Raw genomic sequence first — 57,671 nt, 5'->3', positions numbered from 1 at the left:
AGGGCCCAATCGAATAAGTAACTCTTGCAGACGTCTTTCAAAGGAAGGCGTCTTTTCTATGCTTGGTCATATTAGAAACCGCTCGCGCGTATAGTGAATGAAAAAGGCGGTGTCATATGAAGCGTGTGATGATTATTGGCTTACTATTAGTTTGTTCTTTAAGCGTTGTTTGGTATGGAGTAAATGCTTCGGATCGTGCATTTTTCATGCCTGCGGAGCTAGCTGGCGTCAAAGTACTGCTGGATGCAGGGCATGGAGGAGAAGATGGTGGTGCATCTACTAAAGAGCTTATTGAAAGTGATGTCAATCTTGCCATTACAAAAGAAGTGGAAAAGAAGTTGAAACAAAAAGGGGCTACTGTTGTAATGACGCGTACGAAATCTGGGGATGCCATCGCTGAGCATGCGCCAGATAAAGAGTTCTCATCGATGCGAGAACGCAAATTCGAAGACCTTAAGATGCGTGTTAAGATTGCCGAAACTGAAGAACCTGATTTGTTTCTAAGTGTCCATGTGAATGCGATCCCACAGACGCAGTGGAGAGGGGCACAGGTTTTTTACCATCCTGAAGGACATAAAGGTGGAGAAGCACTTGCAAAATCGATCCAGAGTGCGTTTAAAGACCAATTAAAGAATACAGACCGTGAAGCTATGAAGATCAAAGGTGTGTACTTACTGAAGAATATTCAAGTTCCTTCTGTCATCGTTGAAACAGGGTTCATTTCAAATCCTGAAGAACATAAACTGCTGGCTGATACTAATTATCGGAAAAAAGTTGCGGATGCGATTGTCGAAGGGGTTGTCAAACATCAGTTAATGGACCAAAAATGATAAGCGCATCGCCGTACTCGGAAGACGGACTATGATATACTTGGGGTGAATGTACTAAACTCTAAGGAGTGTTCCGTTGTGATAAATGAAGAAATAGTACGTGAATTACTTGGCGGTATGAGCGATCCTTTTTTACATAAAACTTTGGCAGAAACAGATGGGGTCGTCGGCATTACCATCAAGCCTGAAAAAGCGCATGTGAGTGTGAAATTGGCAATTGCTAAAGTGAACACAGCTGAGCAAATGACCCTTCAAACAAAAGTTGTCGAGGTTCTAAAGGCTGCGGGTGCTGATTCGGTGGGAATTCGATTTGAAGAATTGCCTCAAGAGACATTGGAGAAATTCCGTGGAACTGCGACAGCTGCAGAAGCCCAAGATTTACTATCTCCTATCAATGATGTGACGTTCATCTCCATTGCGTCAGGTAAAGGTGGAGTTGGGAAGTCGACAGTTTCCGTTAACTTAGCAGTTGGTCTTGCTCGTCTTGGTAAAAAAGTAGGGCTAATTGACTCAGATATTTACGGTTTTAGTGTTCCAGATATGATGGGGGTTACAGAATCACCTGTAATCCGTGGAGATCGGATTATTCCTGTTGAGCGTAAAGGTGTTAAAGTCATTTCAATGGGCTTCTTCGTTGAAGATAATGCACCTGTCGTTTGGCGTGGACCGATGCTTGGTAAAGTACTCGACCAGTTTTTCAGAGACGTGGAATGGGGAGAATTGGATTATATGATCCTCGACTTACCACCGGGTACTGGTGATGTTGCGCTCGATATTCACCAGATGATTCCTGCCTCTAAAGAAATCGTAGTGACAACACCACATCCAACAGCTGCGTTCGTCGCTGCTCGTGCGGGTGCAATGGCGTTGCAAACAGACCACGCGTTGCTAGGAGTTATTGAAAACATGTCTTGGTTTGAATCCAAACAAACGGGTGAAAAGGAGTTTGTTTTCGGTTCTGGTGGCGGAAAGAGGCTTGCTGAGGAACTTCGCACAGAATTGCTTGGCCAAATTCCACTAGGGCAACCTGATTGGGATGAAAAGGACTTCGCACCATCGGTTTACGCAGCTGACCATCCGATTGGACAGATTTACTTGGAAATTGCTCAAAACGTTGTGGATAAAATCCAGAAATAAGTAAAAGCGGAGTGGGTTACTTTCCCCCTCCGCTTTCTTCTTTGTCATCTTCTTTTTTCTTTTTCTTATCGTCTTTTTCAACTGGCTTCACTTCTCCTGCCTGCAAAATGAGTTCTTGCCATTTTGCTTGGAGCAAGGGACTGCTAATCGTTTCTTCAATTGCTTTTTCAAATTCCTTTTTCAAAGAGCCAGAGTGCAAGATGTTTTCTAGCTGTTTTTGCATATCAGGAGTGCCAAAGAACTCTTCAAGCTCTTTTTGGAATGACGCATCGTTCATCAAAGCTTTCATAATTTCTTGTTGCTGATCCTTCATACTGGAAGCAATTGTTTTTTGGAACTTTGGATCATCGAACGTTTCTTTCCAAAAATCTTTTCCTTCTTTTGAAAGTAACGTCGATTCGATGGCGGAAGTTACTTCTGGTTGTTCAAGGACGAGCTGTTTTCTGAATTCTTCTTCCGTCAGCAACTGTCTGATCGCTTTTTTCCCTTCCTCCGTTTGTATCGCATCAGTCATCATCTTTTTTGTTTCATCGTAAGAAGGGGATGCGTTTTGTGCATTGCTACATGCGGATAAGACGAATAGGACAGGGAGCAGATACATTACTAATTTTCTCATGAATTTGAAATCCCTCCACTGGCTTTTCAATTATTGTTCACAACTTTGCGCATATTATGCAAAGACTGTTGAATGAAATAGATTTTTCGATAAATCGCTGTTACACTAGAATCAGTAATTAAAACGGAGGAACGCTGCTGTGACTATACGAAATTGGATTAAATTTTTCATACGGGCTCTACTTTTAGGTGGCGCTATTACTGGACTTGTCGGACTGATTGTTCGTTGGAACTTTTTTTACTCATACTTATCAACAGGAGAATATGTCCAGTTTTTAGGTGCTTTTTTATGGATGGTATTTCTAGGGTTTACGATGAGTGTAATCGCACAAATGGGATTCTTCGCCTATTTGACCATTCACCAGTTCGGAGTCAATTTGTTTAGAACGTTGACACTCTGGAATTGGGTACAACTACTGTTGATCGTCGTTGTTCTCTTTGACTTAGTCTTTTTCAGATTCCGTCTGACTTCAGATGATGCAGGACGGACTGTTCTCTATATGGTGTTGCTTGTGATACTTGTAGGAACTGCAGCAGTAACGGCTTGGTTCAAAGCACAGTGGACTAAAAAACATATCTTGATTTCCGCTTTGTTTTTCATGATCGTCATTACAACTCTTGAATGGTTACCAGCTTTGATGGTCCGCAAAGGAGAAGTCGACACATGGGTGACGATTATGCTATTCCCGCTTGTCGCTGTGAATGCCTATCAACTCCTCGCGCTTCCGAAGTACAATCGCAAGTCTGATGAGGACAAACTAAGATTAGATGCAAGAAAAGCAGAGCGCAGAAAACAAAAAGCTGCCAATGCAAAATAACAAAAGACGCACACTGGAGAAAATTGCCAGATGTGCGTCTTTTGTCATTCAGGAATCTTTTTGGTTTTGACATCTGTCGCAAATAATACATCTTCCACGGATTGAAATTCACGACTGGCTAATAATCGATCGATATCATCCAAAGTTGTTTTTCCCTTGCGCTCTAGGGATACGGTTAATATTTCACCTTTTTTATGAGGAGGGAGTTTTCCTCCTTTCCAACGTAAAGTGGAACCGAGAGCATTTATTTCATGCTTCCATAAGGATTCTTGAAGTAGTTTTGGAAAGACTTCATCGCTTGTACGGAACCAAAGAGGTTTTTTCTCGAATAGGGTCGTGAATTCCTCTAACTGCTTAGTGAAGAGGGCAGAATCTTCCTCATAGGCGGCTCCATCTTTACCTAAAAGAGCAACAGGAATATTCTTTTTGCGAATGAGTTCAGCAGAGTCCGGGAAGCGCATTGCCCAAGCAGTATCTACTAGTAACAAAGGATAAGGGGCTTCTAGCTCTGCAATCCAGTTTTCAAGAGCAGAGTCGCCAAAAGAAATATCCAAAGTCAGAGCCGAGCCGGATGTACCTCTAACAACAACATCGGGTTCCTGTGTTAGTTTGAACACACTCAATATCTGAGGAGCTGTAATGGAAGAGGGCCATAATACGAAAATTAGCGTACAAATGATAATGATCCAACCTATTTTTTTTAGCACAACAAGCTCCTTTCCAACATGTTTACTGTACTTTATGATGAAGGCTTGACCGTTATGCGCACCACATGCTATTATGTAAAAGTCGTCAATAGACGAAGAGAACGCGATAAAAAAACTTATTGCTATTTTTAGAAGTTGTGGTATAATTTTCGTTGTTCGATAGAAGCTAATACTATTATTCCGCAGTAGCTCAGTGGTAGAGCAATCGGCTGTTAACCGATCGGTCGTAGGTTCGAGTCCTACCTGCGGAGCCATTTTCCATACCTATGCTTCCATAGCTCAGTAGGTAGAGTGCTTCCATGGTAAGGAAGAGGTCACCGGTTCGAATCCGGTTGGAAGCTCCAGTAATCTGTTTTAAACAGCTGGCGACGGTTTAGCTATAAATATGGCCCCTTGGTCAAGCGGTTAAGACACCGCCCTTTCACGGCGGTAACACGGGTTCGAATCCCGTAGGGGTCACCATGTTTGTTTCAGTAGTACATAGCAGATAAGCGATGTCGCCATGCACGCTTATCAACAATTAACTAATGGTGGGGTAGCGAAGTGGCTAAACGCGGCGGACTGTAAATCCGCTCCCTCCGGGTTCGGCGGTTCGAATCCGTCCCCCACCACCATTTTCCATGTATAGTCTTTTAAAAGATTGGTTATCTTTATTAGTAGTACTCCGGCGCAGAGATGAGCCGATTTTTTTAATTACTGGGGTATAGCCAAGCGGTAAGGCAACGGACTTTGACTCCGTCACTCGTTGGTTCGAATCCAGCTACCCCAGCCAAAATTTTTAAAACTTCGTTTTAAAAATTTTTGCGAGAAATACCGTGAGGTATTTGGAGCAATACCATGCAAGAAAAGAAAACTCTGTATAAAACCTGCAATAGATACTAGGATTACACATATAAACTTCGTTTTAAAAATTTTTGCGAGAAATACCGTAAGGTATTTGGAGCAATACAAAATAATTGGAAATCCTAGTTACAATATGACATTACTCTTGAAATAATTCGAAAAAATGATCTTTTAAAAAGTGTTTAAAACAAACCGATAGTTAAAATAGAACGTCCTCGTCCCTTCCTAGCTCAACGGAAAGGGTTTTTTTGTCTTATATCTATTAATATGAATACTCACAGGTTCCAGTCGGTTCCTTGATGAAAGAGGTGTCACATGACGAACCATCAGGATATGATTCATAACTTAGTTCATCGTCAACCACAACTAGAGGTCTCACAATTGTTGAACGACATCGTATATGCCATAGATAATTCTGCAATTGTAGCGATTACGGATAGAACCGGAGAAATTATTTATGCAAACGAGTTTTTCTCAAACCTCTCACAATACTCTCAAGATGAGCTCATAGGGGCAAATCAACGCATTGTCAATTCAGGATTTCACCCAAAATCATTTTTCAAAGAAATGTGGAAGACAATTGGTCAAGGGAGGATCTGGCGAGGAGAAATCTGCAATCGCGCTAAAGATGGTTCTCACTATTGGGTGGATACCACAATTGTGCCGTTCTTAAATGAAAAAGGAACTCCGAAACAATATATTTCGATTCGACATGACATAACTGAAAAGAAAAACATAGAAGTAACATTACGAAAACAAGCAGAGTTGTATCGGCTGATTACAGAAAACTCGGGTGACTATATTGCTGTCGTAGATGAAGAAGGCAGAATTCACTACCAATCGCCGTCAATTGAAAAATTAATCGGCGACTCAAATCCTGATTTATTGAAGGCGATGGTAAGTGAGGATCTAGACAACTTAAGGGACGCCCTTCATCGTATAAATCAGTCACAAGTACAAGAGGTATCGGTAGAATTCCGTTTAAAAGTAAATCAAAACTGCAATATGCAAATGCGTGGTAGTTTGTCACGTATTACAACTGAAGGGGAATATGTAGGATACAGCGTTTTGGTCATACAGGATAACACGGCTGTAAAACAACAAGAAAAACTCATTTTGGACTTATCATCCATTGACCAGTTAACTGGCCTATTAAATCGAAGATCATTTTTAAAAGGATTGTTCGTTGAAATAGATCGAGTAAAAAATACGGACGAATTGCTTGGATTAGTCCACCTAAACATTGACAAACTGCGTTATGCCAATGAAACGTTTGGTCATGATCGGGGCGATGAAATTCTTAAAAAAATTGCAGAGCGGCTTTCTTTGTATCTGGATGGGGAGCTGTGCGGAAGAACGGCTGGAGATGAGTTTGCTTTTGTCATAAAAAGCGATAAGTCCCCCGAAGAACTATTTGAGTGGACTTGTGCATTGCAGAAAATAATAGAAGCACCTGTTGAAGTGGCGGGGCAATTATATAATCCTTCTGTAAGCTGTGGACTGTCTGTATATCCTATTCATGCAACTGAAGTGCCTGGTTGGATTACAACGACACAGCAAGCGATGCAGTATGTAAAAGAACAAGGGGGTTCAGGAAGTGCAATTTTTGTTCCTGATATGTATTCTGAATCGTTAGATCGAATTATTTTAGAAAACGAGCTTCGGAAAAGTGTTAAAGAGGAACATTTTCTATTGGAATATCAGTCGAAAGTTGATCTGGACAAAGAAGTAATCGTTGGATTTGAAGCGCTAGTTAGATGGCAACATCCTGATCTTGGACGAATTCCTCCCGACAAATTCATCGGGCTAGCAGAAGAAACGAAGATTATCATTCCTCTTGGAGAATGGATTTTAGAAGAAGCGTTTAAAAAAGCAAAGCAACTTCAGGCTGTTGGTACAGTGCCTATAACAGTAGCGGTCAACCTCTCGGCGGTCCAATTAGAGAGTCCAGATCTTATTCCATTTGTTCAATCACTACTAGAGAAGACTGGATTAGATCCTGCATGTATTGAAATGGAAGTGACAGAGAGTGCTTTTGCAGACCGGTTGGAAATGAGTTCGTCTCTTAGACGGTTGCGAGACCTTGGATTCGTTGTATCCATAGATGATTTTGGAACCGGGTTTAGTTCGTTCAGTTATATAAAGGAATTCCCTGCGGAAACATTGAAAATTGACATGTCATTTGTTCGGGATATTGAAACGAGTGAAAATAGCCGTGCGATCATAAAAGCGATTGTTACAATGGCGGACACTGCTGGGATGAATGTCATAGCAGAAGGAATTGAAACAGCAGAACAAGCAGATATTGTTAGGCAACTTGGTTGCAGAGAGGGCCAAGGCTATTTTTATAGCCGTCCAATTCCAGCTACAGAAATTCGTGAATTTCTTGAAAAGTTTCCGAAAAGGCGTAATGCTTCTGAATAAATATTCAGTATATTGCTTGGTTGAGCCATTAGAAAGAAGCGGATACAATAGAAATGTCAGATAAAGAAAACTTCAGGGGGAAATAGACATGGAGAAGAACTTAAACATTTCAATGGTAGGCGTTCCGCTTGACTACGGACAGAGCCGAAGAGGCGTAGATATGGGACCAAGTGCAATTCGTTACGCAGGTGCAGTGTCTCGTCTTGAAACAATTGGCCATCTTGTGACAGATACAGGAGATATTGCTGTGCCAACGGGAGAGCGCGTTGGACAAGACATAGATGGGTTGAAAAACCTTGATGAAGTTACAAATGCATGCACGGAGCTTGCTGAACGTGTAGCTGAGTTAACGAAGATTGAACAATTCCCGCTTGTTTTCGGCGGCGATCATAGCATGGCGATTGGTACACTTGCAGGACTATCAGAGAAATACAATAATCTTGGTGTCATCTGGTATGATGCGCACGCTGATATTAATACAGAAGAAACATCACCTTCGGGTAATATCCATGGGATGCCTCTAGCGGTGAGCCTTGGAATGGGGCACGATCGACTTGTAAACATCTATAAAGAGGGTCGGAAAATTAAACCTGAAAACGTTGTTATCATAGGAGCACGTTCTGTCGATCCTGGTGAACGCAAAGTGATTAAAGAATTGGGGATTAAAGTGTTCACGATGCACGAAATCGATCGTGATGGTATGACGTCTGTCATGAATCAAGCAATTGACTACTTAAAATCTAAAAACATTGACGGTCTCCATTTGTCACTGGATTTGGATGGATTGGATCCGCTTTATACACCAGGTGTAGGCACGCCGGTTCCAGGTGGCATTAGTTATCGTGAAAGTCATTTAGCAATGGAGATGCTTCAAGATTCAGGATTAGTCACTTCTGCGGAGTTTGTAGAAGTCAATCCGATTTTGGATGATAAAAATGCAACTGCAGACGTAGCAGTTGGATTAATCGGTTCGCTATTCGGTGAAAAACTTCTATAAGGGGAATTTCTTGCACGTTTTGAAATTAATAAATGAGTGTAAAAGAGGCATACAATCAATGTGTGTCTCTTATTTTTGTGTGTATTGTAGAAAGTAAGGAAATTTTTTCTGCAATTTGGTAAAATGAATTTATATTGAAATGAAACCTGTAGACCCCTTCATCCGTATAGAAGGGACAGCCGCAGCAGAAGCGGAGGATGAGAGTCTTTGGATGAGTTGATCAATAAACGAATAAATGAAGTGCTGAAAGGGAATCAAGATTCTTTTGAAGAGATTGTACTGCTTTTCCAGAACCGCTTATATCATGTCTGTTATCGGATGCTCGGAAGTCGGGAGGAGGCACAGGATATCGCGCAGGAGGCTTTCGTTAGGGCGTATTCAAATTTGCATACGTTTGACCAAAAGCGTAAGTTTTCAACGTGGATTTTTCGAATTGCGACGAACCTATGCATTGATCGAATCCGGAAAAAGAAGCCGGATTATTCTCTGGATGCGCAAGTTCCAGGGACGGAAGGGCTCGATATGTACTCACAAATTGCAGCCGCTGAAGATCTACCTGAAGAGGAAGTCGAACGTATGGAGACACAAGAACGTGTTCAATACGAGATTGGACGGTTGCCAGAAAAGTATCGTTCTGTTATAACACTTAGGTATATGGAAGAACTGCCACTCCAAGAAATCGCCGACATATTAGACCTTCCGCTAGGCACTGTAAAAACACGTGTGCATCGAGGGCGGGATGCTTTACGAAAACAGATAGGTACAATGTAGGAGGGGTAAGGATGACTAACTGTCCAAATGAGGTTGTCCAATATATGCACGAATATCTGGATGGAGAAATTGCTCCTGAACAAGAACAGGTATTAAACGAACATCTCGCTACGTGCGAAGAATGCCAAAAGCTATTCGACGAATTGAGTGATGCGGTCGCGCTCCTTGAACTCGCAGATCCGATGCAAGCACCGGTTGGATTTACTGAGGGAGTCATGGCGCGATTACCTCAGCGCACACAACAAAAAAAGAAGACAGGAGTAAATCGCTGGTTACGCAAACATCCGATGTTGTCTGCAGCAGCATTATTTCTCATTCTAATGAGTGCGGCACTTTTTTCAAGCTACAATACTAACGAACAATTTTCAGTTACGATGCAACCGAACCTCATAATTGAAGGAGATACAGTTGTCGTCCCTGCAGGCGAAGTGGTCAAAGGGGATCTCGTAGTAAAAAATGGGGACTTACGTATTGAGGGACAGGTGGATGGAAATGTAACTGTCATCAGGGGAGAGAAGTATATGGCTTCCACCGCCGTCGTGACAGGTAATATTGAAGAAATCGATGAACTATTCGACTGGCTATGGTATAAGATGAAAACCGCATTCAAAGGTCTAGCCCCGGACAAAACTGAAAATCAAGATACTGAGTAAGCGCCGCGCAATTTTGCCGGTCGCTTTTTCAGTAGGGCGGGAACTTGGTGAACGGTTTTCCCGTCTAAGTACAGCATGTAAAGAATGCTCTATGGTATACTTAAATTAGTGAAAAACTGTCTGCAAAGGTAGGGGAAGCGCATGCCTGATTGGGGAATAATTACAAATATGAATGCTGTTGAAGTCTTGAAAGCCATTTTGGATGTGCTTCTCGTTTGGTTTGTTGTGTATAAACTCATCACAATTATCAAAGGAACAAAAGCTGTACAGCTATTAAAAGGGATCTTTGTTATTTTAATCGTCCGGATTTTGACTGAATTACTTGGTCTAGACACCTTGAAATGGATGGTAGAGCAAGTCCTGACATTTGGTTTCTTAGCTGTGATTATCATTTTCCAACCTGAGTTGCGCCGTGCACTGGAACAGCTTGGCCGAGGGCGACTGTTCGCTCGGACACAAATGCAGGAAGAAGAAGAGAGAGATCGTCTGATTAGTGCATTTACTAAATCGGTGAGTTATATGGCGAAACGACGAATCGGAGCGCTCATTACAGTGGAAAAAGAAACGGGCTTAAGTGAATACATTGAAACCGGTATCACCATGAATTCTGATATTTCATCAGAATTACTCATTAATATCTTCATCCCGAACACACCACTGCACGATGGGGCAGTCATTGTTCAAAAAAACAAAATAGCAGCAGCAGCCTGTTATTTACCACTTTCGGAAAGCCCGTTCATCTCAAAAGAATTAGGAACTCGGCACCGAGCAGCGCTAGGAATTAGTGAAGTGACCGATGCGTTCACCATTATTGTTTCCGAAGAAACCGGTGCTGTTAGTGTGACAACTGACGGCGATATTAATCGCAATGTATCGATGGAAGAATTTGAACGAATTGTACGTCTCGCTTGGTTCGGGGACACTAACGCTGTTAGTGCTGTAAACTCCATTTGGAAATGGGGGAAGAGAAAAAATGGATAAATTCATGGATAGTCCTTGGTTTTTGCGATTAACGGCACTCGCACTTGCACTCTTTCTCTTCTTTTCTGTCCGTGCAGACGAAGAAAAAAAATCGCTTGCAAATGTAGGAGACTCAGTGGATATCATTAATGATGTTCCAGTTGAAGTCTACTACGACAACGAAAACCTCGTGGTTACGGGAGTTCCTGAAACGGTCAATATGACAATTAAAGGACCAACAAATTTAGTTCAGACAACAAAGTTACTCAAAGACTTTACTTTGAAAGTCGATTTACGAAGCATGCCTATGGGAAGTCACACGGTTCAAATTCAGACGGAAAATATTTCAGATAAAATCAAAGTCAAATTGGATCCGGCAACGATAGAAGTAAATATTGAAGAGAAAGTTACACAATCGTTTAAAGTCGATCCGGAAATGAACGATAAGTTACTGGCAGATGATTACGAACTCGTGAAAATGGAAGTGGATCCATCGACGATTGAAGTAACAGGTGCTAAAAGTGTTGTGGATTCCATCAGCTTTGTAAAAGTTTCTGTAACGGGTGACAATGAAATCAACAAATCGTTTGAGCAAAAAGGAAGAGTTCGAGTACTCGATCGAGATTTGAACAAATTGAATGTTTCTATTGAACCAGAAGAAGTCACTGTAAAAGTGGATGTAGAAGCGTATCATAAAGAGGTACCAATATCCGTTAAGCAAAAAGGGAAAACAAAAGAAGGTATTACTGTCAACTCCTTAACATCCGATGAGAAAATGGTTACCTTATATGGCCCACGTAAAACGGTAGACGCTATCGATCAGCTGAACGTGGATGTAGATGTGAGTAAGATTACCGGAAGCGGGAAACAATCGATTGAATTGCCAAAACCAAAAGGTGTCCAAAAAATGTCAGTTGACAAAGTGAATGTCAATATTGACGTCAAAGTATCTCCAGAGGCAGAAAAGGATAATGCGGATGGAGATAAGTCCGATGACGAAGCCAAAGTACCGTCTTCTGGAGACTCTACCAACTCAGATGTTGCAACAGAAGAACCTTCTACAGATGGACAGGAACCTAGCACCGTCACTAAGAAGACTCGTAAATTTACTGGGATACAAATTGGAATACATGGTTTAGACAACAGTTTTAAAGGAAGAATTGTAAAGCCTTCGGATGGGGTAGCAGCAGTTACGTTAACGGGCGAAGAGAAAGTGATCGATGCGCTAACTGAAACGGATGTTACTGTGTTTGCAGAAGCTAAAAGTGTGAACCATGTAGGTGACCACGTTCTGCCGATTTTTGTGCAGGTACCATCGAATGTTCAGTATGAAGTTAGTTTTAAAGATATTACAGTAATGGTTGAACAAGCGTAAAATACGCAGAATGGATAGGATCGAAAGGGAGAATGAAAATGACTAAGTATTTCGGTACGGATGGTGTAAGAGGCGTTGCAAATGCAGAATTAACTCCAGAATTGGCTTTTAAGTTAGGTCGTTTCGGAGGTCACGTCCTCACGCAGCATTCAACAGAAGTAGCACGTGTTCTTGTTGGAAAAGATACTCGTATTTCTGGTCAAATGTTAGAAAGTGCGTTAATCGCTGGGCTTTTGTCAACAGGAGTCGAAGTCATGACACTAGGCGTAATCAGTACACCAGGAGTAGCTTATTTAACGAGAGCCATGAATGCTCAAGCGGGTGTTATGATTTCAGCTTCACATAATCCAGTCGAAGATAATGGCATTAAATTCTTTGGAGCAGACGGCTTTAAGCTGTCAGACGATCTTGAATCTGAAATTGAGCAACTTTTAAATGCGGAAACAGATACGTTACCTCGCCCAACAGGTGGCGAGGTAGGAACCATTACAGAATACTTCGAAGGCTGTCAAAAATACAATCAGTATTTGAAACAAACAATAGACGGTGATTTTGAAGGCATGCACGTAGTCCTCGATTGCGCACACGGTGCAACTTCTACGATTGCAACACACGTTTTTGCAGATTTAGAAGCAGACCTGACTACCATGGGGGCGTCCCCAAATGGATTAAACATTAATGACGGGGTTGGCTCAACTCACCCTGAAGAACTCGCTAAACTTGTCCTTGAGAAAAATGCTCAAATTGGACTTGCATTTGATGGTGACGGAGACCGCCTAATCGCAGTCGATGAAACGGGAACGATTGTAGATGGAGACCAGATCATGTATGTCATCGGTAGTTATCTTCACTCAAAAGGCGCGTTAAATTCAGATACGATTGTTTCTACAGTTATGAGTAATCTTGGATTCTACAAAGCGTTAGAAGAACAGGGGATCCAAAGTGCTCAAACAGCGGTAGGTGATCGCTATGTTGTAGAAGAAATGCGTAAAGGCAATTATAACCTTGGCGGCGAACAGTCAGGACATATTGTTTTGCTGGACTATAACACAACGGGAGACGGTCTTATCACTGGACTGCAGCTTGTGAATATTATGAAGCGAACTGGTAAGAAGTTGTCTGAATTGACGAGTGGTATGACGATTTATCCTCAAAAGCTTGTGAACATCCGAGTGACGGATAAGCATGCTGTAACGGATAATGCAAAAGTCGCTGCGATTATTAACGAAGTAGAAGTTGAAATGGCTGGAGAAGGACGGGTTCTCGTACGACCTTCTGGAACAGAACCATTAGTTCGTGTGATGGTGGAAGCACCAACAACAGAAGCATGTGAAAGTTATAGCACTCGAATAGTCAATGTGGTCACTCAAGAGATGGGATTAGACTAACGTTAATGGATGAAGAACTGAAGTTCCTAGATTAAAAGGACTTCAGTTCTTTTCAAAATTATCAAATGAGCTGTGTTCAGGGGAGAAGGACGTTTGTAGTAGGGAACGGGGGTGTAGGTGTGGACTACGAAAAGTATCGTAAACTGTTAGCTGGAAAAACAGAGGAATCTTTCACGAAATGGGACACTAAAAAGATGGTGAATGAGTCCGAACTCTATGCGTTTCTTCATACATTGAAAGGAACTGCTGGAACAATTGGGCTTCATGATCTAGCAGAATTTTGCAGTGCCCACTTAGAAATCTTGTCTCCAGATGATGAAGCAGGTATTCCAGTCTCTTCTTTAAAAAATTTTAAAAAGAACATTCGTCTCCTGGTTAATGGAAACAAAAAGAAAAGACGGGATATCGTATTGCCGGACTTATATACGAATCATTTTGACCAAGAGACCTTCATTTTACTTATAGATGACGATTTAGAGTTCGTCTCGTTTGTAAAGGAATTGTTGGAACAGCTAGGCGCGCAAGTTCTTGTCGCCATGAATGGCAAACGTGGTATACAGCAATTTTACGATATGCAGCCGAATATGGTGATGATTGACTTACAACTACCGGATATGACGGGGTTGGAAGTCTATAAGAGAATTTGTGATACTGCAAGTGATCGGCATGTAATTTCCATCTTAATGAGCAGTAACTATTCCAATGAAGTTATTAGCCAAGCGTATGAAGCAGGGGTAATGGATTTTATAAGAAAGCCATTTGAACTGGATGTATTTGTACCTTTTGTATTTAATCGAGATAAATTACGAAAAGCAATTAGTCAATCCATTACGACAGACGGATTGACTGGTGTAGGTAATCGAAAACGGTTAGATGAGATGCTAAAATACTGTGAAAGACTCTCGCAACGCTCTGGCACACCATTCTCTGTCGTAATGATGGACTTAGATCATTTTAAAAGTGTAAATGATACATATGGACATCCCACAGGTGATGAAGTTCTCAGGGCTTTTAGCAGGATCGCCCTTGAAGAAAAACGGGAAACCGACTATATCTTCCGTTATGGAGGAGAAGAATTTGTCATGCTCATTGCAGGTGGCACAGAAGAAGCAAATACTTTTGTAGAACGGTTGCATGAGTCCTTCAATAAGCTTGTGTTCGAAGATGGCGATCGCTCATTTTCTGTCACGTTTTCAGCAGGAATCGCAGAATATGAAGGTAGATTGGAAATGCTTCTTATTGAAGCGGACCAAGCGCTCTATCAAGCAAAACGCACTGGACGGAATCGGAGTGTAATTTTTGATAAGAGTATAGTCCAAGTAAAGCGTAAACTTCAAGTCATCATTGTCGATGACGACCTCCTTATCCGGACGATGTTGGAAGAAGAACTGAATGGATGGATTTTACCTGACATTGAGTTATCTGTGAAGTTGTTTGAAGACGGAGTATCATTTCTAGCAGCGGACTGGTATGATCCGGATACCAACTTCATTATCCTTTTGGACGGTATCATGCCTGGAATGGATGGACTGGAAGTATTGGAACGACTAAAGCGACGACCCGATACAAATAATGTCTTGGTTTCAATGATGACGGCCCGCACGAGTGAAGAGGATATTAAGTCTGCACTTTGGCTAGGCGCGGACGATTATCTGATGAAACCTTTCCAAAAGAACGAAATTCTATCTCGGATCCAGAATTTATCATCTAGAATGTTTTAATACAAATTTGACAAGACCAGGAGGATCGCTCATGGAAGAAGGCAAGAAGATACTGGTGGTCGACGATGAAGAGATTTTACGAATGCTGATTGCTGATACGCTTTCTTTTGAAGGATATGCAGTGGAAGAAGCGCAGGATGGACAAGAAGGGTTTGACAAAGCAGCAACTGGTCAATACGATGTCGTCCTCCTTGACTACATGATGCCAAAATTAACAGGGCCAGAGGTATTAGAACGCTTACAACCGCTCAAACTTGGAATCCCGATCATCATGCTGACAGCAAAAGCTCAGCAATCAGATCGTGACTTAGCTGCTCATTTTGGAGCAGATTATTTCATGCCTAAACCATTCAGCCCTTCTGAACTTGTTGCACTGGTAACACAAGTCTTGGAAGAGGCTAAGTAAGAAAAACAAAAACGCTAGCTCCTTAATTGGAAGCTAGCGTTTTTGTGTCTTCACGCTTTAATCGTGTATTTGTTCCGTAAGTAAATAGCAGAGCCATTCAGTAGAAACAGACTGATGAGCAACACAATACTAGCGGCTGCAGCTAAGTGCGCATAGTCTGCAACCAGTGCTGCGTCCAATGTCCAGTAGTAGATTTGCATCGGTAAGACCGTGAAACGATCTAAGATTCCACCTGGGAATGGGATGAGTAACGCAGGTATTCCTAGGACTACAAGCGGTGCTGTCTCTCCAATGGCTCTTGAAAGAGCTAAGATTGCACCCGTCAAAATTGATGGTAAAGCGACTGGCAAAATAACAGATTGAATGGTTTGCCACTTGGAAGCACCTAATGCGTAGGACGCATCTCCGAGCTGATGTGGAACAGATCGAAGTGCTTCTTGAGCTGAAACAATGACGATAGGGAGAATGAGCAACGATAAGGTAAGCCCTCCAGCGAGTACGACACTTCCAAATCCGAGTGCTCTTACAAACACCGTCAATCCGAGAATTCCGAAGACAATCGATGGGACACCTGCAAGATTCCCAATATTGGTTTGAATGAACGTTCGGATTTTACCATTCTTTGAATAGAGTTCTAAGTATACAGCCGAACCAATTCCAACCAGCATAGTTACTGGAACAACAACAGCTAGCAACCAGAAAGTACCGAGTACGGCTCCCATAATTCCAGCTCGTTCAGGTGTAGTGGAAAAACGTCCTGTTAGGAAATCGAGTGAAAGCCAACTCAAGCCTTCGGAAGTAATTCGAACTAACAAGATGCCCATGATGACAATTCCAAACAGAGCAGCAGCTCCGAACATTATCTTGGCTGAGCGGTCTGCGAGAAGACGGAAACGAATTCTAGATGAATTTGGCGATTGTCGTGTATGAAGCATATTAGTACACCTCCCTGAACTTACGCGCGATTTTCCCTGCCAGTAAGTTCATCAGTAACGTCGTTGCAAATAACGTCATCGCTACTGCGTACAAGCTATAGTAAACTGTGGAACCTGCTGCCGCATCACCACTTGTAACTTCTACAATATAGGCTGTCATTGTTTGCATAGATTCTGTGATGTCGAACGTGAAGTTTTTAGAACTGCCGCTTGCAATTGCGACGATCATCGTTTCACCGAGTGCACGCGAAATCCCAAGTACAAAGGAAGCAATGATGCCGGATAGCGCAGCCGGTACAACCACTTTTAGGGCTGTTTCCAATTTTGTGGAACCGAGTGCTGCAGAACCTTCACGCATGGCCTGAGGGACAGAACGCATCGCGTCTTCTGAAAGCGAAGCAATCATCGGAATGATCATGACACCCATTACCAAGCCAGGGCTCAAAATATTTGTAGCTTCTAAGCTAGGTATCCATTGTCGAAGCAATGGAGTAACAAATGTGAATGCAAAGAACCCATAGACGATGGTCGGCACACCTGCAAGCAATTCCAGTGCAGGCTTCAGGACGCTCCGTACCCGACGTGAAGCATATTCACTCAAATAGATTGCTGCCATGAGACCGATTGGACCCGCCACTAAGATCGCAATCCCAGAGGACACAAGTGTCCCCATTACAAGGGGAAGTATACCAAAGGCGGGTGTTTGACTAAGTGGTTTCAGCACAGTTCCAGTGAAGAAGTCGAGTATTGGCACTGTTTTAAAAAACTCAATAGCTTCGGTCAATAAAATAATGAGAATGCCTACCGTCGTTAGAACGGATAAGGAAGCGAGCAGGAACAGAAATCTTGGAATCCAGACTTCAATTGTTTTTCTGAACGACTTCTTGTCCTGATTGTGACGGATGAGGTCACGAATGCTACTGTTGCTACTTGAACTTGCTTGGAATGGAGATGTCATAACCTCTCATCCTCCTTTTCTGCGATGAGTGGCGATGTCTTACTTATCACCGAGTGAATTCAGGAAATCCAGGTTCTCTTTACTCTCAGCTTCCGGAATCGGTGCAAATCCAGTTTCGCCTGCCATCTTATTTGCATTTTCCAAGACGTATTTTGCGTAGTCGAGCACTTGTGGCTTCTCTTTTGCGTGTCCGACATTCAAATACGTAAACACAGGACGTGTGAATGCTGCATAGTCTCCATCTTCTGCAATTGTTTCAAGTGAAGGTTCGACGGGTCCGTCCCCGAAGTCTACAGGGACTGCTTTTAGTTTCTCTTGGTTTCCTGCGTAATAGCCAAATCCGAAGAATGCTATACCGTTCTTATCATCTGATACGAGAGTAACGAGTGTAGAATAATCTTGTTGCAAGTTAACGGAAGACTTTAAATCTTGTTCTTCCAACACTTTTTCGTAGAAGAATTCGTAAGTTCCGTGGTTTTCGTTCGGCCCCATTGCCTTGATTTCTTCGTCAGGCCAAGAAGGATCCAAATCCGACCATTTTGTTACCTCACCGTCTGCTGTGAAAATACTGATAAGTTGTTCGGGTGTCAGTTGATCGACCCAATCGTTATCCTTATTGACGACAAACGTAAGACCGTCAAGTGCGAGCTTGAGCTCTTTCACGTCAATCCCTGCATCCTCTGCAGCTTGAGTTTCTTCATCTTTTATAGTACGAGAAGCATCATTGAAATCTGTTCCGTCTTTTACAAGGAATTTTTTGAAACCAGCACTCGTGCCGGCGCGACTCACTTCTACAGAGACGCCTTCTTGTTCATCGAGCATGTAGTTTTCAGCAAGTTTTGCCATGAGCGGGTAAACCGTTCCAGATCCATCGATAAGAACACTTCCTTCAAGTTCCGAAGAAGCAGTTGCGGAAGCAGTGCCACTTTCTTCGTCCTTTGCGCTACAAGCAGTAAGTGCGAGAGCTGCCACTCCGATAAGAATGGTTTTTTGAATGGATTTAATCAATGAATGTTCTCCCCTTTGTTTATGTTTTGTATGCCTTTCAACTTTTAGTATAGGGATGGAGTGTAAAGACAGTATGGGAGAAGTGTAAAGACTGTGTAAAGATGAGGGGAGGGGGGAGAACCCGCCCGTTTTGGCGGTCGACCCGCTCGTTCCGGGGGCAAACCCGCCCGTTTCCGTGGAGAACCCGCTCGTTTCAGCGGCCAACCCACGCGTTCCCACAACCAACCCCAATCAAAAAAGCCACCGGGCAATGCAGGAAACTTCCTGCTCACCAAGTGGCTCATGTTACTCATCATTCGTAGGATATAAAATTCGCCCGTCATCCACTTTAAGCGTTTCAGCAACAGTCTCAGAAAGTGTTCGAAGCGGATAAGGCTTCGTCATATAATGACTGATTCCAAACTTGCGGGTCAACTCTTCTTCACGTTCCAGCGCTGAAGAAATAATAATCGGGATTTGACGCGTCTCGACGTCATCCTTCAACATGCCGATTAAATCCCAACCGGTTAGCTCCTCTTGAAGCATCAAGTCGATGACCATGCAGTCTGGCTGATGCTTCTTCGCATAATCGAACGAACTCAGTACGTCATGAAAATGGAATACCTCGTATTCATGCGCTTTCAATTCTTCTTCTAGCAACAGAGCAATGCTTGGATCATCTTCGACAACTACGATGGCGGGCAAGTCAGAGCGCTCAGGCAAGAGCGTCGGGGACGGTTTTAAAGGAATCGTAAAGCTGACTGCTGTGCCCACGTTTTCCTCAGACTCCACTGTTATTTCTCCACCATGTTTTTCGATAATCTTACGGCAAATCGCAAGGCCAAGTCCGGTGCCGCCGATTTTTCTTCTATACGTATTATCAAATCGATAAAACTTTTCAAACATATGCTTTAATTCATCCGCAGGTATGCCAATACCTTGGTCTTGGATGGTGACTTTTAAATGATTACCTTGTTGAGCAAGTGTCACACGAACATCTCCACCATCTGGAGAGAACTTAATCGCATTGCTAAGCAAATTTGTGAAAACTTGAACAAGACGATCCGGATCCCCCATGCAAATAGTTTGTTCATCATTCACCTGTAATGCAATTGAATGATGGTCCTGCGCTGGGAAGTTCTGAATGGTTTGCTGTGCAATGTCCACAATGTCTACTTCTTGCATCGTGTATTCCTGGTTTCCGGATTCCATGCGTTGTACATCCAAAAAGTCATTGATCAGAGAGGTCAGACGTTTTGCTTCTTTATAAATTGCATCAAGATAACGGGAGCGCCTTGTATTATCCATCTCTTTGCCGATGAGTAATTCAGTGAATCCAAGAATACTCGATAGAGGGGTACGTAGTTCATGGCTAACCGTTGACACGAGTTCTGTCTTCATTTTATCTACTTCGAATGCTTGCGTAATATCCCGATGGACAAACAGCGTTCCAATCCGTTGTCCTTCATAGTGTACAGGAGATCCATAGAGCGAAATCACTTTCGCTTCAGAGCCTTCGACTGTATAGACCGTCTCTGTGAGTCCAGAAGTTTCGTCTTCTAGAGAAGCATTGATAAAGCTTGTGAGCGCCTCTGGATTAGTGGATAGTTCAGCCATTTGTTCTTTCCAGTCTTGCTGAGAAAGCGTTTCAGAAGGCTGGTCGATTAAAATCGATAGCGCCTGGTTCACTTGAACAGGGGAGCCATCCATTGAGATGAACTGAATACCTTCTTCTAGATTATCGAGTATCGTACGGTTCAATTGACGCTCTTTACTGATAAGTTCGTGTTGATCGATTCGGTCAATTGCAAATGAGACACGACTCGCAAGTGCGAATAGATCCGCCTGATCTTCTGCTGAAAATTCGCGTGATGAACTACTAAGGACGAACAGTGCTTTAAAAGTTCGACCGGAAACGTGCGGTGCAGCGTAAAAATCATAAGCGATTGAGCCATCTTCCAATACACGCTCAACTTGGAAGGAGGGTTCCTTCTTTAAACGTTCAAGAGCTGCTTGTGTTAGCTCATCAGGATAGTTTGCAAATGACTCTTCTGAGAATCCTTGTAATACATGCTGATTAGTCGAAGGCAGATAGATCATTCCTTGGTCAATTAAAAACAGTGTATCTAAGTAGGTAAGGGTTGAAGTTGCAATCCCTTTCGCATCATCTGAAAACGAGAGTTGATGGCTTAGTCCGTTATAGCGTTCTAACCGTATTTTTGAATTGCGCGCTTCTGTGAGAGCACTTTCGAGTTGTTTCTTCTGGTTGAATAATTCATCCTGCTGAGAGAGTAACTCCTCTTGTTGGGACAAAAGTTCTTCGTTTTGAGCCAGTAATTCTTGTTCTTTCACTTGTATCGTTTCCATCATTCCTGCAAATGAACGGGAAAGTGATCCGATCTCATCTTCCCGGATTTCGGGTTCATAATTCACGTCTTGATCGGACATATAGCGTTCAGTCGCGGATGTCATGGATTCAATCGGAGAGATGAGTTTACTGACGACGCGCCAACTGAAGAACACCAAGAACAGGAGCACAACAATTCCTACGAGTAGAATAGCTAGATAGAGCTGATTCAACTGCTGTTCGGATTTTTGATAAAATTCATCTCGATTATCTTTAGCCTGCTGTTCGTATTGGTCTGCATACTTGATGAACTGATTGACTGAAAGATTTGTCCCGGCACCAGACAATTCACGCAAGCCTTCGTAGTCATCGTTGTCTACTAATTGTACGGCTTGTGGAAGAATAACATTTTCAAAATTAGAAACGAATCCTTTGATTTCATTGGTGAATTGTTGCTCTTTCTCTGTTAACTCAATCGCGTTCAATCTGTTGTTTAACTCATCAATTTTACGGAGTTCCTTATGAGCCAATTTCAGTTCGTGCTCGAGTTTGAACGCGTAGAATCCACGAGTTCGAAAGAAGAGATTAGTGATGCTGTCGGAGAGTTCACTAATTACTTTTGCTTTCTCAGTTTGTGCAACTAGCTTTTCACTACGTTGTTCAAACGTGGAAGTGCTATAGAAATAAGCGGCTCCGAGTAATAGAAGTAATCCGATCGAGAGCGCTGCAATAATTCTCATATAATAGGTACGAATGCTCTTTCTAGGCACGGTACACCTCATTATCTTTTAATTTGATACTCCTATTCTATCACGCTAGTAAATTACGCGTAGTAGTTTTTTCTAATGTCATAGAAAAATAAAAAACGGGCTATTCCCCTACATTCAGAAGGGAATAGCCCGTTTGTAGTTCATCCAAAACGTCCGTTCACATAATCATCGGTCAAATGACTGGATGGTCGCTCGAAAATTGCTTCAGTTTGACCGTATTCCACTACTTCTCCGTGCAAAAAAAAGGCGGTCCGATCGGAAATTCGTGCAGCTTGCTGCATATTGTGCGTCACGATAACAATGGAGACGTCCTTTTTCAACTCACCAATCAATTCTTCCACTTTGTTGGTCGACACTGGGTCTAATGCGGAAGTTGGTTCATCCATAAGCAAAACAGAAGGTTCAATCGCGAGTGAACGAGCAATGCAGAGTCGTTGCTGTTGTCCACCAGAAAGTCCAAATGCACTGGAAGATAGACGGTCTTTTACTTCATCCCAAAGAGCGGCTTTCTTCAGACTGCTCTCTACGATATCGTCCAACATGGCCTTTTTACGAATTCCATGAAGCTTTGGTCCATAGGCGACATTGTCGTAAATCGATTTCGGGAATGGGTTTGGTTTTTGGAACACCATACCCACTTCGGATCGGAGACGTTCCACAGTTGCATGCAAAAGATCTGTTTCTTTAAATTTGGCAGTACCGTCAATCCTTACCGCAGGATCGGTCTCGACCATTCTGTTCAAGGTTTTTAAATAGGTGGATTTTCCACACCCCGAGGGACCGATGATTGCAGTTACTTCGTTTTCATAAATCGTCAAATCGATATTTTTTAGTGCGTGAGTGTCTCCATACCATACGTTTAAACCTTCCGTTGTAAAAATCGCTGCGGGCGCTTCGGTTTGTGCAACGACCCGCAACCGAGTGGCCGGTCGGTAATTCGTCAATGTAGTCATGCTCGCTGCCCCTCTCTTGTAACTTCTACATCAGTATAGAGAAGAAGTATTGAGGGAGTATGAAGGTAGTGTAAAGATTGTGTAAAGATGGATCACTCGAAAATGTATTTGAGCGCTTTCAGTGCCTGATCTGGTGTTTCTACCGTCGCATGTGCTTTTCTAGATAGTTCCTTGAGCGCGTGGTGATGCTCATGGGGACGGATTAAAATCAATGGCTTGGTGTGTGCGACAGCGGTACTTGCATCCATTGCCGTATTCCATTGTTTATACTTTTCACCGAATAACGCGATGACAAGGTCGCATTTCTTCAGTAGCAATTCGGTCCGCAAGTTATTGAAGCTCGAGGCTGCAGCATCTTTTGCAACTGCATCGTGCTGCTTACCAAGGATTTCTTCTCCGATATTGTCAGAACGGTCGTGGTCTTCCATAGGTCCGTAAAACGTTACAGGTAACCGAAGTGCAGCTGCTTTTTCTTTGATTTCATCGCGCCAAGAACTGTGTATTTCACCTGCTAAGTATACCGATAATTCCATTTGGATCTCCTCCTCGATTCTAGTGTTTTCATTGTAGCAGAATATTGCCTCAAATTGTCGGTGCGAGTACACTAAGGAAAAAGGAGTGCGATGGGGATATGAAAACAATCTGGCATAATGGTAGGATTTACACGATGCAAAGAGAAGGCGAGACAGTAGAAGCTGTATTGACGGAAAATGGGACAGTTCTTGAAGTAGGGCCTTTCAATTCTTTACGAGCGCAAGCAGATAACGAAGTGGATTTACATGGGGCAGTGATGTATCCAGGGTTCATCGATAGCCATATGCATATGATCGGGCACGGTAGTAGATTGTTGCAATTGGATCTGTCATACGTGAATTCTGCAGAAGATATGCTTAGCAGACTGAAAGAAGCCAATGCAAATCATCCGGCAGGTGAGTGGTTCACAGCGGACGGATGGAACGAAAATAATTTCTTAGACCGTCGGATTGTGACTCGTACTGAGTTGGACGCCATCAGTACGTCTCCTATGTTTTTGAAACGCACATGTCGTCACGTAGCCCTTGCCAATTCGAAAGCTTTGGAACTGGCAGGTATTACGAAAGACACACCTGATCCGGGCAACGGTACGATTGTTAGGGATGAGTCAGGAGAAGCGACGGGGCTACTACTTGAAGGTGCTGCGGATCTGGTGGAAGCGATCATTCCTGTGCCAGACGAAGCGGCACTCACGCGTGCGTTACAGGCGTCCGTTGAAGACTTGCTGGCTCGCGGAATTACAGGCGCTGTGACGGATGACCTTGGTTATTATGAAGACTACCGCAACCCGCTTCAGGCATTTAGGAATGTGATTGGTGAGGATAAGCTGAAATTCAGGACACATTTGCTACGCCGTTCTACGGTTTTTCAATTATTGATGGAGGATGAAGCAACGTATGATGAACCTTGGATTCATGGCGGTGAGATGAAATTCTTCATCGATGGGGCGCTTGGTGGAAGAACCGCGCTTCTGAACAAACCGTATTCCGATGACCCAGGAAATTCAGGGATGGCAGTGTTGACAGACGAAGAAATCCGAGAAAACGTCGCGCTTGCAAGGAGTTATGGAGAAGCAGTCGCAGTTCATACAATCGGTGACAAAGCGTTGGAAAAATTGCTTGATGTAATAGAAGTAAATCCACCTGCAGCAGGAAAACGTGATCGCATCATCCATGTCAACGTACTAAGTGACGAATTGGTCAATCGTATGGAGAAGCTGCCAGTCATTCTCGATATTCAGCCAGTGTTTGTACCATCTGACTTTCCTTGGGCCAAAGACCGCCTCGGTGAAGAGCGTATGGACTGGGCGTACGCATGGAAAAAACTTATTGATCGTGGATTCATTTGCGGAGGAGGCTCGGATGCCCCTGTCGAAGAGGTAGACCCGCTGCTCGGAATCTATGCAGCCGCAACTCGTCGTAAGCCAGGAGAAACCCACGAAGGCTATCTTCCTGAAGAGAAGCTGAGTCGCTATGAATCTGTCGCCTTGTTTACCTCGGGCAGTGCTGCAACGATAGATAAAGCAGACAGTCGCGGTAAAATCGCAAAAGGGTTCAATGCAGACTTTACTATTCTGGATCGGGACTTGTTGACGGTAGAAAGTGAGGACATGCTGAAAACGAAAACCGTTATGACGGTCGTGGCGGGAGAGATTCTGTATAAAGGTTAGTAAAACGTCTACTTTATAGTTGAACCTGAACTTCTAATCCTACATCTAGGAAAGGGGATTAGAAGTTTTCCTTTACTGTTTATTTTTTGGAAAATAGTTCGATAATTCACAAAGAAGTGTTATAGTTGTAAGGATGGATTATTTTATTCAGCAAACGAACATTAATTATTTTTAGTGAAAATATTGCTATTAATAATGTGGAAAAGCCAGTTACACCATCAATTTGACCTATCTCCGCCTTGGTTTTGATTCGTCTTCTATGTGAAGGATGAATATAACTAGGTTCCACTAATAATTGTCCCCGAAAATACAAATAGAACATGCAGGTGATCCATTATGGCAAAAGGTTTAGAGAGACTAACGAAAAATCCACTCCTTTATACTAAAGATAATATGATTTATAGGGTGAGCGAAAGCTTCTTACACTTAACTGGTTACGAAGAATGTGACTTGCTAGGAAAATCTCTAAAAGAATTAGACAAATTATTAAAATCCGAACATCAAATAGCGTTCCAGGACATTAAAGATATCTATTGTCTTCATATTTTTAATAGCGATAACGTGCCATTAGAAGTTAAAGTTAGCTTTGATATATTAGATAATGAAGACCATAAAGAATATCACTTTGAAGAACAAAAGAATCTATCGCTAGAATTCTTGTTAGCTAATTTTGGCGGCAGCGAAACGAATGAAAATGGATCTACAGCAGTATTCACCTATCCGGATTGCATGCTACTTAGCCATGATGAAAACTACATCCCGACATTGCACTTAATGGATATAGCTTCTGACGATCCAATAGGCAAATGTCCATCATTCTCAACAAATATTTTAGAGTTACTTAAACGAGGGACTTCCTTTCATGAATTTGAGGTGGAATCACTCGGCTCTGAAGGAGCAACTACTTATTGGGATATAAATGTAAAAATGATTTCTGGAGATGCAACAAAACAGTATTTAATAACTTCTTTTTATGACGTTACGGAAAATACTCGAGAAAGCAAACTTCTCAGAAAGCAAAAAAGAGAAATGAAATTCATTCTGGACAATATGTCAGATGGCGTAAATATTTTAGACAAAGACGGAGAGTATACGTATATAAATAAAGTGAGTAAGCAAGTTTTAGCTCCATGTATCCCAGATATAGATACAGTAAACAGCAAACAGGTATATAATGCTTTTGCAATGAATGATACAAAAGGAGAGAAATTATCATTTGAAGACATTGCAGAACAAAGAGTGTTAAGAGGAGAAAAACTAACTAAACATATGGTAATTGGAGCAAGTGAACTTCCGACAACTTACTATGAATGTGATGGGACACCTATATACGATGATCAAGGGAATATCGAGGGTGGCGTTCTGATCTATAAAAATAGTGAACCGGGTTATAAATTTGAAGAATATACTGCGCTGCAAGAAAGTGTAGAAAAGATTTCTATGTACTATGCATCGTTTTCGCACAAAGACTATAGCATAAATTATCTTAATCAGTTTTCATTTCAAGCCTTTAAAGAAGAATGGCCAGAGATAAAAACGGAGTCAGATATAATTGGAAAAAACTTTTTTAAATACTATCGGGCAGAAGATTTAGAGGAATTACTTCAAGATATTAATAAATCTATTGAAAATAAATCCTCCTATCTGCATAAATTGGAATTTACAAAAGATGGGATAACCTATCATACGAAAACAATTTTTCAGCCTATTATCAATCAAAATAATGAGGTAGAAAAGATAATTGCTTTAGGAATCGATATATCGGATGAAGAACTAGCTAACAAAAAGATGGCAAAGCTCCTTAAATCTCAAGAAGAACTATTCATCAACACCTCCCACGAACTAAAGACTCCATTAACTGTAATATTTAGTGGCGCTCAACTATTGAATTTATATTTGGAGCATGATTCTTTAGAAGACCATAGAGAAGATATTCTAAATGTAAATAGAATGACAATGGGAAATTGTTATAGGCTGACCAGACTCATAAATAATATATTAGATATTTCTAAAATAGAATCTGGACTGCATGAATTAAACTTATCTAATTACAATATTGTGGGAATTATAGATGATATTGTGGAATCCGTTTCAGAATACACGAAGTCGAAAGGCATCAAAATCATATTTGATCCGGAACTTGAAGAACTGATTATGGCAGTGGATGTTTATAAATTTGATAGGATTTTACTTAACCTGATTTCGAATGCAATTAAGTTCTCGATTCCAGGTGAAGCTATATTAATAGGGCTAGTGAAAAAAGATAATCATACTGTAAGTATCTCTGTAACAGATGAAGGCATAGGAATAGATGAAAAGAATATAGGTACGATCTTTGAGAAATTTACACAATTGAATCGAAATTTAAATCGCATAGCTGAAGGTACTGGACTTGGATTATCCATTGCTAAATCTTTGGCCGAGCTACATGGAGGTAGTATTAGTGTAGAGAGCATTTTAGATGAAGGGAGTACGTTCACTATAGAACTTCCTATTAAGAAAATAGATAATGGAAATAGTAATCAGGTTCATAATAGCAACATGGATACAGACGAGTTAATAAAATATGAGTTTTCGGATATCTATTTATAAAAGTAATTTGTAGTAAGAGACCTAAAATTAATGAAGAAATTAAAAAAGTACCTGAGTGTTTCTCACTCAGGTACTTTTTTAACCTCGGGCAGTGGAACGACTATGGACAAAGTGGACGCCGTGGAAAAATCGTATCAGTTGCGTCATAGCTATGCGACTCATGTGATCGACAACGGAGCATCGCATGAAGTGATTCAAAGCCTTCGGGGTCGCGAAAAAAGTGAAACAACGAGAATTTACACTCAACATAGTGGAAAACTGAGATATGATCTCTATAACAAATACTTTTAAAGGTTATTTTTGTCTGGATGATATTTTAATTGTTGGTAAGTGTGTTGAAATTGAGTCAATAGTAAAGTTGGTTGTTGCGGTGTAGAGATTTAATAAGTCCCTAAGCCGAAAATGGGTCATTTTATTCCAATATGTAACTAATTTAACTTATCTCGGTCTAATAATATTAGGAGGGGTAGAATGAAAAAGGATAGAAAAGTATTTAATGTCAAAGGCGTTAAAATTGTTGCTACTTTACTAATTTCAGTTGGAACATTTGCTTTAATTAATTTTATTGTCTCTTATAGTACAAAAGGCAATCAACAGGCGCATGTGGTTAATGGAAGTGGAGATGTGAAAATCCCAGCTATTCAATTGCCTAAGGACACTTCAAATGCAGACATGATAGGCTTAATCGTATATAACGGTAAAATTTATACCGACACAAATACAGAGATAAATGCAGTGGATGCAAAAGCTATTATAGGTGATAAACTCGGAACTACTAAAGGGGGAATTGACGAATGGAGCAAACGAATAGCCTATAATAAAGAGTTATCTTCTACAATTGGAAAAACAGATGTGTATTCAGTAAAAGGTTACGATAAAAATTTCAGGATAATGGTTTATCAAGAACAGAGTGACAATCAATACGCAGCGTTTTATGAGAATCTTAACGGAATAACAATAAGTAGTGGTGAAGATGTGTTTGGTAAATTAAATATAGTTGGTAATGTATCCTCTGCACAGTGGAGAGCATTCGGTGATTGGTATAATGACATTGATAATTACAAGTCTATTTCAGATATGGCAGTATTGAATACATTCTTAAAAGAACTGAAAAAAACAAAGCCTCTTCCTCGTAAACAAAATTCAGACCCAATAAGTAATTTTCAAAACAATGAGGAATACAGGGAACTTACCCTTAACTTAAATGACGGTTCAATGGTTAAACTTACTCTTCTTAAAGGTGGATCCATCTATTATGGATTTACAGATGTTTATTTTCAGATGAATGAGAGCGTATTTTTAGAAATATGGAACCAACTTAATTAAAATTACTATTAAACAATAGGGTGCGATTGTGGCACAACTAGATTAGGAAAAAATGGTGTCCAGTTTCAAATATATTACTGAAAAACCGTTACGGCAAAATATTGTTCGAAACGGTTTTTGGTTTGTAATTTCAGCACGTCACTAATGGACTGTAGCAGAAGAAATTCATGCTAAATTGATGAAATACCATTATAAAACACCGATTTCTAAAGTCACTGCACCGAAAAAGCAAAGGCATAATTCGCCTTGCCATTCACCTTCTTATCCCACGTCACCGTCGCAAGGTAGAAGTATCGGCCCGAGTCCCTTGTATGCTGTCTAAGCCGTTTTCAGAGAGCCACGTCCAAGCATGATTAATTGCCATGGAAAAAGTGATTTGTCCGCCCGGCTTTGCTCTGCCTGTGATTGCACCCAACAGTATATCCCTGGGATCTTCGGGTTCTACCGAGCAGCTCTCTCCGTTTTCACTCCAGCAGTAATGACCAAGGATGATGGTAGTTGCGCGTTAGCTTCCTCATTACCACCAGAGGCGTCCTGTATCCAAGCAGGCGGTCGATGGCGGTTATCTCGTCATCTACTCGGGAACTGTCACGTGTTCAGAGAATTGCGCTGTCCCGCAAAACACCTGACCCAAATGACGGAAATGATCGAGCACGTGTATCTGCAAAATTTCTGATCATGTGCTCGATGTTTCCCATGCATGCCTAATTTTCCGGCGATACCGAAAACGCGAAGGCATAATTCGCCTGACCTTTCATTTCCTTTTCCCACGTTACAGTTGCCAAGTAGAAATACAAACCCGGTTCTTCCGGTGCTGTCAAACTAAGCCCAACATCTTCATAGCGAATTTCAACTCCTTTGAAGATTTGCGTGACATCAATCCGGGCATCCAGCAAGGAGTCTACGTTATTGTCTGAAAGGTAAGTCCACGCCGGATTAATCCCCATGGAGAATTGAATCAGGCCGCCAGGTTTTATGCGACCGGAAGTCATACCTGACAGCAACTCACGCGGGTCCTCGGGTTCCACCGAACAGCTGTCCCCGTTCTCCCCCCAACACCAATTACTTAAAACTTGGGCCGCCGCATTATCAGTGGTCCATACACCCAAATCAGCTGGTCTTCTCATCTCCTCCTTCTCTTCAGGGATTTCCGTCAGTTGCTGTTCGGTCTCCTGAATTGGCTTCACATCGGTACGCGGCTGCGGGCTGCAGGCATGTAAACAGAGTAAGGTGATCAATAAAAAAGCTGCTACTCCTGGTTTGTTTATCATTACCTTCCCTCCCCTCACAAACGATATATCATTCATGTGCTCGATGTTTCTCGTGTTTCTCTAATTTTCCGGCGACACCAAAAATGCAAAGGCATAGTTCGCCTGGCCTTTTACTTCCAGATCCCACGTAACCGTCGCCAGGTAGAAGTACAGGCCGGGTTCCTCCGGCGCATCCAGGTGGTCGCCGACGTTTTCATAACGTGTTTCGACTCCATCGGAAATTTGAATGACGTCAATTCGGGTGCCTTGTATAGTGTTCAGATCATTTTCGGAAAGCCAAGTCCATGAGGGGCTGATGCTCATGGAAAACTCGATTCGTGCGCCTGGAAATAATTTTCCATAACTTTCCTCGTACATCAAATCTCTCGGGTCGGCCGATTCTGATTTGCAAGGATTTCCATTTTCACTCCAGCAATAATCTCCTAGCACTATGGCAGATGGTTCCCCCGATGGATGGTTATTAAATGCCTCAAATTGCCCGGGCCTTCCTAACTCTTTTTCTTCCGGGGAGCTGCTTATGGATTGCTCTGCCGTTTCTTGAACTGGCCTCATATCAATTCGTGGCTGCGGGCTGCAGGCGTGCAAAAGGAGTAAGAAGATTAGTAAAAAGACGGCTGTCAACGGTTTATGCCTCAATTACTTCTCTCCTTCCTGTAAATATGGTTTTTACTATAACACAAAGTAAGTGTTTAATTTAAATTATTTTGAATAATAGGCGGGTATTTGAATTACTGCTAGAATATACCTCTAACCAGTTATATTCCAATTCGCTGGTTACTAAGAATGGAGGATGAATCATGAAGAAGAAAATTGTAAGTACGGTTGCAGCAGCCGGCCTAGCATTGACGTTGTCGTTTAGTTTACCGAGCCAGTCGTTTGCGGAAGTGAGTCCTGCAGATCCAGTGATTGTCGCAGCGGCTAGTAAAGTGGTGAGCATACAAAAAAATTATAGGACAGGGGACAACATAAAGTCATACTTAGTGTATAACACAGGGGGTTGGAGTGGCACCCTGTATCCTGTCTCCAAGCAGGCCGTCGATGGTGGATATCTCGTCATCTATTCGGGAACTGTTACCTGTTCCGGGAATTGTGCGGTTCCGCAAACTGTCTCACCGAAATGACTGAGATGATCGAGCACCTGATCTGGAAGTTCCTGATCCGGTGCTCGTTTTTTACCGTGAAGGCCTAGTAGTCCGGTGATACCGAAAACGCAAAGGCATAGTTCGCTTGGCCCTTCACTTCCAGATCCCATGTCACGGTCGCCAGATAGAAATAAAATCCGGGTTCCATTGGTGCATCCAGGTGGTCTCCGACGTTTTCATAACGTGTTTCAATTCCATCAGAAATTTGAATGACGTCAATTCGGGTACCTTGTATGGTATTCAGGTCATTTTCAGAGAGCCATGTCCATGTGGGATTGATGGCCATGGAAAACTGGATTCGTTCTCCAGGTCTTGTTTTGCCATACCGTTCTTCAAACATTAACTCTCTTGGATCGTCCGACTCTGCCGTGCAGGAAGTTCCATTCTCACTCCAGCAATAGTCCCCCAGAATTACGTCCGAGTCACCTTCCACTTCATTACCTGACCACGCGTAAAATTCTCCCGGCCTTCCCAATTCCATCTTTTCTGGAGGGCTGCTAATCGTTTGCTCTGCCGCTTCCTGAACCGGCTTCACATCGGTTCGTGGCTGTGGGCTGCAGGCGCTGAGTATCAGCAGTGCCATTAGTAGAATGAAGCGGATTGTCCTGTTCGCCATGCTAGTCTTCCTCCTTGTTTAACAAGCTGATGCGGTCTATTGCACCCATTGTACAGGAGATTGTTTGTAAAATATACAAATTATTGTTTATTTTCAATTTATAATAGAGTACTATGGAATCAAGTGCTGATGGGTCCTGCGAGGCATAGCAAAAGCGGTCCTTGCATAGGCTGTACGATTACCTTACGAAAGCGTATTGACCTATCATACATATGTTGGATTGCGAAAGCAGCCGGGACATGCCGGCTGTTCAAAAGGGGGCTGTGCCGTGAGATTGCTGCAATTCGAATGGAAGAAGTTATGGACGTCCGGTTTATTCAAAATCCTCCTCATCCTCTTCTTCTTCAGTATCGCTTGTTATTTTGTATACGCTTACATGAATACCGTGCGAGTGTCCGATGTGGCACTGGAAATCCGGGATCAGATCCGGGAGCACGAACTGCAGATGGAGGAGCAGCCGGACGGGGAGGACGGAGAGTCTTCGGAAGCGGCTCAGTTCTGGCTGGAGTACAACGAGACACTGGAGGCACAACTTAAAGCCTATGAAACGGGTGACTGGAATACGGTCCTCCAGATGGAAATCGATAAGATACAGCCGGATCTCGACACCCTCATCGTCAGCCGGCAATATTACACGTCATCCTTCCCGACTCTGTTCACCACGGAGACACGGCGGGCATTGTTCCAGTATATGCAGGAACACGGCGTGACCCCGATCCTGCCCGTCGATATCTACGCTTGGCGCACGCTCTACGACCTCAACTTTCCGATTGACGGATCGAGCGACGACGAATTCCTGAAAGACTTTGTGACTGAGCACAGCACGCTGAATTCATCGGCCGGCATTTATTTCCTGAAGCAGGTCACTGATCTGCTGTTCGGACTCGCGGGACTGCTGTTCTTCCTGCTGCTGTTCAGTGATATCGTGACCAAGGAAGGGATCGGCGCGAACGGACCGATCCACCTGCTCCAGACACAGCCGATCCGGCGGCCGCTCATACTGCTTACGAAGTTTGTGACAATGCTTCTTACGAGTGCAGCGGTTCTGGTAGGTGCCGCCCTGTTCTCCCTCGGCCTCGGTACCGGATTCGACAAGCTCGGAGACTGGGATTATCCCGTCCTCATATATGGAGAAAACTATGTGTATGACTTCATGCCGATCGGTCTGTATCTCGCCAAAACAGCGGTACTCTTCTTCTTCGGCCTGCTGTTCGCTACAGCTCTGTTGTTCTTCTTCTCCTATGTCACAAAACGGGCCATCGCAGCATTAGTCCTGACAGCTGCCGTCATCCTGCTCGGCATCCAGCTCAGTAACCAGGTGGCGGGCCTCGGATTCGCACCGTATTTGCCGTTCGCCTACTTGGCATCGCCTTATATTGTCACGATGCAGACAGCGGCGATCTGGCAAGATTTCAGGTTCACATTCCAGCTCGGCCTGCTGGTACTGGGCAGTGCATCCGTCGTCCTGCTCGCTGCAGCGTATCTTTGGAACGGCCTGCAGCAAAAAAGGGGATGAAAAACCCTGGTCAAAAAGGAGGAAACCCGATGATCATCCAAGTCGAAAATCTTCACAAACACTATAAAAAACAGCACGTCCTGCGTGGAATCAATATGACTGTCGGCGAGCCGCAGATCATCGCGCTTGTCGGACCGAACGGCTCAGGGAAGACGACGCTCCTAAACTGCATGACGAACCTGTTGCCGTTCCAGGAAGGGAAGATCGAGCTGCTCGGAAAGAAGAACACCGATATCTCCGTGTTCAAAGACGTCTCCTACTTGCAGGACAACCGGATCCTGTACGGGGACCTGACAGGGTACGATCATCTGAAGTTCGTGTGCAGCATCCAGCAGCTGCCGGCCGATCGGATCCGCCAAGTGACCGACCGGGTCGGGATGACCGCGTATATGAAGAAACGGGTGCGTAATTATTCGCTCGGCATGAAGCAACATCTGCTGCTCGCGATGGCTATCTTGAATGAGCCAAAACTGCTGCTGCTGGACGAACCGCTCAACGGCCTGGATCCTTCCAGTGCGATCACGATGCGCAACATCCTGCTGGAACTGCACGGCGAGGGGACGACGATCTTCCTCTCCAGTCATAACCTGGACGAAATCGACCGGCTGACGGACACGATCTACTTCATGAAAGACGGGGAACTGCTGAAAGAATCGCTGCACGACTTTTCAAGGAACGAGTATGTGATCACGGTCGACGAGTCGGACCGGGCGGCAGCCGTCCTTACGCAGACAGGTCTGCCGTATACAGCAAACGAAGACGGGCAAATCGAGTTCTTGGAAACGGAGGCACCGCTGCAAGATTTGCTCGATCAGTTGAAGGCGGGCGGGCTGACCATCCTGCGCATCGATAACCGGAAAATCGGGGCAGAACGACGCTATCAGGAGTTGTTTGCAGAGGAGAATGTGCGATGACGTTATTCCGGTTCGAGCTGAAAAAATTGCTGTTCAGCAAGAAGACGCTTGCCGTCCTCGCTGTGCTCGCAGCGTTCGTCATTCTCCTGTTTGTCCGCAACTTGACGTTCCAGACGCAGGTCGAAAAAGCGGAACGCCAGGCGATCGATGCCCAGGTCCGGACGAGTCAGGCGAACGGCCGCGCCCATATCCTGCTGTTGGAAAAAGATCCTGACGATGAAAAGCAGAAAGAACTGCAAACTGTCAACCTGGAAATCCGGGATCCGCTGTATGATCTCGCGGCGAATTTCTCCCATGAGGACTGGAAGCACAATCTCGAAGTCCAGAACGGTATTTTGGAAACGACGCTGACCTACAAAGAACTCGGTGGTGAAAGCCCGCTTTCCGTCAAGGAGATCGAACGCACAATAGCGCAGAACAACGAATTCCTGAAACGCGGAATCCGGCCGGAACACAGCGCCTACAGCATCGCCGTGCCGAATTTCCTGCAGCAGATCGTATCGCTCTGGATGTATGGCGGTGGCCTGCTGCTTGTCCTGCTGCTCGCCGGGGACACCCTGACGTCCGAGTATGAAAGCCAATCCGTCAACCTGCTGTTCACCCAGCCGATCCGAAAGGCCCAGTGGCTGCTCAGCAAACTGGGGGCGGCCTGCGTCGCGTATGTCCTGGCGCTATTCGTTGCACTGATCACGGCCGCAGCGGTGAGTTCCTTGTTCGGGGACAAAGGGTCGTTCCGCTATCCGGTCCTTATCGAAAAGGACGGCTCCCCAGCTTTTGGCAATCTCGGCGTCCAGCTGATTGAAGGAATCATCATCACGTCGGTTCTAGCACTTCTCGTCATCTCGCTGATCCTGCTGTACAGCCTGTATGCGAAGAAGACGCTGCCCGTGCTGGCCGCTGTTCTTGGAACACTCGGTGCAGGCTACGGCATCACGAAATTGTTCGATACCTCTATCCCCAGCTGGCTGAACCCGTTCCTGAATCTGTTCTCAAGCGATCTCCTCCATCTGCAAAATGGCCGGACATGGTACGAAGCGCTGCCGATTACACTGGTTGCTGCGATTGTGCTAGTTATTGCTGCTATCCGGGAAGTGAGAAAGAGCCGGCTTGCAGATTAAATCCGTACGTAGATTGTAGAAGTTAGGTGCTTGATGGTTTCTCCATAAACGCAATGAAAAAACCGCCCGGAACAGCAGATGCTTGTTCCGGGCGGTTTTATTCGTTTATCAGTGTTCCGTCACCCGCGGAACGGCCACCAGACGCCGCGGCCAAACGATACGGTGATCGCTGGGATCAGAAGCGGCAAAATGATGAGACCATACAGCAAGAGACCTGTAATGACGATTGTTGCGATTTGCACGAGGCTCAATACGCCAGAAGGCATCATTGCGCCGAATGTTCCGGCTAGGATGACGGCAGCGGTGATAATGACCGTGCCCATCTTGGCCATGGAAATCTTCAATGCGTCGGCAATCGTACTTCCTTTGATGCTTTCTTCACGGAAGCGGTCGAGCAGGAAGATTGAATAGTCGACCCCGAGTGCGATCAGCATGATGAACCCAAAGAATGGAACTGCCCAGCTGATGCCGTCATAACCAAGCCCATTCACGAAAATCAGTTCCGTCACGGAAATGGCTGTGTAGTAAGTGAGTAGCAACGAACCGATCATATACAGTGGCATAATCGCTGATCGGAATAGAATCGTCAATACAACGAACAGTCCAACCAACATAATGACCACCGTCCGGGTAAAGTCTTTCGATGAAATATCATCAAGATCGGAGTTCATGCTGGAAATACCCGCAAAAGCGACGTCGGTATTTTCAAATGGTGTTCCGATGATAGATGTTTTCACGCTGTCCTTAATGTTATGAACGGTAGTAATCGATTCTCGGGAATACGGATCATCTTTTAAAATAACTTCCATGAGAATCCCGGTTTCATCACCGAATGTATAGCGATCAATGACTGGTTGGAACTCTTCTTCACCAAGTGTACCAGAGGGAATGTAGATTCCTGTATCACGGATGCTTGGCGTTTCACTCATATCTTTCAGCATATCGGTCACTTCTGTCAGCCCTTTGCTGATTTCAGTGAGCCCGTTTTTAGAATCAGTGACGCCCTTGGCAAGTTGCCCGAGTCCACCGCTAAGCTGGCCAATTTGAGAACCGGATCCTTCGATCTGTCCTGCAGCGCCACTCAAACTTGTCGATATTTTACCGAGTTCTGAACTAAGTGCATTCAAACCGCCTGCAGCTTGAGCAGCTGGCATGCCTTGAGACAGTCCGCCTGCGATTTGGCCGAGTTGGTCATTGATCTGGCCGATACCTTGAGCGGCTTGTCGCAATCCAGCACCACCTGATGATGCTTCAGAACCAGACGGCAACTGGCTTGCGGCATCGTTCAGTCCGCCCTCGACTTGCCCGAGTCCGTCTTGGACGCTTTTAATGCCGTCATTCGCTTCTTTTAAGCCATCGGATATTAAGCCTAACTGATTGTCGATATTTAAATCGTCGATCTGTTCACCCGTTGGACGTGTAATCGTACGTACGGATTTCACGCCATCCACTTTCTCTAGGTTACGGCTAATTGTCTCTAAGTAAGGGACATCTTTTTCATCGACAATCGAATTGTCGTCTTTTAAGATGACCTGGACTGGAAGAGAATCCCCTTTACCGAACCCTGCAGAGATCAGATTCAGCCCTTTCACGGACTCTTTCGACTGATCGATTTCATCTACAGTATTAAAGGAAAGGTCGTTGTCGTACGTCAGCAATAGTGGTACCGTGATGACAGCGACGATAGCCATCGAAAGCAATGGACGCGAAACCGACAGTTTGCTGAAACGGATCCACAATTTACTGTCATTGTGGGAAGTCGCCTGTTTAGATGGCCAAAATAACTTATCTTTCAGCAACATCATGAATAGGGGAACGACTGTAAATAGAACAAGAATTAGAACCGCGATTCCTACAGCGACCGCAACCGCTGATTTAAAGATTGGGAAGTCTGCGAATCCGATTGCTGCAAATCCGATGAATACGGCTAGTGAACTGATGATTAATGTACGGCCAGCAGTTTTGTACGTATTCACAATTGCTTCCTGGATTTCATGCCCTTCGATCAATTCTTCTTTGTATCGGCTCAAGAGAAGGATACAGTAGTCGGTACCGAGTCCGAATAGAATCGCGACGAGGAAGATCTGAGTATAGTTGGAGACCGGGAATCCGAACCAGTCAACGAAGAACGCAACGAGAGATTGACTGAGTAAGTACGTAATCCCGACGGCAATCAATGGAACGATTGGCGTCACGATTGAACGGAAGACGATAAGAAGCAAAGCAAAGATGAGGACGACGGTAATGACTTCCGTCTTCTTCAAACCTTCTTGCGCACTTTCGTTTACGTCATTGTTAATGATCGCTTCGCCAGTTAAATAGACGGTTGTGTCTTTAGGCAACATTTCAGTGCGGATTTTTTCGCTTAGATTGATGATTTCTTCTTCTGAACCATCTACCGTAATCGGAACGAGTACCGTCTTTTTGTCCTCAGAGACGAGTTGGTTCTCAATCTCTTCGCTTTCAAATGGATCCATGACAGCGGTCACGGGTTTTCCTACATTTTCAATTTCTTTAGCGGTGTTCTGAACCGCTTTTTTGTCTTCATCAGAGACGGCGTTGTCAAAGTCATAGACGAGCGAAAGAGTATCTTCTGAAGCGCCTGCTTTTTCTAAGATGTCCGCCGCTTTTTGTGAATCAGCATCGTCCGCTAACTGGAACGAGCCAGCTTCTTCGGCTTGCTTCGCGAGGTCTGGTGCGACGAACAGCAGTCCGACTGCAAGACCTAGCAGGACGATGAAAATCGGCCATCTGAATTTCAAAATTGTCTTCATCAGTTAAGCTCCTTCATTTGCAAAATGTCCTTTAGTTTTCGAAATGTTTTCACGAAATGAATCAATTCCTCTTCAGAAATCTCGTTTTCAAACAATCGTGAAATGGATTCGTTAATCGCCGTATTGGAGGCAAAGAGTATTTCCTGACCGAGTTCTGTCAGACGGACGATTTTGGTCCGTTGGTCGTGAGGCACGCGTGCTGTCTGGACCAACCCCTTTTCCTCAAGCTTTTTTATCCGGGCAGTAATTGCACTTTTATGGACACCCTGAAGCTCCGCGAGTTTCCCATTGGATAACGAACCATAAGCAGACAACAGCTTTAACGTTTGAATCTGCTCTGGAGAATATTCTTTCCGAATCGGAGATTGAACCGATTTTAAAAAATGTTCAGTTCCATAAATCATTATTTCTTCGAATAGTTCAATTGCTTCGAGTAATGTCTCTTTCAAAATAAGTTCACCCCCTAAACTAATTACTAGTTTAGGGCATAAACTATTAGTCGTCAACTAGAAAGTTTCCTATGAATCATGCCAGGCAATGCTGAACCGCTTATGTGCTAAACTAATAAAAAAAGGAGTTGTAGAGATGGACGGGAAAAACAGAAGTGATATTCATCCAGGACTGAAAGTAGCAGTCATCTTGAAGAAAGATCAGCGGAGCGGTGTGAAGACAGAGGGGATTGTCAAAGATTTGTTGACAAATTCAGCCCATCATCCCCACGGCATCAAAGTCCGTCTTGAGGATGGACAAGTCGGTAGAGTGTGCGACATTTTAGGGGAATAAAAAAACCTCACCAATGTGAATAGGAGGGAAATCATGGGGTTCGAACAAACTCTAAGTATTCAACATCCAATTATTCAAGCACCAATGGCAGGAATCACGACACCTGAATTCGTTGCAGCGTGTACAGAAGCAGGTGTATTAGGATCGATTGGAGCAGGTTATTTATCTGCCTCTGATACACGCAGCGTAATTCAACAAGTGAAAGCACTAACAAATGAGCCCTTTTCTGTAAATCTATTTGTGCCAGACAATACACCGTTTGACCAAGAGCAATTGCGTTTAGCATATTTAGCACTACAACCAATCGGAGAACAACTTGGCATGCCGTTTTGGAAAGCACCACTTTCTGAACCAGATTTTCACGGACAGATCGACGTAGTGATAGAGGAAAAGCCAGCCGCCTGTTCGTTCACGTTTGGAATCCCAGATGCAAAATCTGTTGAAAGACTTCACGATACAGGGGTACTTTTAATTGGGACCGCGACTACTGTAGACGAAGCGATGGCAGTGCAACAAGCGGGACTAGACATGGTCGTCATTCAAGGTGCAGAAGCAGGTGGGCATAGAGGATCATTTCACCCAGGAGGTCCGCTAATTTCACTGGATGCCTTACTGGAAGAAGTTCGAAATGTCATTCAAATTCCAATCATCGTGGCTGGTGGCATTGCAACAAATGAGCGGATGAGCGAACTGTTGAAAAAGGGTGCTTCCGCTGTTCAAATTGGAACTGTACTTTTAGCAACAGAGGAAAGTGGAGCGTCAAGTGCCTATAAACAAGCTGTTTTGAATGCAACTTCAGACAGTACGGTGATCACAGATGTTTTTTCTGGAAGACCAGCTCGTGGCATCCGCAATCGATTCATTGACCAGATGAACGAATCCCCGATTGCACCCTACCCCTACCAAAATGATTTAACGAAACGTATTAGAAAAGAAGCGGCTGTGCAAAATAATGCAGAGTTTCTGTCTTTATGGGCAGGGTCATCTGTTCAACACACGCAAACAGGCACTGTTGAGAGTACTATAACCAAGTTTTTATCTAAAGATTAAGTGAGGAGAGTGCTTTTGCGCATCCTCCTATTTTGAGTTGACGGAAAATACAGTATACTTGAACGGGTAGAGGATTGAGAGGTGTGAGCAAAGTGGATTTACTAATTATCATGTTGGAGCGAGTCGGGACGATTGTTGCGGTTGCGTTCATCTTGACGAGGTTTCGTTTCTTCAAACAGCTCGTGCACCAAGACACACTCGATCGTCGACAAACTGTGAGTGCCATTGTGTTTTTTGGGTTCTTCGGTATTATCGGAACGTATTTAGGAGTTGCCTTTAACACGGAAACGTTCCATTTCAATAGCGTGACGATGAATCTAGCGGGGGACGAAGCGATTGCCAATTCCCGTGTTATCGGGATTGTTGTTGCAGGATTGCTTGGGGGCTATCGCTTCGGTGTTGGTGCGGGGCTTATCGCTGGAATTCATCGAATGACGTTAGGTGGATTTACTGCGTTTTCATGTGGACTGTCGACTATATTGTCAGGGATTCTAGCGAGCTATTTCTATAAAAAAGGAAAAACGGTCAAACCGCTTACAGCATTTGCAATCGGTGCGATCGCTGAGTCCATTCAAATGGGACTGATTCTCGTGCTCTCGAAACCATTTACTGAAGCGTGGGCGCTCGTTCAAGCAATCGGTCTTCCGATGATTATCGCAAATGGTGTGGGAACAGCTATTTTCCTTCTTATTGTCTATAACGTGATGAGTGAGCAGGACAGAGCAACTGCGCTTCAAGCGCAAAAGACGTTACGAATTGCGAACCAAACACTTGCTCACTTAAGAAAAGGCATGACACCTGAAACGTGCTACGAAGTGTGCCAGATTCTTTTCAACGAGCTCTCACCGAGTGCTGTAGCAATGACGAATCGGAAAGAAATTCTAGCACATGTTGGAGTAGCGAGTGATCATCACCGTTCGTACAGTCCAATTCAAACTCACATTACGAAAGAAGTGCTTCAGCATGGAAACCGTGTTGTGGCAAATGACCAAGCAATCCATTGTATTCACACGGACTGTCCACTTGGCGCCGCGGTCATTGCACCATTGACGCAGAGAGACCAAGTGGTTGGCACGCTCAAATTATATTATCCATCTGAAAAAGCCATTACAGATGTCACAATTGAATTGATTGATGGACTTAGTTCGTTACTTAGTGACCAGCTGGAAATTGCAGCTGCGGACCAGGCGCACGAACTTGCGAAAGATGCGGAGATCAAAGCATTACAAGCACAGATTAGTCCACACTTCTTTTTCAATTCATTGAACGTCATTATTTCTCTTATACGAACGGATCCCGATCAGGCACGTCAATTGTTGACTTCCTTATCAAAATTCCTGCGACAAAACGTTGAAGGAACAACTGCCGCACGGGTGACGCTTGAACAAGAATTGGCTCACGTGCGGGCCTATCTACAAATCGAAGAAGCACGCTTTGTCGACAAACTTACGATTGACTTTGATGTCGATCCTTCTGTGCTTTCGCAGCTTATACCACCTCTTACACTTCAGCCAATTGTCGAGAATGCTGTTAAACATGGAATCGCAGATATGGCGCGAGGTAGTGTTGTGAAAGTGATGATTGCTGCACGAGATGGAGAAACAGAAATTACAGTTTCAGATAATGGAAAGGGTATTAGAGCAGAACGACTAGAGACTTTGGGGGAACATCCGGTTGAGTCAGAGTCAGGTACTGGGATGGGACTGTATAATGTACATCGGAGGTTGTTAATGACGTTTGGTGACCAAGCGGGACTTCAATTCACAACATCAAGTGGAGAAGGGACAGTCGTGCGCTTTGCAATTCCGAAAGAAGAGGTGATCCGTCATGCCATCTAACATTCAAGCACTCGTTGTGGATGATGAACGCTATGCGCGTGAAGAACTTATATATCTATTAGGTCGTCACTCGAATGTGAAAATTATTGGAGAAGCGGATTCGGGTGATGCAGCCATTATGCAGGCAATCCGTTTACAGCCGGACGTCGTATTTTTGGACGTGGAAATGCCGAAGATGAATGGCATTGAAGTTGCAGCTGTCTTGAAAGAATTAAAGAATCCACCCCAGATCGTATTCGCTACCGCTTATCCTCAATTTGCAGCGGATGCGTTCCGAGTGAATGCAGTAGATTACTTGTTAAAACCATATGAAGAAGAACAAATTTCACAAACATTGAATCGGATTCGCGTGAAGGAAAACCCAGAGAATGTCCAAGAGTCTATCCGTCAACTTGGAAAATTAGCAATTGAACAGGATGGGGAAATTGTCTACGTTCCCATTAGTTGTATTTTATACATTTGTCGTGAGGATAGTGTGACTCGAATCATAACAAAAACGAAAGAGCATGAAGTAAAGATGACGTTAAAAGAGTTGGAGATGCGACTCACTACTTTTTCGTTTTATCGTATTCATAAAAGTTATCTAGTCAATCTGTTACACGTCAATCGTTTGTCACCTTGGTTCAATGGTGCCTATCAGCTCGAAATCGAGGGCAGCAAGGAGAAATTGTCAGTGAGCCGTAACTATGTGAAAGGCTTGAGGGCAAAGCTTGAGCACTAACACGACACGTTAATATCCCTGACATGCATCTTAATCCTGAAAAACGACATGTTAGAGCAAAATCCATCCATTGTTAGAATAATTATTCTAAACTGATAACAGAATATAAAAAGACAAAGGGGTGGGAATTGCGTGTATACATTTCTATTTGGGGTAGTGTTACTCGTTGTCGGCTATTTCACGTATGGGAAATTCGTGGAACGTATTTTCGGAGTGAAGGAAGAACGTCAGACACCTGCATATGCAAATGCTGATGGGATCGACTATGTACCTATGAACACAAAGAAGAACTCCTTAATTCAGTTGCTAAATATTGCGGGGGTTGGTCCAATTTTCGGTCCGATCATGGGAGCATTATATGGCCCGGTTGCATTTCTTTGGATCGTACTCGGAGCAATTTTCGCAGGGGCCGTGCACGACTATTTAACAGGTATGATTTCTATTCGGAACCGTGGCGCACATTTACCGGAACTTGCTGGTAAATTTCTCGGTAAATTTATGAAACATCTTGTAAACGCTTTCGCTATTTTACTTTTACTACTTGTTGGAACGGTATTTGTTTCTGCGCCTGCAGGATTACTGTATAATTTGATGAATGGTTGGATGGCTATGGGCTTGATCATCACAGCGATTTTCATCTATTACATTCTCGCAACATTACTTCCGATTGATAAAATCATTGGTCGCTTTTATCCAATCTTCGGTTTGTTACTCATCATCAGTGCACTGGGCGTTGGTGGCGGAATGCTAGTTACGGGAGCACCGATTCCTGAATTGTCACTTACAAACTTGCATCCGGATAATATTCCGATCTTTCCACTGCTATTCTTGACAATTTCGTGTGGAGCTTTGTCTGGTTTCCATGCGACACAAACTCCAATCATTTCTCGTACTACACAAAGTGAAAAACAAGGTCGCAAAATTTTCTACGGCATGATGATCGCTGAAGGGATTATCGCAATGATTTGGGCAGCTGCTGGTATGGCGTTGTTCAATGGTCCGGTTGGATTAAACGAATTGCTTGCTGCAGGCGGCCCTGCAATGATCGTTAGTGAAGCTTCTGTGTTAATGCTTGGCGCTGTTGGTGGGACACTAGCAATTCTGGGCGTTATCATCTTGCCGATCACTTCAGGGGACACTGCATTCCGTAGCGCTCGCATGATTATTGCTGACTATTTCAAATTACCACAAGTAAAGATTATGAGCCGTCTATGGATTGCGCTTCCGCTATTTGCAGTCTCTATTGCTTTGACATTTGTAGACTTCGATATCCTCTGGAGATACTTCTCATGGGCGAACCAGTCGACAGCGGTCATTGCGCTCTTTGTCGCAGCAATGTATTTATTCATCGCCAAAAAAAATTACTGGATTGCGCTCGTACCCGGGACATTCATGCTCATGGCAACAATGACGTACATCTTGAATGCACAAATCGGATTTAGATTACAGATGGATGTCGCATTGATAGGTGCTAGTGTAATTTCGATTTTCCTAGTAGCGCTATTCTTCTTTGCAGCTGTCAAAGCTCGGAGAGAGAATATACCTTTGGAAGTCACAGCCCCAGATTGGGACGATGCATTAGCTGGAGCAGCGACTGCTGCAACGACACCACAAGAATAATAGACGGAGACCTTCGGAAAAAACGCCGAAGGTCTTTTTTATATTCCTCTATACGGCGCTCCATGTTCCCTTGTATACTAGTCACAGACAGGGGGATGCTGGATGCGTAAATACATTGGTGAAATCGGCCTGCTCGTGACGGCCATTATTTGGGGAACAGGATTTCCTGTCAGCGCGATTGCGTTAGACTATTTTAGTCCTTATCAAATCCTAGCTGGACGGTTCCTCATTGGAGCCGTATTACTCGGAGTTGTGTTTTATAAAAAAATGTTGAACCTTTCTAAGTCCGTTCTTCTGAAGGGTGGCCTACTAGGTGTGTTTTTGTATAGTGCATTTGCATTTCAGACGGTTGGTTTGCAATTTACAACGCCGTCCAATAATGCATTTTTAACGGCGGTGAATGTACTGATCGTCCCATTTATTGCATTCGTACTATATCGTAGAAAAGTAAGCGCATTTGAGCTCGTCGGTGCGGTACTTGCAATGGCTGGAATTGCATTTTTATCGTTAAATGGATCACTTTCGGTCAATCCTGGAGATGTATTATCGCTTTTGTGCGCCATATTCTTTGCATTCCATATTTTTTACACAGGTCAATTTGTCCGCAAAGAAGATGCGATTACATTGACACTTGTCCAAATGGCGGTTGCTGCGGTAATTGCCTGTATCGTAATCGGAGTAAAAGGAGAGACAGCCATACCCATCACGCCAACTTCTGCGACTTCATTACTCTATTTAGGTCTGTTCTCAACCACGCTCGCATTCTTGCTGCAGACCGTCGCGCAAAAGCATGTCTCTGAAACAAAAGCAGCTATCCTGCTATCAATGGAATCGTTATGGGGAATGATCTTCTCTATTATCATGCTTCGCGAAATTGTCACAGCACAAATGCTCATAGGAGCTGCACTCATTTTACTAGCAATCATACTAGCAGAAACAAAACCTTCTTTTTTAGTAAAAAGAAAAGTCCGCAAGTCGATTTTGTAACTTTTTAATATATTTAAACTGGAGAATCTATTTTCCTTATTACGGTAGTTGTTTGAAGCGTAAGGCGGCGACTCCTGCGGAATAAGCGAAGATCGAAGACCCCGCAGAAGCGTAGCGCCGAGGAGGCTGAGGTCAAGCCCGCGGAAAGCGTCCGCCTGAAGCGTAAAACAACGGTATCAAGATGTGCTATGCTTCAACTAATATTATGAAGGAATCGCAATTCAAAGCCAAACGTGCGATAATAAAGAAAATGCGCGAACGGACATAACTATCCGTAGAAAAGGATGAAAACATGAAAACAATTGATGTACTCGTAAACGATAAAAGTGGGATCGCTTTAAAGAAAGGTTACCCACTCATCTTAAAAGACGCTGTCATGAACCCGGAAGCTTTAAAAGAAGAAGGAAGTTTGCTGCGAATAATCGATCGCAACCGTCGTTTCATCGCCAAAGGCTATTATGGAAACCAAAACAAAGGAATTGGCTGGGTACTAACGAGAAAAGAAGAAGAAGCAATCGACTTCTCATTTTTCGAATCCCGAATGAGCGCGGCATTTGAACGTCGAAGTAACTTTAAGTTGAATACCCAAACGACTGCATATCGTCTCTTTAACGGAGAAGGCGATGGCATTGGCGGTCTGACAATCGATTACTTCGATGGATACTACATGGTGAGCTGGTATAGCGAAGGAATCTATTCGATGAAGCATCACGTCTACGGCGTGTTAGACAAAATCGTCAATGCGAAAGCAATCTATGAGAAAAAACGTTTTGATACAAAAGGTCAGTATATCGATCAGGATGATTACGTATCAGGGACTCCTGGAGATTTCCCAATCATCGTCAAAGAAAACGGCATGAACTTTGCGGTCGATTTGAATGATGGTGCAATGACAGGCATATTCCTCGATCAGCGTGATGTGCGTGCGGCGCTTCGAGATAAATACTCTGAAGGCAATCATGTACTGAATACGTTTTCTTATACAGGTGCGTTCTCAGTCGCTGCATTAAGCGGTGGCGCTGTAAAGACAACAAGCGTTGACTTGGCAAAGCGTAGTTTAGCAAAAACAATTGAACAGTTCAGTGTGAACGGTATTGACTATGAAGCGCAAGATATCAAAGTGATGGATGTCTTCGATTACTTCCGTTATGCGAAGCGTCACGAGTTGAAGTTCGATGTAGTGGTACTGGATCCACCTAGCTTTGCGCGTTCTAAAAAGTATACGTTCAGTTCAGCAAAAGACTATACGTCTTTGCTACAGGACGCAATTGCCATTACTGAGAAAAAAGGATTCATCGTCGCATCTACAAATAACGCAAGCTTCAGTATGAAAAAATTCAAGACATTCATTGACGAAGCATTTAAAGCAACAGGCACGAAGTATAAAATTTTAGAAGAATCCTCTCTGCCAAAAGACTTCCGCACGAACCGGGATTATCCGGAATTCAACTACTTGAAAGTATGCATCATCCAGAAATTGAAGTAAGGGATTAATGGATTTGCTTATTGCTTGATGCGACACTAATTGCTGCGCATGGTGGTTTTGTTGAATGAAGTGGAAAGCGTCCGCCTGGAACGTAAATCAACACTGTGTGTATGCTACTCACAATTATGAAACCTTAGATAGGCTGTTGCAAAAAGTCATCATTATGACCTTTTGTAATAGCTTTTCTTTTTGTCACAAATACGTTAAAGACATGACCGAATTTATGAAGTATTCTTGAAGTAATAGAACGATTCGGGAGGTAGGTTAGATGAAGCGGATTGCCGGAATACTCATCTTAGGCGTGTGGTTGCTGTCTGGCTGTTCTTATACATTTGCACATGAAGACGGCTACCGGATGGCAGTCATTAACGAAGGATTCCCTGTACCTAACAATGCATACGAACTAAAACCGGAAGACTGTACTACGGAAATTGCGAAGTCTGCGAAGTACAAAATGAATGGCATTGGTGACGAGGAAGGAACGCCTCCTGCTGAATATTTGGATGAAATCGAAAAGTGGGGTTGGACCGAGATGCTCGAAGCGAGAGTCGGAAACGTCCATTATTTTAAAAAGAACGGAAAAGTTATGTCGCTGATCATCCAACGTGATGTTTTTGATGTATTTGAAATGAGCGATGAAGTGAAACTTTGAAAAAACGTTCATAAAGACACATAATTTACCGGTTTTCAGCCATCCTTATCGTAAGGAGGTTCGAAAATTATATGAAACGTTTAATTGAAGGAATACTTATTGCAACAATGATGATTGTCTTAAGTGGTTGCGGGGGGATGAATGCAAAAGTCCCTGTGAATGCTGAGGCAACAAAAACATTTGAAACAAGTTTAATAAATACTGAGGGCGAACAAATCGGAGAAGCACATTTCACAGAAGTAGATGGAATTCTCACGATTAGCTTGGGCGCTGAAGGACTGAAGCCGGGCATCCATGGTATTCATCTTCATGAAAAGGCAGTTTGTACACCCCCTGATTTCAAATCTGCAGGCGGTCATGTTAATCCGACGGAAAAACAACATGGTTTTGACAATCCGAAAGGGTACCATCTTGGAGACTTGCCTAATTTAGAAGTAGGAGAAGATGGGAAAGTGGCGGTTAAAGTGACGATGCATAATCTCACACTCCAGCCTGGAAAACCCAACTCACTGATAGATGGGGATGGCAGTGCACTAGTCATTCATGCAGATGCAGATGATTATAAAACGGATCCTTCTGGGAATTCAGGGGAACGGATTGCATGTGCGGAACTAAAGAAAAAGTGAAAAAACAGCCAGACTGAGCATCATGCGCACGGTCTGGCTGTTTTCATCGGAGTAAAAATTCTTCTGAATAATACGGTTGCATCTCTTGGTTGAAACTGACGCCAATACCAAGGCTACTATAATCTTTTAAAAGAATGTTTTCGCGGTGGCCTTTCGAATTCATCAGTCCTTCGTGTGCGAAGATACTACTGGACTGGCCGTAAGCAAGATTTTCACCGGCACGTTTAAATCCTATGCCATCTTCTTTAATGCGATCGAAAGGAGACAGGCCTTGTAAATTATCATGGCTGAAATAGTCATTGTCTGCCATGTCTGTACTATGTTTCCGTGCGGTACCTGAAACTTCACTGTCCCAAGAGAGGATAGAGCGGCCGTGGCGAACCCGAGCTGCATTCGTAAGGTCGAACAATTGACGTTCAAATCCATTGCGGAGCGCTTCGCTACGCTCAGCGTAAAGTGATTTTTTGTTGTTCTCGAGTGCAACAGACACAAGTTCAACAGCTGTCACAGTTGTTTCTTGATGAACGTCATAAAATACATACGCATAGACATCTCCGAGTTTGAAAAGATCCATGCCTTCATCATCTTGAAGGACAAACACGTTTAGCCCTTTACGTATCTTAGTCATTGGTTGGCCGAGTGCTTTTCTGACATCTGCTTTTGAGGCGCCATACGAAACACCGACAGTAGACGAGATGAGGTCGTCATTTGTGTAAATAGCACCTACGTGATTAGATTCATCGAGAGAGACCATGACAAAGTTTTGATAATCTGTGTGATACGTTCGCCACTCGGTTCCGTATTCATTGAGAGATTGGCTCTTGGGTTCTCCGAGTGTAGCGGTCACTTGTTCAGCAGATGCACCAATTTCAAGATTGTTGATGGAGATAGGGGTGTCCGTTGGCTTTGCAAGCGCAGGCTTGTCGACCGTCTGTTTCGCATCTCGCAATCCTTCTGTTTTGTCCGAGATGATACCCGCAAGGTCTTGTGTAGCGGTACGTAATGTATCGATTGTCGATTCAATCGTATCTTTGTTGACAATGTCTTCAAGTTTTTCATCTATAGTATCTAAGAAGGATAGGTCCACATACTTAGAGACTGGTTCTTCCCAATAAGGCTTTGAGAGAAAGAGGGCAACGAGAAGTAGCACAAATAGGAATAGTCGTTTCAAATAATTCGCCTCCTATTCTTAGTATACCTTGCTGTGGTCATTTGAATACAGCGTGACCCCTTTATTTTGAAGAGGTGATAGTTTCCAGTATAGTGGATTACAGGTATACTTTTAGAAAGAAATGAAGATTGGACGGTATGTTATAGGATGAGTACATAGCGAGGAGATGGTGGAATGTTTGGTGGTCTGAGTACAATCCCCAATTGGTTTTATATTTTAGCATTTTCCGTCGTCATCGTCATTGTTTTAGTCACCGAATGGAAAACGAGATAGGAGTGATAGCATGAGAAAAATGGTGATTCAGAAACCTAAATTGTCAGCGCAAAGGGAGCAGCTACTTGCTGTGCAAATCCCTTCAGACCCAGGAACACTTCGTGGCGTTGAAGTGGAGAACGGAGATTTACGATTTACGAGCGGTATGCAGCTCGCAACTGATGATGCAGTGTTCACCGATTGCACTTTTGCAGAAATGGATTTATCCGGTGCCTCATTTGTCGATACTGTATTTGAACGGTGTGATTTCTCAAATGTGGAGGCTGGACATGCAGACTTATTGCGCTGTGAATTCCGCAACTGCAAATTGACAGGAGCGAACTTCGATCATTCGGGAGTCAAGCATGTACGGTTCGAGGAATGTGACGCACGCTACAGCAGTTTCAGTTTTAGTAAGCTGCAGGCGGTTCAGCTCGAAGATTCCCAGTTTTCGGAGTCGGACTTTTTTGAGTGCGTATTAAAAGATATGAAGCTTTTCCGTAGCCAATTGGAGAATGCGAATTTTAGAGAGACAGATCTTGCAGGAGTGAATCTGGCTGGTTGTACGTTCGAGCGGTTGGAAGTGACACCTTCCAAAATTGCTGCATGCACAGTTTCCAAGGAACAAGCAATCGGATTCGCACGGATGTTCGGGTTATTGATACACGAAGAATCATGATATACTGAAACGAACAATATGAGGAGTGTGTAAACACCAATGCTTACATTTGAAGAGAAACAAACAATTATTGAATCTTTCCCGGAACTGTCCCGAAAAGACGTTTCAATGAAGCGAGTCAATTATCATTACGCAGCTAGTAAATTCGATAAGACGGTTGTCGTTCAGCATTTACATCCGAATGGCAACGCGTTCATTTACGTTGCGGATGTGCCTGGTTATGAGCCAGATAGCCGCGGTCTCGTGAATGTACGCGAAGCTTCTGAAGCGGAATTACGTAAGACGATTGAAGATGCAATTGCAGGGTTGGCTGAAGAAAAGACGGAAACAGAGCCAGTTGAAGAAGTCTGGTTAGACGGACATAACTCTAAACTCGAGCTGAAAGAAGAGCTCGGTGCTTGGAATATCTATCACGGTTTAAATTTGGAAGACAGCTTTGGGGATTACCAAGAAGCTGTGGATTATTTAAGAGAAGAAGGATTTAAGAAAGTGGAGGACGGAGGAATCGTCCGATGAAAGGGAAAGCAATCGTAATTGCGGTGATTATCCTGACAATTGTTGCGATAGCTGCCATCTACTTTCTAGCCATGGCAACATTTAAACACGACCAACAAGGTGTCGATTCATCCATGGATTCATCAGTTTCTATTGAATGGATGGAACAGGCCACCGTAAGTATATGAAAAGGGACACATACTCCGTGACGGAGTATGTGTCTTTTTGGTATAAATCAGCTTTTTTTACGGAACGGAAGCCACCAATTCCAGTCACCGAACAACTTCATAAGACTTGGGACGAGTAATAAGCGGATGATTGTCGCATCAATTGCTACCGCAATCGCGATCCCAACACCGATTTGCTTCACAGGCATGACGTCTGTAAACGCGAAAGCACCTGTCAGTACAATCATGATGAGTGCAGCGGACGTTATGACTTTACTTGTCGATGCAAGTCCTTCAACCGTCGATTTGTCATTATCGCCCGTTTCCAAATAGGATTCTTGCATACGAGAGATCAGGAAAACTTCGTAGTCCATACTCAGTCCGAAAACGAGACTGAAAACGATGACCGGAATAATTAGAGCAATCGTTCCAGGATGGAGCCCGAAATGACCATATTGGAAAATGTAGACGAGCAGTCCGAATGATGCCGACAGACCGATGATGTTCATTAGAATTGCTTTGAACGGAATAAGCAACGATCGGAATGCAATCATTAAGATGATGAATGTTGACACAATAATGATGAGAAGTGCATAGACGATGTTGTCTGCAATTTCGTCGAATATTTCTTGGTTGAATTTCGCTTCTCCTCCGATTTGCAAGTTCCATGGAGTCTCTTTCTCAGACCATTTCCGTGCCCATTCTTGGGCTTCACTTGACGCACCATCCGCTTCTAGTGTTACAGGAATCATAAGGAGGTCTTTTGTGATGAATGCATCGAGCAATGGTTGCAACTGAGCGGATTGTTCTGGAAGCTGTAACGCTTGAGCAAAGTCTTCCGGTTGGTCAATACCACTTTCAGAAAAAACGGTTGTCACTTTACCAGTAAGTGCATCTTTTTCAAGAGCTTGTTGAACGTCTTTGAGCGCATTCAACCCTTCCTCATCTTCCCAACCGCCTGAACGTTCGGCAATAACAAATGAAGTGGTTTCATTCCGCATCCCAAATGCATCTTCCATATTCTCATAGGCGGAACGTGTGTCATATGAAAGCGGCAAGGAGTCAATTTGTGGAATCGTGAGCGTCATGTTGCGAACTGGTATGAGCGCAATTCCGAGTATGACAAGTGCGACAATCGTGATGATGACTGGACGTTTAATGACACCTTCAGCAAAGGAACGCCAACGATCTGTTCCGGTTTTGACGTTAAGAATTTTTCCTTTGTCAATCCGTTCTTTCAGGACGAGGAGCACAGATGGCAAGAGTGTAAGGGAAGCAAGAACGGCCATCGATACGACAATCATGCCACCGAGCGCGATGTTTTGGAAGATATCCACGCGAATGAGGAGCATTGCACCAAGTCCAATGAAAACACAAAACGCTGAGAAAATAATCGAGCGTCCTGCAGTTTCGATTGTGGTGCGAACGGCTTCAGGAATCGATTGTAGTTTTCGTTCTTCCCGATATCGACTGATGAACAAGAGCGCAAAGTCGATACTGAGCGCGAGTCCGAGCATCGGAATGATATTCAGGACGAAGATAGACAGATCCATTGTTTCGCCGAACAATGCGAGGATTCCAAATGACGTAACAATCGTCGCCACACCGATTAATAGTGGAACTAGAGAAGCGACAACAGTACCAAATGCGAACAGCAAAACAATGAGTGCAATCGGCAGACCGATTGCTTCAGCGACCATTAAATCTTTTTGACTTGCCGCGTTAATATCTTTGGTAATCGGTGATTGTCCGGTAAGTGTGATGCCATTATCTGTTCCCACCGTATCGCGAATTTCAGTAACGAGCCCAGATTTATCGCTCTTGCTATCGTCGAAATGAAGCATCGCATAGGAGATGTCGTCCTTATACTGGTCTGGTTCATCTAGTGGTGAAATTATTTCTTTTGTGATGTCGAGTTTTTCGATGTCAGTTAGGGCATCTGAGATTTCGTCGTCGGTTTTTCCTTCAAAGACGAGAAACATAGTTTCGTCGGGTTGGTCAAAGTCTTGCGTTAACGTATTAGAAACGTCTTCTTGCTCGCCATCCATACGGAATCCATCGCCTTCAAGAAGACCTGGGAGTCGAATTGCAAAAGTGGAGAAACCGATGAGTAGCAGGATCCAGAAACCGATTAACCATTTATACTGAGCGGCAACGAAGCCAGAGAATGCTTTCATGTTGAGTCCCTCTTTCTTATGTAAGTTTCGTTATGTTCATCATATCGGGTAGAGTTGTAGAATGGAACTATTTCGTCGTAGGAATTCGTATCTTTGGACAGTAGGAGCTAGATTAGTAGAATCGGTAAAATGGGAAGTTGAATCGGAAAGAGGAAGTGGACAATCGGCTTTCAGAGGGAATGGATCAGCCAACAGAGGCAATTCACAATGGGGGATAAAACAAAGCATAAAAAAACCGTTCCCTCAGGAGGAAACGGTTTTGAAAGGTTGAAGTTAATTAGTTCTTTTCAACGTTTGTAGCTTGAAGACCGCGTTGGCCTTGCTCGATTTCGAAAGTTACATCCTGGCCTTCTTCAAGAGTCTTGAAGCCTTCGCCTTGGATTGCTGAGAAGTGAACGAATACGTCGTCGCCATCTTCGCGTTCGATGAAGCCGTAACCTTTTTCTGCGTTAAACCATTTTACTTTACCATGTTCCATGTTTGTTTCCTCCTCGTATGCGTATTTTCGCATACATTGTGTTACTATCCTTGCTCAAGTCTTGAAAGGGTCAAGTGAACTTAACCATCGCGCCGAACAAAAATAATTCTTCTTTATCATACCAGACGGCTGTTGGCAAAGCAACCCATATGTTCAAATTAAAAAAACAAGTTCAGCAATTGATACAATACTGCAGCCATCAATGCGGAGATTGGCATAGTGATTACCCACGTAATAACAATCTTTTTGGCAGTACCCCATTTGACACCTTTTACACGTTGAGCAGAGCCTACTCCCATAATGGAAGAAGAGATGACATGTGTTGTCGAGACAGGCAAGTGAAGTAATGTTGCCCCAAAAATGATAGCAGCGGAGTTTAAATCAGCAGCAGCTCCATGAATTGGCCGAATTTTCATAATTTTGCCACCGACTGTTTTAATGATCTTGTAGCCACCGATTGATGTCCCGATACCCATGGAAGTGGCAGCGGCAATCCGTACCCACATTTGAATATCATCACCAGTTTGAAGGTTTGCAGCAATAAGGGCCATCGTAATAATTCCCATCGCTTTTTGAGCATCGTTTGTTCCATGTGTGAAAGACTGGATAGCCGCTGTTAGAATCTGCAAATATCGAATCCGTTTGTTTGCTTTAAACAGATTTCGGTTTTTCAGTACAGCCCGAAGGAGCGTCATGACGATGAATCCCCCGGCAATTGCGATGACTGGTGAAATGAGAAGTGCCTCCATAATCTTTATGAAACCACTGTAGTTCAGAATTCCAAGTCCTGCCGCTGAAATCGCAGCACCTGCAATCGAACCGATTAAAGCATGTGAAGAACTAGATGGAATACCGAAATACCACGTTACCAAGTTCCAGATAATCGCGGACAGGAGAGCAGCTAAAATAACGAGTGACCCGTTGTCTAGTGTGAAAGGATCCACAATATCTTTTGAAATGGTTTTTGCTACGCCAGTGAATGTTAAAGCACCCGCAAAATTCATAGTGGCAGCGAGTAAAATCGCTACACGAGGCTTAAGCGCTCGCGTCGACACGGAAGTGGCAATCGCATTCGCTGTATCATGAAATCCGTTGATGAAATCAAATGCGAGTGCGAAAATAACTATTAAAATTGTCAAAAGCAATACTGTATCCATCAGTCTGCCCCCTTACGCGTTACGCATGATGATCGTCTCAATCGTGTTGGCGACATCCTGGCAGTAATCTGCAACATCTTCTAACAGTTCGTATATATCTTTAAATTGAATGATTCGGATTGGATCCGTTTCGCGTATGAACAATTGTTTAATGGATGTACGAAGCACTTCATCACAAATTCGTTCATATTCCTTAATGGTGACTGCATGATCACGCATTTCTACAAGTTTTCTTCGCTCTAACAACTTCATCGCTTTTACGATTTCATCAGAACTTTTCACAATGTTGTCCATGAACGTCTGGACGTATTCATCGATTTCAATCAATGAAAACATTTCTAAGTTAGCGGCAAAATGTTCGACTCCATCTAAAATGTCATCCATCTTAATGGCGAGTTGTAAAATATCTTCACGCTCGATTGGTGTCATGAATGATGTATTCAGTTTTGAGATAAGCTCGTGGATTAGGTCGTCCCCATCCGTTTCGTATTTCTTTAGCCGAATACTAACTTCTTTTAAGTCAGCAACGGACGTCACTTTATAATCATTTGCATAGTGCATGGCTTCTTGCACGTGTTCTGCGATTGTTAGCAGAGCTACAAAAAAGGGATCGGTTTTTCTTGGACTGAACATGATTGACCTCCATCCGATTATCGGAAAGTGTATTGGTTAATAACTTATCTATTATAGCAAAGTCATCCCAGTAAGACGAACATAATTTGCGTTATTTCGACAAAAAAATTGCACTCAACGAATTATTCACAAAAGATGTAGGAAATAACCAAATTTAAAAATTATGTTACAAAATATTCATTCAAATGAATCCTTTCCGAATCTCTTTCGTATAGAATAGACAAAGGGGGTGTTTGAAATGGAACTGTTCGGCATGACGATTCAAGAACTATACTTACCCATATTGATTGTTGCAGGAATTGCAACGTTGCTCTACTTATTCTTCAGTGATTTAACGGATGGTGCCGGTGATTTGTTTCCTTTATTAGATCCAGCTGTCATCTTACCGTTCATTACCTTAACGGCAACGTGGGGATATGTATTGGAACTAGCTACAGGACTTGGAAGCGGAGTCATTCTAATTATTGCACTTGCTGCCGGCACAATACTCGACTTTTTACTATACTTTTTCATTTTGTTGCCACTAAAGTCGGCAGAAGTTTCTATTGCCTATACGGATGAATCTCTTGCAGGAAAAGTTGCTAAAGTCATTGTTCCAATTCCTGCTGATGGATTTGGTGAAATTGTCATTGAAACAGTCAATGGCGTATTGTCGAAGCGAGCATCGGGTTATGAGAATCATCCGATTGACTACGGGAAAGAAGTGCTTATTATCGAAGTCGATTCAGGGACGTTCATCGTCAAAGAATACGAACCTTTCCGTTTCAAATAATCTTACTAGTTTAAGGGGGAAACAAAATGCCAATAGAATTACCTGGAATTTGGATTGCCATTGCAGTCGCAGTATTTGTTGTGTTAGCTGTCATCCTTGTATACGTAACAAAGTACCGAACAGTCGGTCCAGATGAAGCCTTGATTGTTACTGGTAGTTATATCGGAACGAAAAATGTCCATACCGACGACTCTGGAAACAAAGTGAAAATCATTCGTGGAGGCGGTACGTTCGTCCTGCCCGTATTCCAACAGGCAGCTCCACTCAGTTTGCTGTCTAGCAAGCTTGAAGTTACAACTCCCGAAGTATACACAGAGCAAGGGGTTCCAGTTATGGCAGATGGAACGGCAATCATCAAGATTGGCGGGTCCATTTCAGAAATCGCCACTGCTGCTGAGCAGTTCCTCGGAAAGTCAAAAGAAGACAGAGAGAACGAAGCGAAAGAAGTATTGGAAGGTCACCTGCGTTCCATCTTAGGATCGATGACCGTTGAAGAGATTTATAAAAACCGAGACAAATTCTCTCAAGAAGTTCAACGCGTGGCATCACAAGATCTAGCGAAAATGGGCTTAGTGATCGTATCATTCACGATTAAAGACGTACGTGATAAAAACGGCTACCTCGATTCACTTGGTAAGCCGCGTATCGCACAGGTTAAACGTGACGCCGATATTGCTACAGCGATTTCAGAGAAAGAAACGCGTATCAAGAACGCAGAAGCTTCTAAAGAAGCACAAAAAGCTGAAATTGAACGCGCAACTGAAATTGCAGAAGCCGAAAAGGAAAATCAATTGAAAGTTGCAGAATACCGACTAGAACAAGACGCGGCTCGTGCACGTGCTGACCAAGCGTACGAACTGCAAACAGCTCGCTCCAAGCAGGAAGTTATGGAGCAAGAGATGCAAATCCGAATTATCGAACGTCAGAAACAAATTGAACTTGAAGAAAAAGAGATTCAACGTCGTGAGCGACAATACGACTCTGAAGTTAAGAAAAAAGCAGACGCGGACCGTTACGCAATTGAGCAAAATGCAGCGGCTGATAAATCCCGTCAACTTGCTGAAGCGGATGCAGAGAAATACCGCATTGAAGCGCGTGCAGCTGCAGACGCTGAAAAAGTCCGTCTCGATGGTACAGCGCGTGCCGATTCCCAACGAGCTCAAGGTGAATCTGAAGCAGATATCATTCGTTTGAAAGGTCTCGCAGAAGCAGAAGCGAAGCGCAAAATCGCAGAAGCATTCGAACACTATGGTCAGGCAGCTATGCTCGATATGATCGTCGGCATGCTACCAGAATACGCGAAACAGGTTGCAAGCCCACTTGCTAACATCGATAAGATTACTGTGGTCGATACAGGTAGCGGCGAAGGTGGCGGTGCCAACAAAGTCACTGGCTACGCAACAGACCTAATGTCTACAATGCAGGAATCACTAGGAGCTACAACGGGTCTAAACATCAAAGAAATGCTAGAAAGTTACGCAGGTAAAGGGACATTGCGCCCAAGCCTCGATAATCTAGCAGAAGAACTCAAGAAACCTCGTTCACCACTAGCGGCATCTACAGAAGAAGCTGCAACTGACGAAGATTAAGATAAAAAGTGAAATAATTGAATGATGTAAGCTGTTCTCCTCAGATGTCTTGGGAGAACAGCTTTTTTATGTGTAGGGATTTTTCTAGTATCGAGGGAGTGTAGAGTGAAAGCATTTGAAATCTTGGATGTGCTCATAAAAGTTGAGAAACGCTCATAAACTCGCAAATGTGCTCGTAAATTTGCAAAAATGATCATAAGCGTTGGTAATTGATCATAACCCTAGAAAAATGATCATAAATCGGGAAAGTCTGGGGCTATTATAAAAAACG

The 57,671-nt window shown here is 43.4% G+C and carries 53 protein-coding genes and 5 tRNA genes (1 of these 58 running past the window's edge); 40 read left to right on the top strand and 18 right to left on the bottom strand.

What is annotated here, in order from left to right; genetic code table 11:
• The 3 genes from N693_RS0105650 to N693_RS0105640 form a co-directional block, all read left to right on the top strand.
• Positions 1–17, top strand: the 3' portion of a protein-coding gene (locus N693_RS0105650; RefSeq protein WP_025783829.1) for a rhodanese-like domain-containing protein. 280 nt of this gene lie to the left of the window's left edge; only the last 17 of its 297 coding nucleotides appear in the window; its start codon lies beyond the left edge, outside the window; the stop codon is at positions 15–17.
• 99 nt (positions 18–116) lie between these two features.
• Positions 117–830, top strand: coding sequence for an N-acetylmuramoyl-L-alanine amidase (locus N693_RS0105645; RefSeq protein WP_025783828.1), 714 nt, complete (start codon positions 117–119; stop codon positions 828–830).
• A 78-nt stretch (positions 831–908) separates the two neighbouring features.
• Positions 909–1,967, top strand: a complete 1,059-nt coding sequence (locus N693_RS0105640) for an Mrp/NBP35 family ATP-binding protein (protein ID WP_025783827.1) — start codon at positions 909–911, stop codon at positions 1,965–1,967.
• A gap of 16 nt (positions 1,968–1,983) precedes the next feature.
• Here N693_RS0105640 and gerD read toward each other — a convergent pair whose 3' ends face one another.
• The gene (gene gerD / locus N693_RS0105635) at positions 1,984–2,583 is read right to left on the bottom strand and encodes a spore germination lipoprotein GerD (RefSeq protein ID WP_025783826.1); all 600 of its coding nucleotides are present in this window, start codon (positions 2,581–2,583) and stop codon (positions 1,984–1,986) included.
• 139 nt (positions 2,584–2,722) lie between these two features.
• Here gerD and N693_RS0105630 point away from each other — a divergent pair, with 139 nt between their 5' ends.
• On the top strand, positions 2,723–3,400 hold the full coding sequence (locus tag N693_RS0105630) for a KinB-signaling pathway activation protein (RefSeq protein WP_025783825.1): 678 nt from the start codon (positions 2,723–2,725) through the stop codon (positions 3,398–3,400).
• Between the two features lie 44 nt (positions 3,401–3,444).
• Here N693_RS0105630 and N693_RS0105625 read toward each other — a convergent pair whose 3' ends face one another.
• Positions 3,445–4,107, bottom strand: coding sequence for a hypothetical protein (locus N693_RS0105625; RefSeq protein ID WP_025783824.1), 663 nt, complete (start codon positions 4,105–4,107; stop codon positions 3,445–3,447).
• Between the two features lie 179 nt (positions 4,108–4,286).
• Here N693_RS0105625 and N693_RS0105620 point away from each other — a divergent pair.
• The 14 genes from N693_RS0105620 to N693_RS0105550 all read left to right on the top strand — a co-directional run bounded on the left by N693_RS0105620 (position 4,287) and on the right by N693_RS0105550 (position 15,645).
• A tRNA-Asn gene (locus N693_RS0105620) sits at positions 4,287–4,361 on the top strand.
• A 14-nt stretch (positions 4,362–4,375) separates the two neighbouring features.
• A tRNA-Thr gene (locus N693_RS0105615) sits at positions 4,376–4,451 on the top strand.
• A 43-nt stretch (positions 4,452–4,494) separates the two neighbouring features.
• Positions 4,495–4,569, top strand: a tRNA-Glu gene (locus N693_RS0105610).
• Positions 4,570–4,636: 67 nt separating this feature from the next.
• Positions 4,637–4,721, top strand: a tRNA-Tyr gene (locus tag N693_RS0105605).
• 83 nt (positions 4,722–4,804) lie between these two features.
• Positions 4,805–4,879, top strand: a tRNA-Gln gene (locus N693_RS0105600).
• A 386-nt stretch (positions 4,880–5,265) separates the two neighbouring features.
• The gene (locus N693_RS0105590; protein WP_025783822.1) at positions 5,266–7,374 is read left to right on the top strand and encodes an EAL domain-containing protein; all 2,109 of its coding nucleotides are present in this window, start codon (positions 5,266–5,268) and stop codon (positions 7,372–7,374) included.
• A gap of 88 nt (positions 7,375–7,462) precedes the next feature.
• Positions 7,463–8,371: an arginase gene (gene rocF / locus N693_RS0105585; RefSeq protein WP_025783821.1), complete on the top strand. Its 909-nt coding sequence runs from the start codon at positions 7,463–7,465 to the stop codon at positions 8,369–8,371.
• A 207-nt stretch (positions 8,372–8,578) separates the two neighbouring features.
• On the top strand, positions 8,579–9,142 hold the full coding sequence (gene sigW, locus N693_RS0105580; RefSeq protein ID WP_025783820.1) for an RNA polymerase sigma factor SigW: 564 nt from the start codon (positions 8,579–8,581) through the stop codon (positions 9,140–9,142).
• Between the two features lie 11 nt (positions 9,143–9,153).
• Positions 9,154–9,795 (top strand): anti-sigma factor, encoded by a 642-nt coding sequence (locus N693_RS0105575; protein WP_025783819.1) that lies wholly within the window; start codon positions 9,154–9,156, stop codon positions 9,793–9,795.
• A 141-nt stretch (positions 9,796–9,936) separates the two neighbouring features.
• Positions 9,937–10,776 (top strand): diadenylate cyclase CdaA, encoded by an 840-nt coding sequence (gene cdaA / locus N693_RS0105570; protein ID WP_025783818.1) that lies wholly within the window; start codon positions 9,937–9,939, stop codon positions 10,774–10,776.
• Positions 10,769–12,130 carry a YbbR-like domain-containing protein gene (locus N693_RS0105565; RefSeq protein ID WP_025783817.1) on the top strand — a complete coding sequence of 454 codons (1,362 nt, stop codon included), beginning with the start codon at positions 10,769–10,771 and terminating at the stop codon, positions 12,128–12,130. The genes cdaA and N693_RS0105565 overlap by 8 nt, the downstream gene beginning before the upstream one ends.
• Positions 12,131–12,168: 38 nt before the next feature.
• Positions 12,169–13,518, top strand: coding sequence for a phosphoglucosamine mutase (glmM, locus tag N693_RS0105560; RefSeq protein ID WP_025783816.1), 1,350 nt, complete (start codon positions 12,169–12,171; stop codon positions 13,516–13,518).
• A gap of 119 nt (positions 13,519–13,637) precedes the next feature.
• Complete coding sequence (locus tag N693_RS0105555) at positions 13,638–15,239, top strand: diguanylate cyclase (protein ID WP_025783815.1); 1,602 nt, start codon at positions 13,638–13,640, stop codon at positions 15,237–15,239.
• 31 nt (positions 15,240–15,270) lie between these two features.
• The gene (locus tag N693_RS0105550; RefSeq protein WP_025783814.1) at positions 15,271–15,645 is read left to right on the top strand and encodes a response regulator transcription factor; all 375 of its coding nucleotides are present in this window, start codon (positions 15,271–15,273) and stop codon (positions 15,643–15,645) included.
• A gap of 50 nt (positions 15,646–15,695) precedes the next feature.
• Here the strand turns inward: N693_RS0105550 and pstA are convergent, their stop codons facing one another.
• The 6 genes from pstA to N693_RS0105520 all read right to left on the bottom strand — a co-directional run bounded on the left by pstA (position 15,696) and on the right by N693_RS0105520 (position 23,128).
• Positions 15,696–16,580: a phosphate ABC transporter permease PstA gene (pstA, locus tag N693_RS0105545; RefSeq protein WP_025783813.1), complete on the bottom strand. Its 885-nt coding sequence runs from the start codon at positions 16,578–16,580 to the stop codon at positions 15,696–15,698.
• 1 nt (position 16,581) lies between these two features.
• Positions 16,582–17,538 (bottom strand): phosphate ABC transporter permease subunit PstC, encoded by a 957-nt coding sequence (gene pstC, locus N693_RS0105540; protein ID WP_025783812.1) that lies wholly within the window; start codon positions 17,536–17,538, stop codon positions 16,582–16,584.
• 39 nt (positions 17,539–17,577) lie between these two features.
• Positions 17,578–18,543, bottom strand: coding sequence for a PstS family phosphate ABC transporter substrate-binding protein (locus N693_RS0105535; protein WP_025783811.1), 966 nt, complete (start codon positions 18,541–18,543; stop codon positions 17,578–17,580).
• 288 nt (positions 18,544–18,831) lie between these two features.
• Positions 18,832–21,642, bottom strand: a complete 2,811-nt coding sequence (locus N693_RS0105530) for an ATP-binding protein (protein ID WP_025783810.1) — start codon at positions 21,640–21,642, stop codon at positions 18,832–18,834.
• Between the two features lie 140 nt (positions 21,643–21,782).
• Positions 21,783–22,595 carry a phosphate ABC transporter ATP-binding protein PstB gene (gene pstB / locus N693_RS0105525; RefSeq protein ID WP_025783809.1) on the bottom strand — a complete coding sequence of 271 codons (813 nt, stop codon included), beginning with the start codon at positions 22,593–22,595 and terminating at the stop codon, positions 21,783–21,785.
• A 92-nt stretch (positions 22,596–22,687) separates the two neighbouring features.
• On the bottom strand, positions 22,688–23,128 hold the full coding sequence (locus tag N693_RS0105520) for a YtoQ family protein (protein ID WP_025783808.1): 441 nt from the start codon (positions 23,126–23,128) through the stop codon (positions 22,688–22,690).
• Positions 23,129–23,226: 98 nt separating this feature from the next.
• Between N693_RS0105520 and N693_RS0105515 the strand changes: the two genes are divergently transcribed.
• The 4 genes from N693_RS0105515 to N693_RS0105500 all read left to right on the top strand — a co-directional run bounded on the left by N693_RS0105515 (position 23,227) and on the right by N693_RS0105500 (position 28,716).
• Positions 23,227–24,798 (top strand): amidohydrolase, encoded by a 1,572-nt coding sequence (locus N693_RS0105515; RefSeq protein WP_025783807.1) that lies wholly within the window; start codon positions 23,227–23,229, stop codon positions 24,796–24,798.
• Positions 24,799–25,134: 336 nt separating this feature from the next.
• Positions 25,135–27,390 (top strand): PAS domain-containing sensor histidine kinase, encoded by a 2,256-nt coding sequence (locus tag N693_RS18940; protein WP_025783806.1) that lies wholly within the window; start codon positions 25,135–25,137, stop codon positions 27,388–27,390.
• Between the two features lie 30 nt (positions 27,391–27,420).
• Positions 27,421–27,681, top strand: a complete 261-nt coding sequence (locus tag N693_RS18935) for a tyrosine-type recombinase/integrase (protein WP_025783805.1) — start codon at positions 27,421–27,423, stop codon at positions 27,679–27,681.
• Positions 27,682–27,861: 180 nt separating this feature from the next.
• On the top strand, positions 27,862–28,716 hold the full coding sequence (locus N693_RS0105500; protein ID WP_025783804.1) for a hypothetical protein: 855 nt from the start codon (positions 27,862–27,864) through the stop codon (positions 28,714–28,716).
• A 704-nt stretch (positions 28,717–29,420) separates the two neighbouring features.
• Here the strand turns inward: N693_RS0105500 and N693_RS0105495 are convergent.
• On the bottom strand, positions 29,421–29,987 hold the full coding sequence (locus N693_RS0105495) for a hypothetical protein (protein WP_025783803.1): 567 nt from the start codon (positions 29,985–29,987) through the stop codon (positions 29,421–29,423).
• A gap of 60 nt (positions 29,988–30,047) precedes the next feature.
• Positions 30,048–30,623, bottom strand: coding sequence for a hypothetical protein (locus tag N693_RS0105490; RefSeq protein ID WP_025783802.1), 576 nt, complete (start codon positions 30,621–30,623; stop codon positions 30,048–30,050).
• Positions 30,624–30,784: 161 nt separating this feature from the next.
• Between N693_RS0105490 and N693_RS0105485 the strand changes: the two genes are divergently transcribed.
• Positions 30,785–31,108 carry a hypothetical protein gene (locus tag N693_RS0105485; protein WP_025783801.1) on the top strand — a complete coding sequence of 108 codons (324 nt, stop codon included), beginning with the start codon at positions 30,785–30,787 and terminating at the stop codon, positions 31,106–31,108.
• A gap of 64 nt (positions 31,109–31,172) precedes the next feature.
• On the opposite strand, the gene N693_RS0105480 is transcribed toward N693_RS0105485, so the two are convergent.
• The gene (locus tag N693_RS0105480; protein WP_025783800.1) at positions 31,173–31,745 is read right to left on the bottom strand and encodes a hypothetical protein; all 573 of its coding nucleotides are present in this window, start codon (positions 31,743–31,745) and stop codon (positions 31,173–31,175) included.
• A gap of 268 nt (positions 31,746–32,013) precedes the next feature.
• Between N693_RS0105480 and N693_RS0105475 the strand changes: the two genes are divergently transcribed.
• Genes N693_RS0105475 through N693_RS0105465 form a run of 3 tightly spaced genes read left to right on the top strand, consistent with a single transcriptional unit; the run spans position 32,014 to position 35,293 of the window.
• Positions 32,014–33,261, top strand: a complete 1,248-nt coding sequence (locus tag N693_RS0105475; protein ID WP_025783799.1) for an ABC transporter permease — start codon at positions 32,014–32,016, stop codon at positions 33,259–33,261.
• A 29-nt stretch (positions 33,262–33,290) separates the two neighbouring features.
• Positions 33,291–34,175, top strand: a complete 885-nt coding sequence (locus tag N693_RS0105470) for an ABC transporter ATP-binding protein (RefSeq protein WP_025783798.1) — start codon at positions 33,291–33,293, stop codon at positions 34,173–34,175.
• Positions 34,172–35,293: an ABC transporter permease subunit gene (locus N693_RS0105465; protein WP_025783797.1), complete on the top strand. Its 1,122-nt coding sequence runs from the start codon at positions 34,172–34,174 to the stop codon at positions 35,291–35,293. The genes N693_RS0105470 and N693_RS0105465 overlap by 4 nt, the downstream gene beginning before the upstream one ends.
• Before the next feature lie 119 nt (positions 35,294–35,412).
• Here N693_RS0105465 and N693_RS0105460 read toward each other — a convergent pair whose 3' ends face one another.
• Both N693_RS0105460 and N693_RS0105455 read right to left on the bottom strand, forming a co-directional pair.
• A complete protein-coding gene (locus N693_RS0105460; protein WP_025783796.1) occupies positions 35,413–38,067 on the bottom strand; it encodes an MMPL family transporter in 2,655 nt (884 codons plus the stop codon).
• Positions 38,067–38,516: a MarR family winged helix-turn-helix transcriptional regulator gene (locus N693_RS0105455; protein WP_025783795.1), complete on the bottom strand. Its 450-nt coding sequence runs from the start codon at positions 38,514–38,516 to the stop codon at positions 38,067–38,069. Before N693_RS0105455 ends, N693_RS0105460 begins: the two co-directional genes overlap by 1 nt.
• A gap of 136 nt (positions 38,517–38,652) precedes the next feature.
• Between N693_RS0105455 and N693_RS0105450 the strand changes: the two genes are divergently transcribed.
• From N693_RS0105450 to N693_RS0105410, 9 genes are all read left to right on the top strand, one after another.
• Positions 38,653–38,850, top strand: a complete 198-nt coding sequence (locus N693_RS0105450; RefSeq protein WP_025783794.1) for a YwbE family protein — start codon at positions 38,653–38,655, stop codon at positions 38,848–38,850.
• Between the two features lie 33 nt (positions 38,851–38,883).
• Complete coding sequence (locus tag N693_RS0105445; RefSeq protein WP_025783793.1) at positions 38,884–39,900, top strand: nitronate monooxygenase family protein; 1,017 nt, start codon at positions 38,884–38,886, stop codon at positions 39,898–39,900.
• Between the two features lie 110 nt (positions 39,901–40,010).
• Positions 40,011–41,738: a sensor histidine kinase gene (locus N693_RS0105440; RefSeq protein ID WP_037592820.1), complete on the top strand. Its 1,728-nt coding sequence runs from the start codon at positions 40,011–40,013 to the stop codon at positions 41,736–41,738.
• Complete coding sequence (locus tag N693_RS0105435) at positions 41,728–42,459, top strand: LytTR family DNA-binding domain-containing protein (protein WP_025783791.1); 732 nt, start codon at positions 41,728–41,730, stop codon at positions 42,457–42,459. Before N693_RS0105440 ends, N693_RS0105435 begins: the two co-directional genes overlap by 11 nt.
• Positions 42,460–42,591: 132 nt before the next feature.
• Positions 42,592–44,079, top strand: a complete 1,488-nt coding sequence (locus N693_RS0105430; protein ID WP_025783790.1) for a carbon starvation protein A — start codon at positions 42,592–42,594, stop codon at positions 44,077–44,079.
• Positions 44,080–44,181: 102 nt separating this feature from the next.
• Positions 44,182–45,066, top strand: a complete 885-nt coding sequence (locus tag N693_RS0105425) for a DMT family transporter (protein WP_025783789.1) — start codon at positions 44,182–44,184, stop codon at positions 45,064–45,066.
• 292 nt (positions 45,067–45,358) lie between these two features.
• On the top strand, positions 45,359–46,552 hold the full coding sequence (locus N693_RS0105420; protein WP_025783788.1) for a class I SAM-dependent rRNA methyltransferase: 1,194 nt from the start codon (positions 45,359–45,361) through the stop codon (positions 46,550–46,552).
• A gap of 268 nt (positions 46,553–46,820) precedes the next feature.
• Positions 46,821–47,204: a hypothetical protein gene (locus N693_RS0105415; RefSeq protein WP_025783787.1), complete on the top strand. Its 384-nt coding sequence runs from the start codon at positions 46,821–46,823 to the stop codon at positions 47,202–47,204.
• 71 nt (positions 47,205–47,275) lie between these two features.
• The gene (locus N693_RS0105410; RefSeq protein WP_025783786.1) at positions 47,276–47,830 is read left to right on the top strand and encodes a superoxide dismutase family protein; all 555 of its coding nucleotides are present in this window, start codon (positions 47,276–47,278) and stop codon (positions 47,828–47,830) included.
• A gap of 43 nt (positions 47,831–47,873) precedes the next feature.
• Here N693_RS0105410 and N693_RS0105405 read toward each other — a convergent pair whose 3' ends face one another.
• Complete coding sequence (locus N693_RS0105405) at positions 47,874–49,001, bottom strand: CAP-associated domain-containing protein (protein ID WP_025783785.1); 1,128 nt, start codon at positions 48,999–49,001, stop codon at positions 47,874–47,876.
• Between the two features lie 283 nt (positions 49,002–49,284).
• On the opposite strand from N693_RS0105405, the gene N693_RS18930 reads away from it, so the two are divergent.
• The 3 genes from N693_RS18930 to N693_RS20150 are packed head-to-tail and all read left to right on the top strand — an operon-like array spanning position 49,285 to position 50,615.
• The gene (locus N693_RS18930; RefSeq protein ID WP_025783784.1) at positions 49,285–49,932 is read left to right on the top strand and encodes a pentapeptide repeat-containing protein; all 648 of its coding nucleotides are present in this window, start codon (positions 49,285–49,287) and stop codon (positions 49,930–49,932) included.
• Between the two features lie 39 nt (positions 49,933–49,971).
• Entirely contained in the window at positions 49,972–50,448 is a 477-nt protein-coding gene (locus N693_RS0105390; RefSeq protein ID WP_025783783.1) for a hypothetical protein, read from the top strand.
• The gene (locus N693_RS20150; RefSeq protein ID WP_156028870.1) at positions 50,445–50,615 is read left to right on the top strand and encodes a hypothetical protein; all 171 of its coding nucleotides are present in this window, start codon (positions 50,445–50,447) and stop codon (positions 50,613–50,615) included. Before N693_RS0105390 ends, N693_RS20150 begins: the two co-directional genes overlap by 4 nt.
• 47 nt (positions 50,616–50,662) lie before the next feature.
• Here N693_RS20150 and N693_RS0105380 read toward each other — a convergent pair whose 3' ends face one another.
• The 4 genes from N693_RS0105380 to N693_RS0105360 form a co-directional block, all read right to left on the bottom strand.
• Complete coding sequence (locus N693_RS0105380) at positions 50,663–52,771, bottom strand: MMPL family transporter (RefSeq protein WP_025783782.1); 2,109 nt, start codon at positions 52,769–52,771, stop codon at positions 50,663–50,665.
• 277 nt (positions 52,772–53,048) lie between these two features.
• The gene (locus N693_RS0105370; RefSeq protein WP_025783780.1) at positions 53,049–53,249 is read right to left on the bottom strand and encodes a cold-shock protein; all 201 of its coding nucleotides are present in this window, start codon (positions 53,247–53,249) and stop codon (positions 53,049–53,051) included.
• A 158-nt stretch (positions 53,250–53,407) separates the two neighbouring features.
• On the bottom strand, positions 53,408–54,406 hold the full coding sequence (locus tag N693_RS0105365) for an inorganic phosphate transporter (RefSeq protein ID WP_025783779.1): 999 nt from the start codon (positions 54,404–54,406) through the stop codon (positions 53,408–53,410).
• Between the two features lie 12 nt (positions 54,407–54,418).
• Positions 54,419–55,039, bottom strand: a complete 621-nt coding sequence (locus N693_RS0105360; protein ID WP_025783778.1) for a DUF47 domain-containing protein — start codon at positions 55,037–55,039, stop codon at positions 54,419–54,421.
• Positions 55,040–55,277: 238 nt separating this feature from the next.
• Here N693_RS0105360 and N693_RS0105355 point away from each other — a divergent pair, with 238 nt between their 5' ends.
• Positions 55,278–55,811 (top strand): hypothetical protein, encoded by a 534-nt coding sequence (locus tag N693_RS0105355; RefSeq protein WP_025783777.1) that lies wholly within the window; start codon positions 55,278–55,280, stop codon positions 55,809–55,811.
• Between the two features lie 26 nt (positions 55,812–55,837).
• On the top strand, positions 55,838–57,400 hold the full coding sequence (locus N693_RS0105350) for a flotillin family protein (protein WP_037592800.1): 1,563 nt from the start codon (positions 55,838–55,840) through the stop codon (positions 57,398–57,400).
• Positions 57,401–57,671 lie beyond the last annotated feature (271 nt).

The sequence above is a fragment of the Sporosarcina sp. D27 genome, from assembly GCF_000586555.1.
Taxonomy (GTDB): domain Bacteria; phylum Bacillota; class Bacilli; order Bacillales_A; family Planococcaceae; genus Sporosarcina.
The sequence above is the reverse complement of the archived record's forward strand: the minus strand, read 5'-3'. Positions and strand labels throughout refer to the sequence as shown.

Excerpts from the sequence above, each read along its gene's own strand:
- N693_RS0105450 (WP_025783794.1), top strand. The coding sequence starts at position 38,653 with ATGGACGGGAAAAACAGAAGTGATATTCATCCAGGACTGAAAGTAGCA.
- N693_RS0105355 (WP_025783777.1), top strand. The coding sequence starts at position 55,278 with ATGGAACTGTTCGGCATGACGATTCAAGAACTATACTTACCCATATTG.
- N693_RS0105520 (WP_025783808.1), bottom strand. The coding sequence starts at position 23,128 with ATGGAATTATCGGTATACTTAGCAGGTGAAATACACAGTTCTTGGCGC.
- N693_RS0105645 (WP_025783828.1), top strand. The coding sequence starts at position 117 with ATGAAGCGTGTGATGATTATTGGCTTACTATTAGTTTGTTCTTTAAGC.
- N693_RS0105495 (WP_025783803.1), bottom strand. The coding sequence starts at position 29,987 with ATGATAAACAAACCAGGAGTAGCAGCTTTTTTATTGATCACCTTACTC.
- N693_RS0105515 (WP_025783807.1), top strand. The coding sequence starts at position 23,227 with ATGAAAACAATCTGGCATAATGGTAGGATTTACACGATGCAAAGAGAA.
- N693_RS0105415 (WP_025783787.1), top strand. The coding sequence starts at position 46,821 with ATGAAGCGGATTGCCGGAATACTCATCTTAGGCGTGTGGTTGCTGTCT.
- N693_RS0105445 (WP_025783793.1), top strand. The coding sequence starts at position 38,884 with ATGGGGTTCGAACAAACTCTAAGTATTCAACATCCAATTATTCAAGCA.
- N693_RS0105565 (WP_025783817.1), top strand. The coding sequence starts at position 10,769 with ATGGATAAATTCATGGATAGTCCTTGGTTTTTGCGATTAACGGCACTC.
- cdaA (WP_025783818.1), top strand. The coding sequence starts at position 9,937 with ATGCCTGATTGGGGAATAATTACAAATATGAATGCTGTTGAAGTCTTG.
- glmM (WP_025783816.1), top strand. The coding sequence starts at position 12,169 with ATGACTAAGTATTTCGGTACGGATGGTGTAAGAGGCGTTGCAAATGCA.
- N693_RS0105380 (WP_025783782.1), bottom strand. The coding sequence starts at position 52,771 with ATGAAAGCATTCTCTGGCTTCGTTGCCGCTCAGTATAAATGGTTAATC.
- N693_RS0105350 (WP_037592800.1), top strand. The coding sequence starts at position 55,838 with ATGCCAATAGAATTACCTGGAATTTGGATTGCCATTGCAGTCGCAGTA.
- N693_RS0105420 (WP_025783788.1), top strand. The coding sequence starts at position 45,359 with ATGAAAACAATTGATGTACTCGTAAACGATAAAAGTGGGATCGCTTTA.
- N693_RS0105460 (WP_025783796.1), bottom strand. The coding sequence starts at position 38,067 with ATGAAGACAATTTTGAAATTCAGATGGCCGATTTTCATCGTCCTGCTA.
- N693_RS0105590 (WP_025783822.1), top strand. The coding sequence starts at position 5,266 with ATGACGAACCATCAGGATATGATTCATAACTTAGTTCATCGTCAACCA.
- N693_RS0105365 (WP_025783779.1), bottom strand. The coding sequence starts at position 54,406 with ATGGATACAGTATTGCTTTTGACAATTTTAATAGTTATTTTCGCACTC.
- N693_RS0105440 (WP_037592820.1), top strand. The coding sequence starts at position 40,011 with ATGTTGGAGCGAGTCGGGACGATTGTTGCGGTTGCGTTCATCTTGACG.
- pstC (WP_025783812.1), bottom strand. The coding sequence starts at position 17,538 with ATGACATCTCCATTCCAAGCAAGTTCAAGTAGCAACAGTAGCATTCGT.
- rocF (WP_025783821.1), top strand. The coding sequence starts at position 7,463 with ATGGAGAAGAACTTAAACATTTCAATGGTAGGCGTTCCGCTTGACTAC.
- N693_RS18940 (WP_025783806.1), top strand. The coding sequence starts at position 25,135 with ATGGCAAAAGGTTTAGAGAGACTAACGAAAAATCCACTCCTTTATACT.
- pstA (WP_025783813.1), bottom strand. The coding sequence starts at position 16,580 with ATGCTTCATACACGACAATCGCCAAATTCATCTAGAATTCGTTTCCGT.
- N693_RS18930 (WP_025783784.1), top strand. The coding sequence starts at position 49,285 with ATGAGAAAAATGGTGATTCAGAAACCTAAATTGTCAGCGCAAAGGGAG.
- N693_RS0105480 (WP_025783800.1), bottom strand. The coding sequence starts at position 31,745 with ATGGCGAACAGGACAATCCGCTTCATTCTACTAATGGCACTGCTGATA.
- N693_RS0105485 (WP_025783801.1), top strand. The coding sequence starts at position 30,785 with ATGAAGAAGAAAATTGTAAGTACGGTTGCAGCAGCCGGCCTAGCATTG.
- N693_RS0105575 (WP_025783819.1), top strand. The coding sequence starts at position 9,154 with ATGACTAACTGTCCAAATGAGGTTGTCCAATATATGCACGAATATCTG.
- pstB (WP_025783809.1), bottom strand. The coding sequence starts at position 22,595 with ATGACTACATTGACGAATTACCGACCGGCCACTCGGTTGCGGGTCGTT.
- N693_RS0105435 (WP_025783791.1), top strand. The coding sequence starts at position 41,728 with ATGCCATCTAACATTCAAGCACTCGTTGTGGATGATGAACGCTATGCG.
- N693_RS0105425 (WP_025783789.1), top strand. The coding sequence starts at position 44,182 with ATGCGTAAATACATTGGTGAAATCGGCCTGCTCGTGACGGCCATTATT.
- N693_RS0105465 (WP_025783797.1), top strand. The coding sequence starts at position 34,172 with ATGACGTTATTCCGGTTCGAGCTGAAAAAATTGCTGTTCAGCAAGAAG.
- N693_RS18935 (WP_025783805.1), top strand. The coding sequence starts at position 27,421 with ATGAAGAAATTAAAAAAGTACCTGAGTGTTTCTCACTCAGGTACTTTT.
- N693_RS0105410 (WP_025783786.1), top strand. The coding sequence starts at position 47,276 with ATGAAACGTTTAATTGAAGGAATACTTATTGCAACAATGATGATTGTC.
- N693_RS0105500 (WP_025783804.1), top strand. The coding sequence starts at position 27,862 with ATGAAAAAGGATAGAAAAGTATTTAATGTCAAAGGCGTTAAAATTGTT.
- gerD (WP_025783826.1), bottom strand. The coding sequence starts at position 2,583 with ATGAGAAAATTAGTAATGTATCTGCTCCCTGTCCTATTCGTCTTATCC.
- N693_RS0105470 (WP_025783798.1), top strand. The coding sequence starts at position 33,291 with ATGATCATCCAAGTCGAAAATCTTCACAAACACTATAAAAAACAGCAC.
- N693_RS0105370 (WP_025783780.1), bottom strand. The coding sequence starts at position 53,249 with ATGGAACATGGTAAAGTAAAATGGTTTAACGCAGAAAAAGGTTACGGC.
- N693_RS20150 (WP_156028870.1), top strand. The coding sequence starts at position 50,445 with ATGAAAGGGAAAGCAATCGTAATTGCGGTGATTATCCTGACAATTGTT.
- N693_RS0105360 (WP_025783778.1), bottom strand. The coding sequence starts at position 55,039 with ATGTTCAGTCCAAGAAAAACCGATCCCTTTTTTGTAGCTCTGCTAACA.
- N693_RS0105390 (WP_025783783.1), top strand. The coding sequence starts at position 49,972 with ATGCTTACATTTGAAGAGAAACAAACAATTATTGAATCTTTCCCGGAA.
- N693_RS0105550 (WP_025783814.1), top strand. The coding sequence starts at position 15,271 with ATGGAAGAAGGCAAGAAGATACTGGTGGTCGACGATGAAGAGATTTTA.